At 57.0% G+C, this 57,183-nt stretch carries 53 protein-coding genes and 1 pseudogene (1 of these 54 only partly in view); 19 read left to right on the plus strand and 35 right to left on the minus strand.

From position 1 onward, the window contains the following. Positions 1-203: 203 nt before the first annotated feature. The 5 genes from E0L16_RS09980 to E0L16_RS10000 are packed head-to-tail and all read right to left on the minus strand — an operon-like array spanning position 204 to position 8,170. The gene (locus E0L16_RS09980; protein ID WP_131636843.1) at positions 204-2,393 is read right to left on the minus strand and encodes a TonB-dependent siderophore receptor; all 2,190 of its coding nucleotides are present in this window, start codon (positions 2,391-2,393) and stop codon (positions 204-206) included. 26 nt (positions 2,394-2,419) lie between these two features. Next, positions 2,420-3,745, minus strand: a complete 1,326-nt coding sequence (locus tag E0L16_RS09985; RefSeq protein WP_131636844.1) for a lysine N(6)-hydroxylase/L-ornithine N(5)-oxygenase family protein — start codon at positions 3,743-3,745, stop codon at positions 2,420-2,422. Beyond that, positions 3,742-5,484 carry an IucA/IucC family protein gene (gene iucC, locus E0L16_RS09990; RefSeq protein WP_131636845.1) on the minus strand — a complete coding sequence of 581 codons (1,743 nt, stop codon included), beginning with the start codon at positions 5,482-5,484 and terminating at the stop codon, positions 3,742-3,744. Before iucC ends, E0L16_RS09985 begins: the two co-directional genes overlap by 4 nt. After that, complete coding sequence (locus E0L16_RS09995; protein ID WP_131636846.1) at positions 5,481-6,428, minus strand: GNAT family N-acetyltransferase; 948 nt, start codon at positions 6,426-6,428, stop codon at positions 5,481-5,483. The genes iucC and E0L16_RS09995 overlap by 4 nt, the downstream gene beginning before the upstream one ends. Further along, the gene (locus E0L16_RS10000) at positions 6,428-8,170 is read right to left on the minus strand and encodes an IucA/IucC family protein (protein WP_131636847.1); all 1,743 of its coding nucleotides are present in this window, start codon (positions 8,168-8,170) and stop codon (positions 6,428-6,430) included. The genes E0L16_RS09995 and E0L16_RS10000 overlap by 1 nt, the downstream gene beginning before the upstream one ends. Positions 8,171-8,308: 138 nt before the next feature. On the opposite strand from E0L16_RS10000, the gene E0L16_RS10005 reads away from it, so the two are divergent. Continuing rightward, entirely contained in the window at positions 8,309-9,508 is a 1,200-nt protein-coding gene (locus E0L16_RS10005) for an MFS transporter (RefSeq protein WP_131636848.1), read from the plus strand. 3 nt (positions 9,509-9,511) lie between these two features. Here the strand turns inward: E0L16_RS10005 and mtfA are convergent, their stop codons facing one another. Then, complete coding sequence (mtfA, locus tag E0L16_RS10010) at positions 9,512-10,309, minus strand: DgsA anti-repressor MtfA (RefSeq protein WP_003859539.1); 798 nt, start codon at positions 10,307-10,309, stop codon at positions 9,512-9,514. Between the two features lie 265 nt (positions 10,310-10,574). Between mtfA and psrA the strand changes: the two genes are divergently transcribed. Beyond that, positions 10,575-11,477, plus strand: a complete 903-nt coding sequence (gene psrA, locus E0L16_RS10015) for an L-proline-binding transcription factor PsrA (RefSeq protein WP_063868391.1) — start codon at positions 10,575-10,577, stop codon at positions 11,475-11,477. On the opposite strand, the gene E0L16_RS10020 is transcribed toward psrA, so the two are convergent. From E0L16_RS10020 to E0L16_RS10030, 3 genes are all read right to left on the minus strand, one after another. Further along, positions 11,449-12,240 carry a substrate-binding domain-containing protein gene (locus E0L16_RS10020; RefSeq protein ID WP_131636849.1) on the minus strand — a complete coding sequence of 264 codons (792 nt, stop codon included), beginning with the start codon at positions 12,238-12,240 and terminating at the stop codon, positions 11,449-11,451. The genes psrA and E0L16_RS10020 overlap by 29 nt on opposite strands. Positions 12,241-12,243: 3 nt before the next feature. Beyond that, positions 12,244-13,545 carry an MFS transporter gene (gene tcuC, locus E0L16_RS10025; RefSeq protein ID WP_131636850.1) on the minus strand — a complete coding sequence of 434 codons (1,302 nt, stop codon included), beginning with the start codon at positions 13,543-13,545 and terminating at the stop codon, positions 12,244-12,246. Positions 13,546-13,806: 261 nt separating this feature from the next. Beyond that, a complete protein-coding gene (locus E0L16_RS10030; RefSeq protein WP_131636851.1) occupies positions 13,807-15,102 on the minus strand; it encodes a serine hydrolase domain-containing protein in 1,296 nt (431 codons plus the stop codon). Between the two features lie 95 nt (positions 15,103-15,197). On the opposite strand from E0L16_RS10030, the gene E0L16_RS10035 reads away from it, so the two are divergent. Further along, positions 15,198-16,103, plus strand: coding sequence for a LysR family transcriptional regulator (locus E0L16_RS10035; protein ID WP_131636852.1), 906 nt, complete (start codon positions 15,198-15,200; stop codon positions 16,101-16,103). Here E0L16_RS10035 and fumA read toward each other — a convergent pair. Together fumA and E0L16_RS10045 are read right to left on the minus strand one after the other, a co-directional pair. Then, a complete protein-coding gene (gene fumA / locus E0L16_RS10040) occupies positions 16,092-17,741 on the minus strand; it encodes a class I fumarate hydratase FumA (RefSeq protein WP_063450195.1) in 1,650 nt (549 codons plus the stop codon). The two genes, E0L16_RS10035 and fumA, sit on opposite strands and share 12 nt — an antisense overlap. A gap of 55 nt (positions 17,742-17,796) precedes the next feature. After that, positions 17,797-19,305, minus strand: coding sequence for an anion permease (locus E0L16_RS10045; protein WP_074160984.1), 1,509 nt, complete (start codon positions 19,303-19,305; stop codon positions 17,797-17,799). Positions 19,306-19,910: 605 nt separating this feature from the next. On the opposite strand from E0L16_RS10045, the gene E0L16_RS10050 reads away from it, so the two are divergent. Both E0L16_RS10050 and E0L16_RS10055 read left to right on the plus strand, forming a co-directional pair. Further along, positions 19,911-22,691, plus strand: coding sequence for a flavocytochrome c (locus tag E0L16_RS10050; protein ID WP_131636853.1), 2,781 nt, complete (start codon positions 19,911-19,913; stop codon positions 22,689-22,691). 58 nt (positions 22,692-22,749) lie between these two features. Continuing rightward, positions 22,750-23,712, plus strand: coding sequence for an FAD:protein FMN transferase (locus E0L16_RS10055; protein WP_131636854.1), 963 nt, complete (start codon positions 22,750-22,752; stop codon positions 23,710-23,712). Here E0L16_RS10055 and dcuR read toward each other — a convergent pair. Then, positions 23,693-24,412, minus strand: coding sequence for a two-component system response regulator DcuR (gene dcuR, locus E0L16_RS10060; RefSeq protein WP_006811173.1), 720 nt, complete (start codon positions 24,410-24,412; stop codon positions 23,693-23,695). The two genes, E0L16_RS10055 and dcuR, sit on opposite strands and share 20 nt — an antisense overlap. After that, positions 24,409-26,025 (minus strand): sensor histidine kinase, encoded by a 1,617-nt coding sequence (locus tag E0L16_RS10065; protein ID WP_064910381.1) that lies wholly within the window; start codon positions 26,023-26,025, stop codon positions 24,409-24,411. Before E0L16_RS10065 ends, dcuR begins: the two co-directional genes overlap by 4 nt. A gap of 153 nt (positions 26,026-26,178) precedes the next feature. Between E0L16_RS10065 and E0L16_RS10070 the strand changes: the two genes are divergently transcribed. Next, complete coding sequence (locus E0L16_RS10070; protein WP_131636855.1) at positions 26,179-27,042, plus strand: N-acetylmuramic acid 6-phosphate etherase; 864 nt, start codon at positions 26,179-26,181, stop codon at positions 27,040-27,042. A gap of 40 nt (positions 27,043-27,082) precedes the next feature. Here the strand turns inward: E0L16_RS10070 and ompC are convergent, their stop codons facing one another. Beyond that, on the minus strand, positions 27,083-28,249 hold the full coding sequence (gene ompC / locus E0L16_RS10075; RefSeq protein WP_112793187.1) for a porin OmpC: 1,167 nt from the start codon (positions 28,247-28,249) through the stop codon (positions 27,083-27,085). Between the two features lie 283 nt (positions 28,250-28,532). Between ompC and E0L16_RS10080 the strand changes: the two genes are divergently transcribed. The 3 genes from E0L16_RS10080 to E0L16_RS10090 are packed head-to-tail and all read left to right on the plus strand — an operon-like array spanning position 28,533 to position 31,183. Beyond that, on the plus strand, positions 28,533-29,234 hold the full coding sequence (locus E0L16_RS10080; protein WP_063450189.1) for a phosphohydrolase: 702 nt from the start codon (positions 28,533-28,535) through the stop codon (positions 29,232-29,234). A 43-nt stretch (positions 29,235-29,277) separates the two neighbouring features. Then, a complete protein-coding gene (locus E0L16_RS10085) occupies positions 29,278-30,711 on the plus strand; it encodes a DNA cytosine methyltransferase (protein WP_131636856.1) in 1,434 nt (477 codons plus the stop codon). Beyond that, positions 30,692-31,183, plus strand: coding sequence for a very short patch repair endonuclease (locus E0L16_RS10090; protein ID WP_131636857.1), 492 nt, complete (start codon positions 30,692-30,694; stop codon positions 31,181-31,183). Before E0L16_RS10085 ends, E0L16_RS10090 begins: the two co-directional genes overlap by 20 nt. Here E0L16_RS10090 and yedA read toward each other — a convergent pair. After that, positions 31,155-32,069: a drug/metabolite exporter YedA gene (gene yedA, locus E0L16_RS10095; RefSeq protein WP_063450186.1), complete on the minus strand. Its 915-nt coding sequence runs from the start codon at positions 32,067-32,069 to the stop codon at positions 31,155-31,157. The genes E0L16_RS10090 and yedA overlap by 29 nt on opposite strands. A 175-nt stretch (positions 32,070-32,244) precedes the next feature. Between yedA and E0L16_RS10100 the strand changes: the two genes are divergently transcribed. The 3 genes from E0L16_RS10100 to dgcQ all read left to right on the plus strand — a co-directional run bounded on the left by E0L16_RS10100 (position 32,245) and on the right by dgcQ (position 35,204). Continuing rightward, the gene (locus tag E0L16_RS10100; RefSeq protein WP_353887284.1) at positions 32,245-33,159 is read left to right on the plus strand and encodes a DUF808 domain-containing protein; all 915 of its coding nucleotides are present in this window, start codon (positions 32,245-32,247) and stop codon (positions 33,157-33,159) included. 78 nt (positions 33,160-33,237) lie between these two features. Continuing rightward, complete coding sequence (locus E0L16_RS10105; RefSeq protein ID WP_063450184.1) at positions 33,238-33,420, plus strand: YodC family protein; 183 nt, start codon at positions 33,238-33,240, stop codon at positions 33,418-33,420. Between the two features lie 83 nt (positions 33,421-33,503). Next, positions 33,504-35,204 carry a cellulose biosynthesis regulator diguanylate cyclase DgcQ gene (gene dgcQ / locus E0L16_RS10110; protein WP_131636858.1) on the plus strand — a complete coding sequence of 567 codons (1,701 nt, stop codon included), beginning with the start codon at positions 33,504-33,506 and terminating at the stop codon, positions 35,202-35,204. Here the strand turns inward: dgcQ and E0L16_RS10115 are convergent. Further along, a complete protein-coding gene (locus E0L16_RS10115; RefSeq protein WP_131636859.1) occupies positions 35,189-35,989 on the minus strand; it encodes a mannosyl-3-phosphoglycerate phosphatase-related protein in 801 nt (266 codons plus the stop codon). The two genes, dgcQ and E0L16_RS10115, sit on opposite strands and share 16 nt — an antisense overlap. 297 nt (positions 35,990-36,286) lie before the next feature. After that, positions 36,287-36,514, minus strand: a complete 228-nt coding sequence (yodD, locus tag E0L16_RS10120; RefSeq protein ID WP_017383339.1) for a YodD family peroxide/acid resistance protein — start codon at positions 36,512-36,514, stop codon at positions 36,287-36,289. A 128-nt stretch (positions 36,515-36,642) separates the two neighbouring features. Here yodD and dsrB point away from each other — a divergent pair, with 128 nt between their 5' ends. Further along, positions 36,643-36,831: a protein DsrB gene (dsrB, locus tag E0L16_RS10125; RefSeq protein ID WP_003859583.1), complete on the plus strand. Its 189-nt coding sequence runs from the start codon at positions 36,643-36,645 to the stop codon at positions 36,829-36,831. A 99-nt stretch (positions 36,832-36,930) separates the two neighbouring features. On the opposite strand, the gene rcsA is transcribed toward dsrB, so the two are convergent. The 14 genes and pseudogenes from rcsA to fliF all read right to left on the minus strand — a co-directional run bounded on the left by rcsA (position 36,931) and on the right by fliF (position 48,453). Then, positions 36,931-37,554 carry a transcriptional regulator RcsA gene (gene rcsA, locus E0L16_RS10130; protein ID WP_006811161.1) on the minus strand — a complete coding sequence of 208 codons (624 nt, stop codon included), beginning with the start codon at positions 37,552-37,554 and terminating at the stop codon, positions 36,931-36,933. A 287-nt stretch (positions 37,555-37,841) separates the two neighbouring features. Continuing rightward, a pseudogene (fliR, locus tag E0L16_RS10135) lies at positions 37,842-38,637 on the minus strand (flagellar biosynthetic protein FliR). A gap of 6 nt (positions 38,638-38,643) precedes the next feature. Further along, the gene (gene fliQ / locus E0L16_RS10140; protein WP_003859587.1) at positions 38,644-38,913 is read right to left on the minus strand and encodes a flagellar biosynthesis protein FliQ; all 270 of its coding nucleotides are present in this window, start codon (positions 38,911-38,913) and stop codon (positions 38,644-38,646) included. Positions 38,914-38,923: 10 nt separating this feature from the next. Beyond that, a complete protein-coding gene (gene fliP / locus E0L16_RS10145; RefSeq protein ID WP_003859589.1) occupies positions 38,924-39,661 on the minus strand; it encodes a flagellar type III secretion system pore protein FliP in 738 nt (245 codons plus the stop codon). Further along, positions 39,661-40,035: a flagellar biosynthetic protein FliO gene (gene fliO / locus E0L16_RS10150; RefSeq protein ID WP_063868410.1), complete on the minus strand. Its 375-nt coding sequence runs from the start codon at positions 40,033-40,035 to the stop codon at positions 39,661-39,663. Before fliO ends, fliP begins: the two co-directional genes overlap by 1 nt. A gap of 2 nt (positions 40,036-40,037) precedes the next feature. Further along, positions 40,038-40,451 carry a flagellar motor switch protein FliN gene (fliN, locus tag E0L16_RS10155; protein WP_003859592.1) on the minus strand — a complete coding sequence of 138 codons (414 nt, stop codon included), beginning with the start codon at positions 40,449-40,451 and terminating at the stop codon, positions 40,038-40,040. Beyond that, positions 40,448-41,452, minus strand: a complete 1,005-nt coding sequence (fliM, locus tag E0L16_RS10160) for a flagellar motor switch protein FliM (protein ID WP_063450179.1) — start codon at positions 41,450-41,452, stop codon at positions 40,448-40,450. The genes fliN and fliM overlap by 4 nt, the downstream gene beginning before the upstream one ends. Positions 41,453-41,456: 4 nt before the next feature. After that, on the minus strand, positions 41,457-41,927 hold the full coding sequence (gene fliL / locus E0L16_RS10165) for a flagellar basal body-associated protein FliL (protein ID WP_032103821.1): 471 nt from the start codon (positions 41,925-41,927) through the stop codon (positions 41,457-41,459). Positions 41,928-42,033: 106 nt separating this feature from the next. After that, complete coding sequence (fliK, locus tag E0L16_RS10170) at positions 42,034-43,248, minus strand: flagellar hook length control protein FliK (RefSeq protein ID WP_131636860.1); 1,215 nt, start codon at positions 43,246-43,248, stop codon at positions 42,034-42,036. Continuing rightward, positions 43,245-43,688 carry a flagellar export protein FliJ gene (gene fliJ / locus E0L16_RS10175; protein ID WP_006811155.1) on the minus strand — a complete coding sequence of 148 codons (444 nt, stop codon included), beginning with the start codon at positions 43,686-43,688 and terminating at the stop codon, positions 43,245-43,247. Before fliJ ends, fliK begins: the two co-directional genes overlap by 4 nt. Before the next feature lie 21 nt (positions 43,689-43,709). Continuing rightward, on the minus strand, positions 43,710-45,080 hold the full coding sequence (gene fliI, locus E0L16_RS10180) for a flagellar protein export ATPase FliI (protein WP_131636861.1): 1,371 nt from the start codon (positions 45,078-45,080) through the stop codon (positions 43,710-43,712). After that, the gene (gene fliH, locus E0L16_RS10185) at positions 45,080-45,787 is read right to left on the minus strand and encodes a flagellar assembly protein FliH (protein WP_131636862.1); all 708 of its coding nucleotides are present in this window, start codon (positions 45,785-45,787) and stop codon (positions 45,080-45,082) included. The genes fliI and fliH overlap by 1 nt, the downstream gene beginning before the upstream one ends. Further along, the gene (fliG, locus tag E0L16_RS10190) at positions 45,780-46,778 is read right to left on the minus strand and encodes a flagellar motor switch protein FliG (protein ID WP_003859608.1); all 999 of its coding nucleotides are present in this window, start codon (positions 46,776-46,778) and stop codon (positions 45,780-45,782) included. The genes fliH and fliG overlap by 8 nt, the downstream gene beginning before the upstream one ends. After that, complete coding sequence (fliF, locus tag E0L16_RS10195) at positions 46,771-48,453, minus strand: flagellar basal-body MS-ring/collar protein FliF (RefSeq protein WP_063868414.1); 1,683 nt, start codon at positions 48,451-48,453, stop codon at positions 46,771-46,773. Before fliF ends, fliG begins: the two co-directional genes overlap by 8 nt. Before the next feature lie 228 nt (positions 48,454-48,681). Between fliF and fliE the strand changes: the two genes are divergently transcribed. Then, positions 48,682-48,996, plus strand: coding sequence for a flagellar hook-basal body complex protein FliE (fliE, locus tag E0L16_RS10200; RefSeq protein ID WP_063450174.1), 315 nt, complete (start codon positions 48,682-48,684; stop codon positions 48,994-48,996). A gap of 75 nt (positions 48,997-49,071) precedes the next feature. Then, positions 49,072-49,485 (plus strand): lipoprotein YedD, encoded by a 414-nt coding sequence (gene yedD / locus E0L16_RS10205; protein WP_107533302.1) that lies wholly within the window; start codon positions 49,072-49,074, stop codon positions 49,483-49,485. A 108-nt stretch (positions 49,486-49,593) separates the two neighbouring features. Here the strand turns inward: yedD and amyA are convergent, their stop codons facing one another. From amyA to fliD, 4 genes are all read right to left on the minus strand, one after another. Beyond that, the gene (amyA, locus tag E0L16_RS10210) at positions 49,594-51,081 is read right to left on the minus strand and encodes an alpha-amylase (protein ID WP_131636863.1); all 1,488 of its coding nucleotides are present in this window, start codon (positions 51,079-51,081) and stop codon (positions 49,594-49,596) included. 98 nt (positions 51,082-51,179) lie between these two features. Beyond that, positions 51,180-51,551 (minus strand): flagella biosynthesis regulatory protein FliT, encoded by a 372-nt coding sequence (fliT, locus tag E0L16_RS10215; RefSeq protein WP_006811148.1) that lies wholly within the window; start codon positions 51,549-51,551, stop codon positions 51,180-51,182. Continuing rightward, positions 51,551-51,961: a flagellar export chaperone FliS gene (fliS, locus tag E0L16_RS10220; protein ID WP_063868419.1), complete on the minus strand. Its 411-nt coding sequence runs from the start codon at positions 51,959-51,961 to the stop codon at positions 51,551-51,553. Before fliS ends, fliT begins: the two co-directional genes overlap by 1 nt. Positions 51,962-51,991: 30 nt before the next feature. Then, entirely contained in the window at positions 51,992-53,404 is a 1,413-nt protein-coding gene (gene fliD / locus E0L16_RS10225; protein ID WP_112793143.1) for a flagellar filament capping protein FliD, read from the minus strand. Positions 53,405-53,673: 269 nt separating this feature from the next. Here fliD and E0L16_RS10230 point away from each other — a divergent pair, with 269 nt between their 5' ends. From E0L16_RS10230 to tcyJ, 4 genes are all read left to right on the plus strand, one after another. Continuing rightward, the gene (locus E0L16_RS10230) at positions 53,674-55,071 is read left to right on the plus strand and encodes a FliC/FljB family flagellin (protein ID WP_131636864.1); all 1,398 of its coding nucleotides are present in this window, start codon (positions 53,674-53,676) and stop codon (positions 55,069-55,071) included. Between the two features lie 163 nt (positions 55,072-55,234). Then, positions 55,235-55,954 (plus strand): RNA polymerase sigma factor FliA, encoded by a 720-nt coding sequence (locus E0L16_RS10235; RefSeq protein WP_003859623.1) that lies wholly within the window; start codon positions 55,235-55,237, stop codon positions 55,952-55,954. 54 nt (positions 55,955-56,008) lie between these two features. After that, positions 56,009-56,560, plus strand: a complete 552-nt coding sequence (fliZ, locus tag E0L16_RS10240; RefSeq protein WP_063450168.1) for a flagella biosynthesis regulatory protein FliZ — start codon at positions 56,009-56,011, stop codon at positions 56,558-56,560. Positions 56,561-56,646: 86 nt separating this feature from the next. Then, positions 56,647-57,183, plus strand: partial view of a cystine ABC transporter substrate-binding protein gene (tcyJ, locus tag E0L16_RS10245; RefSeq protein ID WP_131636865.1) — the 5' portion only. 264 nt of this gene lie beyond the right edge of the window; the window shows 537 of its 801 coding nt (coding positions 1-537); the start codon lies at positions 56,647-56,649; its stop codon lies off the right edge, out of view.

Raw genomic sequence — 57,183 nt, forward strand, 5'->3', positions numbered from 1 at the left:
AACAGTCCGCCGTTCTACCGACTGAACTACAGAGGAATCGTGTGAACGAGGCGAATATTATCGACCTGCGTGCGCCTTGTCAAAGGGGAAAACGACGTTTTTGTTCGTTTGCCGAGAATTTCAGCAAACCGATGATTTAATAGCAAATTTGCTTTCAAATTGCACAGCGAATTGCGCCGCCCGCTGGCAGGCGGCGCGAAGGATCAGAACAGAACGGAGTAGTTCAGACCAAACGTACGTCCACGGCCTTTGTAAGTATACAGACCCGGCGCGCCGTAGGTTGGGCTATACAGCCCCGGTGCGCGCTGACCCCAGGCGGTGGTGTAGTCTTTGTCCAGCAGGTTTTCCACGCTGAAGCTGACTTTCCCCACCGGCAGGGCGTAGCTGCCGAGGAAATCAATGGTGTTATAGCCATCGATCTTCTTACCGTCTGCATCCGACACGTCGAAGGTTTGAGTGCTCTGCACGCGCAGGGCCCAGTCGCCCGGCGCCCAGTTGACCCATGCGCTGGCTTTCGACGGGCTGGCGCTATCAACCGTCAGCTTCTCCCATTTCCCGTTTTCACGCGTTTCGGACTTGATGGCGTTAAAGTTCGCCCCGGTGCTCCAGTCGCTGTCGGTGAAGAAATAATCCACCTGGCCTTCAACCCCGTAAATACGACGTTTGTCGTCTTCCAGGTTGATGGTCATGTCGCTCTTGTTGATGGTGATGGTTTTATCCGAGAGCGAGTAGTAGGCCGCCACCTGCGTACGCAGGTTATCGCCAGTGAAGCGCCAGCCCAGCTCGTAAGCGTTGACCTTAATCCCGTCCAGCGTCGAGTCGTTCACGTTCACGCTGTTTTGCAGACGATAGTGACCATCCACCAGCTGATAGGTGCCGGAACCGTAGTACTTCGCCAGATCCGGGATCTCGAAGCCCTGAGAGAAGTTAAACCACAGCTGCTGCTGTTCAGTCAGACGTCCAAGGATCCCGGCGTTAAACAGGAAGTTGTTGTAATCGGTTTTCCCGCCCGGCACCGCGTCTGCGGAGGTCGCTTTGCCCGTGGCAATAGCCTGCTGCTGGGCGTAACCGACAAAATCATCCACCTTGTTTTCGGTGTACTGGTAGCGCACGCCGCCGCTCAGGGTGATGGCGTCAATGTCATAGCTGGCTTGCAGGAACGGCGCGAGGTTAGTGATGCTGTAACCCGGATAACGGCCCACGTTGTAGGCGTTGTCCAGCTCCATGCCGCCGCTCGCCGCCGCTTTGCTTAAGTCGAAGAACTGCTGGTTGGCGTCGAACGTTTCATGGTCGGCATCCACGCCCCAGGTAAGCGTCAGGTCATCCATCGGCTTGCTGTTCAGCGTCAGCTTGCCGCCGTAAAAATCGGTTTTCTGCTGGGATGCGCCAATGCTGGTTACCGCGCCTTTGCTCAGCGTCGGGAACGGGTAGTAGGTCAGGCTCTCATCACGGTAGTAAATCTGCGCAACCAGATCCTGGCCCCAGAAGTCGGTGTTCGAGTATTGCAGATTAATCATGTGACGCTCTGTGCCCGGGATACGGTCAGAGTTCAGGTTGTCTTTGTTATAGGCTTTGGCATCGCCCGTGACCGCAGCAAAATTCTCCCCGAGGAACAGGCCATGTTTCCCGTCGGATTCGCTCTTGTAGTACTGCGTGGTTAACTGGAGCTGCTGATGATCGTCGATGTTGATGGTGCCTGTTCCCATCACGTCGATACGGTCGGAATACTGCAAGCCGGTCTGGGTGTTATCGATAATCACTTCGTCGCCGTTGCCGTCATACCAGCCGCCGTAGCGCTGATACGAGACCGACAGACGGCCAGACGCGTTATCGTTACCGCCGCTCACGGCGGCAGAGACGTTCTCATCATGGTCGTTATGGCTGTTAAATCCGCTTTTTGCTCCGGTCTGGAACTCGACTTCGGTCTCTGGCTGGCCTTTTTTGGTGACGATGTTCACCAGCCCGCCGGTACTGCCGCCGCCGTAGAGCGAGGTAGCGCCGGAGATCACTTCGATGCGGTCAATGTTAAACGGATCGATAGAGTCGAGCTGGCGGCTGTCGCTGCGGGATGAGTTCAGGCGCACGCCGTCCACCATCACCATCATGGAGCGACCGCGCAGGTTCATGCCGTAGTTGGTACGCCCCTGGCTGCTGACGTCCATGCCGGGGATCAGCTGGGCCAGCACGTCTTTAATCTCTTTCCCGCCCTGGACCTGCTGCTCAATTTCCGCCCGCTCAATAACCCAGGTGGTCTGCGCCATCTCTGCCACGCTGCGGTGGGCACGGCTGGCGGAGACCACAATATCTTCTTCCTTTTGTTCTTCCGCCCACGCAGAGGTAGAAAGCATGGCAAGCAGGCACGGATTTAAAACCCAAAGATGAGAACGTTTCATTGTTATGTTGATCCTGAATGTGTGTGTCAGTACTCGGTGGTCTTCATTAATGATTTAAAAACCTGGCTGCTCTCCGGGCTGGTGGTGCTTCGCCAGTGGATAACGCCGGGGGTGGTTGCCAGTTCAAACGGCTCGTCATCGTGAGCGCGATTCAGAATTCGCGCCGCGCGCCAGGCCATCAGGCTGAGCTGGGGTTCGGCAATACCGAGACGGTGCATCCCGGCGTTGACGGCAAACAGGCGGTTGCGCTGCGGGCCGTCCCATTCAAGGGTGAAATCGTTGTTGATGCAGAAGGCGTCATCCTCATCCAGACGCAGTCGGGAAGAGAGCGGGGCCAGAAACGCGGGCTGCACGGCGCGGTAGCCGGTGGCGAAAATCACCACGTCGCTCTCCAGCTGTTCACGCCCGCCGTCGAGATGATGCTGTATGCTCAGGCGCTGCACGTTTTCCAGGCGCGTCAGCGCCGTCACCGAGCGGGACGGCAGCAGGTGCGCCCAGGGTTTTTCGCGCAACACTTCGAAACGGTGGTACATGGCGCGGTAAATGGCCAGTAATGACTCCGTGGTGATCCCGTCGGAGGTCATCTTCTGTTCCTGCAACATCTGACGACGTGCGTCGTCACCGAGCGTGGAGAAGCTATCCACATACTCCGGCGTGAAATACTCGTTAGCAAACGCGGCCTCATCCAGCGCGTTGTAATTGTTGCGGCGCGATACCCAGTTGAGGCTCAGCGGCTGGCCCCATTCCCCGCGGAAGATATTCAAAAACAGATCCGCACCGCTCTGGCCGCCGCCGACGACGGTGACACGTTTTCCCGCTAAATCCGGCGTGCGCAGCATCATCTCGCTGGCGTGGAAGCAGGTATCATCCTGCGCGGTGACGCACTCGGGCAGATTGATCTGCTTACCAATCCCCACGCAGACGTGGCGCGCAAGGAAGCGATCCCGCTGGGTCACCACCTCAAACAGGCCGTTTTGCTCATCAAAGCTGACCTGCTGCACCTGCTGGCTGAAGGCCAGATTCGTCAGATTATCCGCCGCCCAGCACAGGTAGTCGGCAAACTCCTCGCGAGAGACGGTGCGCTGCTCGGTGGTCAGAAAACGGTAGAACTTCTTACGCTGAACGAGGTAGTTCAGGAAACTGTGGCGGTTGGTCGGCTCCACGGCGCTGACCAGATCCTTCAGGAAGCTGGTCTGCATATGGCAGTCCGGCACCATCATCCCCGGATGCCAGGAGAAGTGCGGCTTGCGTTCAAGAAACAGCGAGCTAAAACCGTCCAGCCCCTCTGCCAGCGCGGCGATGCTGAGGTTGAACGGACCGATACCGATGCCGATGAAATCATACGTTTTCATTGCGCTGACTCCTGGGAGACCAGAAAAAGAGGGTTATCAAGATCGCAGACGTAGTTCGGCAGCATGCGGCTGCCGCCGTCGTGTTCAGAGAAGGTCAGTTTGACCGGGTTGAGGATCACGCGAATAATCTGCGGCTTAAACAGGTCGAACTTCGCGAAGCGCGCTGCAAGATCCGGATGGGCGGCCATATAGCGGTGCAGCACCTGCGCCAGGATCTGATAGAAACGCGTTTCGCTCACGCCGCATTGCAGGGTGAGGTGCGAAATAAAGCGCAGCACCGTCACAAAGTTGCCGGTTTGCAGGTCGTGGATAATGTAATCCGCACTGAGGCGCGCGGTGACGGCTTTTACCTGTTCCGGCAGGCTCTGCGCCTGCGGGAAATCTTCGTCCACCAGGCGCATATCGCCCTGAAAATCCTTCAGCAGAATGCGTTGTGGAACGTCGTCTTTCATCACCAGCGTGACGTTCTGGCCGTGGGCGATCAGCGCCACGCCGTAGCGGCAGAGCAGGTGATAGAAGGGGATCACCGTCGCCTCAAACAGCCTGTCCAGCCATGCGTCAGCGGTTAAGCCCGAGCGTTTGATCCACGCGTCAATCAGCGGGCGCCCCTGGTTGTCGGTTTCCATCAGCGCCGCCATCAGCACCGCCTGTTCGCCGTCCTGTAAATAGCAGGATGGGTTCTCGCGCCAGATCACGCCCAGCATCTCCTGATAGCGGTACGGCGCCTCAGGCAATGCGGCATAACCCGGATGCGACAGATAGCCGGCGGCGGGTTCGCCAAGCACCTGCGCCCCGGAGCGAATCAGCGTGGCATCGCTGGCGAACTGCTGCTGTAGCCAGCGCGAGGCCAGCGGACCGGCGGCAATGTACTTGCCCGGAATACCGCGGTAGCAGGAGGTGTTGTAGATGGTCAGCGGTAGCTTGATGTCATACGGTGCGCGACGGCTGGCGTTAGTCAGCGTGCGCAGGGACTGCTGCGCCAGATACTCATCGCCAAACTCGCCCAGCTCGACCATTTCGCCGCGCGCGAGCTGCGCCAGGAAATGAATGGCAATTTTTTGCTGCCACTGCCACGGATGCAGCGGCACGGGCAGCCAGCGGTCGTCCAGTTCCAGCGCCTGCCAGCAGGCGTCGAACCGGGCGCGCTCGGCATCGTCCATGGCGCTGGCGAGCAGGGCGTTAATGTCGCAATCGGCGTCGCTGCTCCAGACCAGACGCTCGCGCTGCACGGCTACCCAGTGCAGGCGAAAGCGACCGCGATATTCCGGCGCGTACTGGCGTAGCGCATCCAGCCCCCAGCCGCGGCGTCCCTTGTTGAAGATAAACTTTGGGTGACCGCGCATCAGGCACTGTAATTCGTCAGGGTCGAGCTGGATCAGCGCATCGGCGTCCAGCGCTTCACGCGCCTGCACCAGCTGCATGTCGCCGCGCAGCGTGGCGTAGAGATCTTCCATGTGCTCCGCCGTTTGCGCGTCGCTCATCTCCAGCACGGTGGCGAGTTGCAGCAGCGCGCTTTCCGCTTCGACCGCCGCGCCGCTGGCGGTGGTCAGGGTGTCCGGATCGATATGCAGCCAGCCCCAGATCCCACGCGTGGCGCGAAACTGCCATGACGCGTTGCCCATGGCGATGTGCCAGCCGTCCGCCGAAACCGGCTCGGCGCGCAGGGTGCGTTCGTATTCCAGTTCAGCAAGGATTTTCGCCACCATCTCGCGGTTCACTTTCTGCCAGAGCGCGTTCACAGTTCCACCTCATGAAAGAAGCGGTGACGCTCGCTCATGATCAGACGAGAGCGCTTGTGCGGGAAGTCAAACTCCTTCACCGTGTCGAAACCGGCGGACGACAGGTGGCGGAACAGACGCTGGTTGTCGAAGCGCGGCTCGGCGACAATACGCGTCGTGCGCGGTTCATCGAGATACAGATAGTGGCTCAGCCCGCGCAGCCAGCTGCGGATATACTGCGCCCCGCGCCAGTTCTCTTCCCCGACCAGCATGTGCAGCCCACGGTCAAAGGACTGCCAGCGGTAGTGGCGGCCAATACGGTCTTCTGGCGCCCAGTAGAGTTCAAAATAGCCGAACGGCTCATCGTCAAAGCAGCCGATCACCGGATAGCAGTACGACGAGTCGAGCTGGCGACGCAGGTAATTTTCCTGTTCGGCCTGCGGACCGGCCATCTCCCAGAAGGCGTTCACGCGCGGGGTGTTCATCCAGCGGGTAAAACGCTCGCCGTCCAGCGCCACGTCTGCCACGCGGAAACTCAGGGTGCGCTTAATCTGCGGATCGTAACGGCGATAGACTTCACCCTGCGGGCGGTGAGGGCGCAGCGGGAAATAAAGCTGGCGGCTTTCGTCAAACTGCATGCCGCCGCTCGCCTGCGGACGTTCCCCTTTCAGCCACAGCGGCAGCTGCCAGAAACGTTCACGCGCCAGATAATCCCCGTTTGCGAGGCTAAACAGCGCCTGCGCCTGGGGTTCATCCTGCCAGGCGGCCCACGGCAGGGTAATGCCCGTCAGGGCGGGCGCGGCAACAAACAGCTGGTCGAGCGCCTCCACCAGCCAGCCGTCCGGGATCCCGGCCAGACGATCAAGAACCGCGCTGCCGTCAAGACCCAGGGTCAGCGGCAGGTTTTTTTCCGTGGATGTGCAGCGGAAGCCGTAGCCGGAATGGACGATATTCGCAATGGCCATCACGCCTTCTCCTTATAAAACGGGTTGCTAAAGTCGAAATAGATCACCGCCGGATCGGCGATGGTATTTTCGTTGCGATCGTGCAGATAGCAGAAGAAGTTGCCTTTGCAGTTCCAGGTCGGGCTGTCGAGCACGTAATCGAGGCAGCGGGTCTGCTTCGCCGTCTTGCGCAGGTCGGCCAGCGCGTCCCGCACGCGGGACATCAGGCTCTCTTCGCTGTCGAAGCCGGCAGCGGCGAGGGCGGCGGTCACGGCAAGGGTGGAGTTCAGCAGCAGGTAGTAAGGGAAGTAGCGCAGCAGCTGGCTGTCGCCAAAGCGGTTTTCCACGTCGGTTTCGCCCGCTTCTTTCAGCCACGCGTCGGCCCCTTCGGTCCATGCGCTGCCCTGGCAGTCACGGTAGATCAGCCCGACGGGAAAATCCTGCTGCATCTCAACGAGGATATTTTGCTGGTGCGCCAGCAGCACCAGGCCGTAGTCCGCCTCGGCGCTGAACAGGGGGAGTAATACGCGGTCGCAGTAGGCATCCAGCCAGCAGCGCGCGGCCTGGGCGAGCGGGAGATCCAGACGCGCGCTCAGACGGCGAACCGCCGCCGCCAGCAGGCTGTCGCCGCCGTCCGGTGCGGCCTGCGTCAGGCTTACCAGCACGTTGGTTTGCGTTTCAGGGGTAGGGAACAGCAGGTTGACGCGCAGGGCCATCAGGCTCTCTTCCTGAACGACGCCGTGCTCGTCGCACAGGCCCGCCCAGCCGTCTTCCTGCATCACGCGCATGGTCGGGTAGCGCGCCTGGAGCCCCTGCCAGCGTTCCGTTTTCGCCAGTCGCGCCAGGCGCATTCCGCGCTTAACCTCTTTCACCGACAGCGTGCGCACGGAGTTGGTCAGGCGCACGCTCAGGGAAAACTTAATCATGTCGCTGTTGGTTTCGCTGTACAGCGAGCGGGAGGAGCTGGTGGGCAGCCACTGCGCGCCCGCTTCGCCCAGGTCCTGAAGGGCACCTTTTTCGACCAGACGCTGGCACCAGGGCTGTTCCAGCAGACAGTCAGCCTGCCACGGGTGCATCGGCAGCAGCCAGCGGGTGTCCGTGAAGTGGCCAAGCAGCGCCGGGGCGCTCTGCGCCGCAAAGCGCAGCAGCCGCTCACGCAGGGAGACATTCAGGCTATCGCCGGTAATCTGCTTACTCTCAACCGCGAACCAGCGCAGCGGGAAGCGGGAGGCAAAATCCGGCAGATAGCGGCGCGCCTCGGCGTCGTTAAACGGCTCGTGCGACTTAGGTGCAGGGTGAAACGCGTGGCCGACCAGCAGCGCCTGTTCCGCTTCGGCAAAGGTCAGCGGCTTATCGCGCAGGTTGGCCCAGTTGTGGCGTAAATCAATGGCCTGCCAGGTATGCGTATGGCTTTCCAGCACGCGCTGCCTAAAGCGCGCCAGCGTATCGGCATCCAGAGATCCGTTGACTGACGGTTTTTGCAAAATGAAATCAATCAGTTGATGAAATGTGACCGCGTCACCACCGTCGCTGTCGGCCTGAATCAGCGTGGCCGGGAAACAATATTGGTGATGCTGCGTGGGGGAGAAATAGCGTACCGGAACCCGAATGGCCTGGGTTGGGGAGAGCGGGATATGAATCTGCGATAACTCATCCGCACGGGTTGCGGGAAGATAATGCCAGTCCTTCGTTTCGCGCAGCAGCGCGTTCAAAAAACACTGGGCCGCAACATCTGTACCGGCGGAGCGGGGCAGAGCACGCATAGATGTACCTCATTCCATGACTGATAATAATTCTCGTTATGATATTCATTCTGTTTACAGTCGCAACTATTTTTGCAATATTTGTTTTCATAAACTTCATAATTTCCACACATTTATTGACATTATCTTCACAATTCTATGCGCGCCTCTATTGATAATCTGACTGATGATATTGCCCCGAAGGCCAACTGGCCCCTGGCGCTGGGCGCCGGTTTACTGGGCATCGGACAAAACGGTTTGCTGGTCATGCTGCCGCAGCTGGTATCAATGACCGGCTTTTCGCTCTCCGTCTGGGCCGGGCTGTTGATGTTTGGCTCGATGCTCTTTTTACCCGCATCGCCCTGGTGGGGACTCCAGAGCGAGCGGCGCGGCTGTAAGATCGTTATGCTGGCCTCGTTAGGCGGCTATCTGGTGAGCTTCGTGGTGATGGCGCTGGTGGTCTGGGCGATGGCGCACGGCGCGCTGAATGCCTTCTGGGGAATGGCGGGCCTGATTCTGTCGCGCATGCTGTACGGCCTGACGGTCTCGGGGCTGGTGCCTGCGGCCCAGACGTGGGCCATTCAACGTGCCGGGCTGGATAAAAGAATGGCGGCGCTGGCGACGATAAGCTCTGGCCTTAGTCTTGGGCGTCTGCTGGGGCCGCCGCTGGCCGCGCTGATGCTCAGCGTCAGTCCGGTCGCACCGCTCTGGCTGATGGCGCTGGCACCGCTTATCGCGCTGCTGCTGGTGCTGCGCGAGGCCGCGGATCCGCCGCTGCCGCCGGTGGCGCATCAGTCGACGCGGTTACAGGCCTCGATGCTGCCTTTCCTGGCGCTGGCGCTGCTGCTGGCGGCGCTGGTCAGCCTGATGCAGCTTGGCTTATCGCCCCATCTCCACCCGCTCTTCAATGGCGATGCCGTGCAAATCAGCCATCATGTCGCGATGCTGCTGAGCCTGGCCGCGCTGGCGACCCTTGCGGCACAGTTTCTGGTGGTGCGCCCGCAGCACTTTAGCCCGAGGGTTTTACTCTTCATTGCCGCAGTACTGATGGTGGCGGGGCTTGGGCTGATGTGCCTTGCAAGCGTCGCTCTGTTCTACGTGGGCATTGTCATCACCTCGCTGGGTGCCGCCATGGCCACGCCGGGATACCAGCTTTTGCTCAACGATCGGCTGACGACGGGTAAAGGCGCAGGGGTAATTGCCACCAGCCATACGTTGGGGTACGGTGCCAGCGCACTGCTGGTACCCGTGGTGACGCGCTTGTACGGTGAGCAGTTTTTGATTACTGCCGCATGGGGAATGGCGGTGCTGTTTCTCGCGGTGAGCGTGTGGGTACGATCAACCGATCGTACCCCTTAAACATTAGTGGAACGGATGTGAGGACGTGCTCGCAGCGTCCTCGCTTTGCCGCAGACGCTGGAGCGGATCCTGCTGGTAAAACTGGCAAAAACGCTGCCACAACGCCGGGAAGCGAGGGGCGAAAAGCTCGGGTGCGCTAAAGAAATACTCGGACAGCACCGCAAAGCATTCGGCGGGATCGGTCGCCGCGTAGGCATCAATGCTGGCCGCACTCTCACCCACCAGGTCTATCTCATCCTGAATGTTTTCCATCGCCGCGTGCAGGTCGTGCTCCCAACCTGCGACTTCACGCAGCGGGATCAGCGGCACGCCGCTGGCGCGATCGCCGTTGCGGGTATCCAGCTTATGCGCCACTTCGTGAATAATCAGGTTGAAGCCCGAGGCATCGAACGAGTCCTGAATATCCAGCCAGTTGAGGATGATCGGCCCTTGCTGCCAGCTTTGTCCGGACTGCACCATACGCTGGTTGTGCACCAGGCCGATGTCATCCTCCCATTCGTCATCAACGATAAACGGTGCCGGGTAGATCAGCACTTCGTGGAAGCCATCCAGCCATTCGATGCCCAGCTCCAGCACCGGCAGGCAGAAGAGCAGGGCGATGCGCGAATTTTTAAGCGGGTCGAGCTCGAAGCCCTGTAGCGGTACCAGACGTTTTTGCTGTAAAAAACGCTCTGCCAGCTGAATCAGCTTTGATTGCTCTTCAGGCAAGAGATTCGCCAGCACGGGGATCGCCAGAGCCTCATCCCAGGGCAGCGCCATATTTCGACCAGCGTCGTTCGTTTTCCAGGGCCACTTAATCATCGCTTTGCTCGTTACTCGCACGTGAACAAAATGGAAAGGTCAGGGGCAGTTAGCATGCCAACATACTCTGTATAGCAGTATGACACTCCTCTTTGGCAGTTTGCAGACGGGCAGCCTGTTTAAGAGGAATCCAGCCCGCATAAACTATCACTATGTGCCGTCTGGTTGATAGCGCTTTAGGGGTATCCCCTTCATTTTGTGAAGTATGTCGTGCGCGGCTATGATAAATCTCTTCTCACCCTATGTGCTTAAGGATCTCGGCCGTATGCCCGTCAATTTCGACCTCAACGATCTCTACGCCTTCCGCGCGCTGCTGGAATACGGCAATTTCCGTCTTGCGGCAGAGTCTATCTGCCTTTCCCAGTCGGCACTGAGTCGAAGAATAGAAAAGCTGGAGGCGGCGCTGGGGGCAAAGCTTTTCGACAGAACCACCCGGCGCGTCACGCTGACCCTGTATGGTCAGACCTTTGCCGACCGGTGCGGGCAACTGCTTGCCGACGTGGAGTCCATGCTTTCGGATATCGATAAAGCCAGCGAGGAGCGCACGGGGCTGATCACCGTGGCGACCGTGCCGTCAGCCGCGTGTTACTTTATGCCGGACGTGATCCGTCGCTTTCAGTCTCGCTACCCTCGCGTGCGCATAAAGCTGATCGACAGCAGCGCCGGGAATGTTATCGAGGCCGTCACCCGCGGACAGGCGGATTTTGGTATCTGTTTCGCCCAGAATTTACAGCCCGACATCGAATGTGTCCCGCTGGTGGAGGACGTCTACGTCGCCGCCTGCCGGCGCGACAGCCCGCTTGCCAAAAGAAAAAGCCTGACGTGGCAGGCTTTTTATCAGCAGGATTATATCGGTCTGGATAAGACGTCCGGCAACCGCAATCTTCTTGACCAGCGGGTCGGGCATATTCGTCCCGAGCGCCCCAGCATCTGCGAAACGCGGCACGTGACGACCATGCTGGGGATGGTTGAAGCCGGGATCGGCATTGCCGCCGTTCCCGCCATGTCGATGCCCCGCGCCGAACATTCGCTCCTGACGTCGGTCCCTTTAACCGAGCCCGAGGTCAGGCGGACCGTGGGGCTGATTCGCCGTCGCGGGCGGATCCAGTCCTATATTGCTGCCGAACTGGAAGCGCTGATCACCGAGCAGTATCGCGATCTGCGCTAACGGGCTGTAGGCCGGTTGCCGTCACGATCGGTGCTGCATCCGGGGAAGAGAGAAAGGCCAGCAGCGCTTTTCCCCGTTCAGGATGGTCGGCGCTCTGCGTTACGGCGCCGGCGAAGCGGGTTATGTACTGCATGTCGTCAGGCAACTTGCCCACAAACGTCACCCCGGGTACCGGCAGAAGTTCGCTGACCTGCTGAAAGCCGAGGTCGTATTTCCCTTTCGCCACCTCAGACGCCACCGGGATGCGTTCAACCCGGTGCGCTTTACCGTGAACCTGGCCGTCGATGCCCAGTTTCCCGAACAGCTCGCTCTCGACATACCGGCCGCTGGCGCTGTCGGAATACGCCATGGATTGGGCCTTCAGCAACGATTGTCGAAGGGCAGCCACCGTACTGATATCCGGCACCGGCGCGCCCGCTTTAACGACCATCCCGACGGGCGAATCCGCCAGCTCCACGCGGGAGCCCGGCGCCGTCCAACGATCCTGTTCAAGCTTTTCCAGCGCATCGCCAACCATAATAACCACATCCGCTTTTTCGCCCCGGGCGAGCCGGGCGGGAATAGCCTGCGGCGTTTTGCCCATCGATGGGCCGGAGATCAAAACGAGCCTGTCGCCGCTTTTCGCCTCATACTGCGGCGCCAGCTTCTCCAGCGCCGCTCTGAAGCCGCCTGAAATCATCACCGTCACATCCTGTGCAAGCGCGCCCGCGCTGAGGGTGGCGAAGGTCAGGGCGGTAATCACCGTTCTGAATTTAAGCATCATTAATCACTCCTCAACGGCGGTGTGCAGGGCTACCGTACGGCGACGATAGAGATAGAGCGTTGCCAGCAGGGCGCAAACGGCGGCAAAGCTCATCCAGTAGCCCGGAGAGGCTTTGTCCCCGGTGTACTCAATCAAGGCGGTCGAGATCACCGGCGTGAAGCCGCCGAAGACGGCGGTCGCCAGGCTGTAAGCCAGCGAGAAGCCCGCCACGCGGACTTCTGTTGGCATGATCTCCGTCAGGGCCGGGATCATCGCGCCGTTATACAGGCCATAGAGGAAAGAGAGCCACAGCAGTACGGTCAGCATCATGGAGAAGCTCGGGGCGGCGGCCAGCATCGTCAGCGCCGGATAGCTGGTTGCCAGCGCCAGCAGCGTCATGGCGATCAGCACCGGCTTCCGCCCGAAGCGGTCCGAAAGCGCGCCGCCGATCGGCAGCCAGATAAAGTTGGACACCGCCACCAGCAGCGTGACCAGCAGGCTGTCCGACGCGCTCAGCATCAGCACTTTTTTACCGAAGGTCGGCGCGTAAACGGTGATCAGGTAAAAGGCGGTGGTGGTCATCGCCACCATCAGCATGCCCGCGACGACAACCTGCCAGTTGGCGATCAGCGTTGTGAAAACCTGACGCATCGCCAGATGGTGGCGACGGGCGCTGAACTCCTCGGTCTCCTCCAGCTTGCGGCGCAGGAAAAAGATGAACGGCACAATCAGACAGCCAAACAGGAACGGGATACGCCAGCCCCACTCGCGAATGGCGCTCTCTTCCAGCACCACGTTCAGCGCGAAGCCCATCGCCGCCGCGACCATAATGGCGACCTGCTGGCTGCCCGACTGCCAGCTGGTGTAAAAACCCTTGCGGCCCGGCGTGGCGATCTCCGCCAGATAAACCGAGACCCCGCCCAGCTCAGCGCCTGCCGAAAAACCCTGCAACAGGCGGCCGGTCAGCACCAGCAGCGGCGCCCACAGGCCAATGCTCTGATAGGAAGGGATCAGCACAATCAGAAACGTTCCGGCGGCCATAATCGACAGGGTGACGATCAGCCCTTTACGGCGACCCACTTTATCAATGTAGGCCCCGAGGACAATGGCCCCGATCGGACGCATCAGAAAGCCCGCGCCGAAGACGGCGAAGGTCATCATCAGCGAGGCAAATTCACTGCTGGCCGGGAAGAACGTGTGGGCGATATAGGTGGCGTAAAACCCGAACAGAAAGAAGTCGAATTGCTCAAGAAAGTTGCCCGACGTGACGCGGAAAATCGCGCCGGCTTTCGCCCGGACGGTTGCAGGTGAGGTTGAGGAAACCATGGTTATCTCCAGTTTTTATAGCGACGTTATGCTCGTCTGTTTCTGAAAACTGGATCAGGATGTGAGAATTAATAAGCGCAAAAAGCACATGAATTGATGCGTGCCGCGCATGAATGACAATAAGTTGACCAGGATTTACATAGGCAACAATAACTTAACATTTGGGTGATCTTTTATTTACCTGTTTTCGCTAAGTTGCTGAAATCGCTGTTTTGTGACGTCGCGCAGAGGTGAAGCCAGGCAAAGCCTGGCTTCGGTAATTTAGCGCAGCGCGTTGGCAATGGCGCTAAACATCAGCGACGCTTCCAGCGGCTGGGCGCTGAATGACGGTTCCGCCTGTGGCCAGGTGGACCACTGGACAATCACCAGGTTTTCCTTCTGATTGACCACAATCATCTGGCCGAAAATGCCCAGCGCCCAGAGGGAGTCCTTCAGCGAATCCTCGACCTTTGGCGCTACGTTTGTGGCGTTGGCCGGCACCTCATTGTTCCACCACTGATAGCCGTAAAGGCCTTTCGGATGCGCGGCGGAGACAGAACCTTTTGCCTGCGTCCACTCGGAGGACTGCTTCACCCAGCCGTCAGGGAGGATCTGCTTCCCGTCCGGCAGCGTACCGTTATGCAGGATAAATTCCCCGAAGCGTCCCCAGTCTTCCAGGGTTGCGTTAAATCCGTGCGCGCCCACGTCGTGCTGGCCTTTGCTGTAGGCATGCCATACGCCGTCGCTGGCCATGCCGTACGGCTGCCAGATGCTTTTCTCCAGATACGCGGCGAGCGTCATGCCGGTGGCGCGCTCAAGCACATCGCCTAACAGCCACGCGCCGCCCGAGGAATAGGACCAGTTTTCCCCCGCCGGATGTTCGCGGCGTAATCCTTTCACCAGCGTGCGCACGCAGTCGTAGGTGCCCGGCTTCGCTTCGCATTCGGTAAGCCGGGCGAAGTCTGACTGCGGGTTGGTGTAATCTTCGTTCCACGCCACGCCGGAGGTGTGGGTGATGAGCTGCTTCAGCGTGACGCCGTCCCAGGCGGTGCCTTTTAAATCCGGTTCGTATTGGGTGACAAGGTCGTCCAGGGAGTGGATTTTACCCTCTTTGATCGCCACACCCACCAGCGCGGAGACCACGGATTTGCCCACGGAGCGCGAGGTCCAGAGCGTTGAGTCGGTATTGCCTTCTCCCAGATATTTATAGGCCACTTTGCCATTTTTCAGCACCAGCATGCCGCTGACGTTCTGGCGCTTCAGGTAATCCTGAAGATCATAGCTATTGCCATTCACCTGATAGCGGGCATCTGTGAGCGGTTTTTCTGCGGCGAGCAGCGGCGAGGCGTTGCCGTGGCGGAATACATCGCCCGCGTAGTTGCGGTAGTCATTGCGAAAGCCCACCACGCGGTCGGCCTGGCTCCAGGTGAGCATCGTATGGGCGTCCGGGAGTTTGGCATCAAAAGGCGCCGGACAGGTCGTGAGTTCGGTGCCGCCACAGGCAGCCATCGCGGCAGGCGAGACCAGGCTACCGACGACAAGCGCCGCGAGCAGCGTGCGATTGGTTTTGTTTTTCATATTTATCTCGTTTGGCTCAGGAAGGACTTCAGTTTAAGAACCCGCGCCCTATAATAAAAAGCGCGTTATGGGGGAAAATCCCCCGTAAAAATCGCGTGGAGAATGACGTGGCAAACCTGATCTACTCTTTTGCCCAGCTTGAGGCGTTCACCGCCGTCGCTGAGCACGGCAGCCTGATGAAGGCGGCCAGTAAACTCGGCAAAGATCGTACTACCCTTCGCGATCTGATCGATTTTCTTGAGGATGGGCTGGGCTATGCGCTGTTCCTGCGGGAGGGGCGCAGCCTGCGCCTGACGCCGGAAGGGGAGCAGCTTCAGCGGCAGGCGCACCTGCTGATGCGGCAGGTGAAAGCGTTTGAGGCGTTTGCCCGTACGGTGCCGGACAGCGCCACGCAGGACATTGCCCTCGTTTACGATCCGTTCACCCCCAGAGCCTTTTTGCAGGCGCTGATTGCCACGCTGGCGACGCAAAAAATTCGCCTGAGCCTGACCAGCGCGTCGCGCGATGAGGCGGAAGCCATGCTGGCGAGCGGTCAGGCCGATCTGGGCATCTGCCAGGCGCGCAACCGCAGCGTGGGCAATGAGATGGAGTGGCGGGCATTAGGGGCGATCGAAATGGATTTTTACGCCGCAACGGCGCTTTTTGCGGAGGTGGCATCGCCGGTGTCGCTGCTCGATCTCTCCCTGGTGCCGCAGGTGATCATGCATGCCGCATCCGACGAGCCGGTTGCGCGTCGCCTGCAAATTTCAGGGCACACCCTTTTCACTAACGAACTGGAGATGCTGCGCGGCCTGCTGGAACAGGGGTGCGGCTGGGGCTTTTTGCCGACCCATCTTCACGCGGCGCGGTGGAAAAACGTAAGAAGGCTGCCCACCGAAGTGGGCAGCCAGGGGATAAGTCAGACGATGGTCACCATCTGGAAGCCGGGCAGCGACAAGCGCGGGCTTATCAACGATACGCTGTCGCTGCTGCCGGCATTATGGAAACGCTCAGCGCTGTGAGCACCCTTTGCACTGTTTGTTCTGGATCTGCTGGAAGAAGTCGTTGCCTTTGTCATCTACCAGGATAAACGCCGGGAAGTTTTCCACCTCAATTTTCCAGATCGCTTCCATTCCCAGTTCCGGATACGCCACGCACTCCAGGCTCTTGATGCTGTTTTGCGCCAGCACCGCCGCCGGGCCGCCGATGCTGCCGAGGTAGAAGCCGCCGTGCTTATGGCAGGCATCGGTGACCTGCTGGCTGCGGTTACCTTTTGCCAGCATGATCATGCTCGCACCGTGGGATTGCAGCAGGTCCACATAGGAGTCCATGCGCCCCGCAGTGGTTGGACCGAGTGAGCCAGACGCATACCCTTCCGGGGTTTTGGCCGGACCGGCATAGTAGATCGGGTGATCTTTCACGTACTGCGGCAGCGCTTCGCCGTTATCGAGCAGTTCCTTCAGCTTCGCATGGGCGATGTCGCGCGCCACGATGATGGTGCCGTTAAGGGACAGGCGGGTAGAGACCGGATGCGCGGAAAGCTGTGCCAGGATCTCTTTCATTGGCTTGTTAAGGTCAATGCTGACAACGTCGCCTTCACCCTGCTGGCGCAGGGATTCAGGAATATACTGGCCCGGGTTGTGCTCCAGCTTCTCAATCCAGATCCCATCGCGGTTAATCTTCGCTTTGATGTTGCGGTCAGCAGAGCAGGAGACGCCCATGCCGATTGGACAGGAGGCACCGTGGCGCGGCAGGCGGATCACGCGAATATCGTGGGCGAAGTATTTCCCGCCGAACTGTGCGCCGAGGCCGAGGTTTTGCGCTTCCTGAAGCAGTTCCTGTTCGAGCTGAACGTCGCGGAACGCCTGGCCGTGCGCGTTGCCTTCGGTTGGCAGTTCATCGTAGTAGCGCGCAGAGGCGAGCTTGACGGTTTTCAGCGTAGCTTCCGCGGAGGTGCCGCCGATAACAAAGGCAATATGGTACGGCGGGCAGGCTGCGGTGCCGAGGGTCCGCATCTTCTCAACCAGGTAGTTTTTCAGCTTCGCCGGGGTAATCAGCGCCTTGGTTTCCTGGTAGAGATAGGTTTTGTTGGCAGAGCCGCCGCCTTTCGCCATGCACAGGAATTTATACTCGTCACCGTCGACGCTGTAGAGGTCAATCTGTGCGGGCAGGTTGGTGCCGGTGTTCACCTCTTTATACATATCCAGCGCCGCATTCTGCGAGTAGCGCAGGTTGTCTTCAATATAGGTGTTATACACGCCCTGGCTCAGCGCCGCTTCGTCACCGCCGCCGGTCCAGACGCGTTGGCCTTTCTTACCCATAATGATTGCCGTGCCGGTATCCTGACAGGTTGGCAGCACGCCTTTCGCCGCAATGTCCGAGTTGCGCAGGAATTGCAGGGCCACGTATCGGTCGTTCTCGCTGGCCTCCGGGTCGCTCAGAATAGCCGCAACCTGCTTCTGGTGAGAGGTGCGCAGCATAAACGCGGCGTCGTGGAAGGCCTGCTGTGCCAGCAGGGTCAGCGCTTCGGGCTCCACCTTCAGCACTTCCTGACCGTCAAACTCGGCAACGGAGACGTGCTCTTTGGTCAGCAGATAGTATTCGGTGTCGTCATGCGCGAGCGGGAAGGGGTTCTGGTAGAAAAACGGTTTGTTTGACATAGCGTATTGCTCCACAAAAATAAAACCGCCGGAGGAGAAGTCCGGCGGTCAGGAATCAGAACATCATGGACATCCACGGGTAGCCAATCAGCAGCAGGGCCGCCAGGAAGATGGCACCGAAGATGGTGCCGAGGCGCCAGTAGTCTTTGGTTGGCAGGTAACCGCTACCGTAGTAAATCGGGCTTGGACCAGTACCGTACGGGGTGATGATCCCCATCACGCCCAGCGAGGTCACCATCAGCAGGACGAACACTTCCATATTCATGCCCGGAATGGTGGAGGCGATGGTCAGCATCGCCGGCAGCAGCGCCGTGGTGTGCGCGGTGGTGCTGGCAAACAGGTAGTGCAGCAGGTAGAACGCCAGCAGCAGGACGATGGTCGCCACGCCCGGAGAGATACCGCTCATCAGCAGGCCGCCTTCTTTACCCAGCCAGCTGATAAAGCCGGTGGAGGAGAGGCCATCCGCCAGCGCCACCAGTGTGGCGAACCACACGAAGGTGTTCCAGGCGGCTTTGTTGCCGGTGATGTCGTTCCACTCCAGTACGCCGGTCCACAGCATCAGGCCGACGATGAGCAGGGCAGCCATCGCGGGCTCAATCCATGCGGCGGCGAAGATCCACATCAGCAGCGCGCAGCACACGAACACCAGCAGCAGGATCTCATTGCGCGACAGTTTGCCCAGTTTTTCCAGCTCACGGGTCGCCCACAGCGGCACTTCGTTGTTCACCTTCACTTCCGGCGGGTAGAACCAGTAGGCCAGCAGCGGCATGGTCAGGATCAGCAGGATGCCCAGCGGCAGGAAGGCGAGGAACCAGGTGCCCCAGGAGATATCAATCCCAACGGTGCTTTTTACCAGCGCCAGCGCCAGCAGGTTCGGCGCAAGGGCTGAGAGGAACATGGAGCTGGTGATACAGGCCGCGGTAATGGCCACCCACATCAGATACGAACCGATTTTACGCGCGCTTGGGTCGTTCGGTTTTGAACCGTACAGCGGCGGCAGGTTGGCGATAATCGGGTAGATGGTCCCACCGCTACGCGCGGTATTGGACGGGGTAAACGGTGCCAGCAGCAGGTCCGCGAAGGTAATGGCGTAACCGAGCGTCAGGCTGCGACGGCCCAGATATTTCACCAGAATCAGCGCCAGGCGGCGGCCGAAGCGGGTTTTGTCGTATCCCGCGGCAAACATAAAGGCACCGAAGATCAGCCACACGGTGGAGTTACCAAACCCGCTCACCGCCCATTTAAAGGAGGCGCCCGCCAGCTTGAATTTCGGGTCAGCCAGCTGTTCGGGGCTAAAGAGCACCCACTGGCTGCACAGCGCAATCGCCACCACGCCGGTGAGGCCGATTACGGCGCCCGGCAGAGGTTCGAAAATCAACCCGACGATGACGCCAACAAAGATGGCGAAGTAGTGCCACGCATAAGGCGGCAGCCCTTCAGGAACGGGGACAAACAGCAGCAGGACGGCAACGATGATGGGCAGGGCCATCATCAGCAGGCGTTTTGCTGTTCCATTTGATGCCAGATTCGCCGCAGGAGGCGTTACAGCAGTTTTTGTTTTCATAGTTTCACGTCTTAAGTTGTCAAAAATTCGTCGTACAGCGAAAACACACATTCGATTGCTTTATTTGCTTTGCTTTTTTTAGTTATTTAAGGTGCGTTTTTGTGTTTTCAGTAATAGCGATTTAACGCATTTTTGTTTGCGCTAAATAAAAAATGATGATGTTTTTATATTGCGCCTTTGGATGCCATTACTATTGATCGCGATCAAAAAAATAGAATTATGAGCGTATTTTTATACTTTTTATAATAACCACTCGGAGTAGTGTGGTTATTCGTTGGTTTTACGCGTTTTATGTATCAAATTTATAACATTTTAAAATTGGTATTTATATTATTGTTTGATTTGTATGGATTTCTATTGGTGTAGGTGTATTGGTTTGACCTTTGCTGATTTAACTTTTTTTAAATTAATGTGAATGGGTGAAACATTCCTGCTAACACCAATGTGTTATTAATGTTACCGCAGGGATTAAATAGTTTATTAACTAACGTAATAGCTTTGGAAACTAAAAAAAGCATTATATTACTTCCATGACATCGGCAAAAAATACGAAATAAAACGATCCCGATACCGAATTCTTAATTTTAAAGTTTGGAGTTTCTATTATGAGCACTAACGAACGAATTTTAAGCCCCTTCACATTACCGAATGGTACTGAACTCAAAAACCGTTTGTTAATGGCCCCAATGACAACCTGTACCGGTTATTACGATGGCACCGTGACCAGCGAGCTGGTGGAGTACTATCGCGCCCGCGCTGGCAGCATCGGCACCATTATCGTTGAGTGCTGTTTTGTTGACGATCTCGGCCTGGCGTTCCCGGGCGCAATTGGGATTGATAACGACGAGAAAATCGCCGGGCTGGCGAAAATCGCTGACGCTATCAAGTCCAAAGGCTCTAAAGCCCTTCTGCAAATCTACCACGGCGGCCGTATGGTCGACCCAAAACTGATTGGGGGTCGCACGCCGGTTGGCCCAAGCGCGGTTGCCGCGCCGCGTGACGGTGCCGCGACGCCGGTAGCCCTGACCTCGGAAGAAGTGGAAGGCATGATCGGCAAGTTTGGCGACGCCGTACGCCGCGCGATTCAGGCTGGCTTTGACGGTGTCGAAATTCACGGGGCGAATACCTATCTGATCCAGCAGTTCTACTCCCCGAATTCCAACCAGCGCGACGACGAGTGGGGCGGCAGCCGCGATAACCGCGCGAAATTCCCGCTGGCGGTGCTGGACATCACCCACAAGATGGTGCGTCAGTACGCGGACGACGCGTTCATCATTGGCTACCGTTTCTCTCCGGAAGAGCTGGAAGTCCCGGGCATCCGCTTTGAAGACACCCTGTATCTGCTGGAAAAACTGGCCGCACGCGGGGTGGATTATCTTCACTTCTCCCTTGGCGCCGCCCTGCGTCCTTCTATCGTCGACACGCAGGATCCGACGCCGCTTATCGAAAAATACTGCGCGATGCGTTCTGACACGCTGGCACAGGTACCGGTAATGGGCGTCGGCGGCGTGGTGAATGCTGCCGATGTGAATGAAGCGCTGGATCATGGCTACGACCTGATTGCCGTAGGCCGCGCCACCATCGCCTACCCGGACTGGACCGATCGCATCGCGGCGGGCGAAAGCCTTGAGCTGTTTATGGACAGTACCCGACGCGAAGAGCTGAACATCCCGGAACCGCTGTGGCGCTTCTCGCTGGTAGAGGCGATGATCCGCGACATGAGCATGGGTGAATCGAAGTTCAAACCGGGCACCTTCGTTGAAAAAGTGCAGGACGATGCCAACGAGCTGGTGATCAACGTCAGTCTCGAAACCGATCGCATCGCTGATATCGAGCTGGCCTCAGGCCCGAGCGAAGACGTGGAGTTTGTCACCAGCTTCGAAGAGATCCGTACCCGCATTCTGGATGCCAATACCCCGCACGTGGACGCCATCACCGGCGCAACCAGCCAGAGCGAGGCGGTGAAAAAAGCAGTCTCGAAAGCGATGCTGAAATCCAGCAAAGCGCTGGCGGCAGAAGAGGGTGCAGACCCGAATGAAACCAGAAGCGTCGACGTGGTCGTGGTCGGCAGCGGCGGTGCAGGGCTGGCGGCGGCGATCCAGGCGCATGACGAAGGCGCGAGCGTGCTGATCGTTGAGAAAATGCCAACCATCGGCGGTAACACCATTAAAGCCTCGGCAGGGATGAACGCGGCAGAGACCCGCTTCCAGCGCGTGAAAGGTATTCAGGACAGCAAAGAGCTGTTCTACCAGGAAAGCCTGAAAGGCGGCGGCAACAAAAACAACCCTGAACTGCTGCGTCGCTTCGTGGAGAACGCGCCGGAGGCGATTGAGTGGCTGGCCACGCGCGGCATTATGCTGAACGACATCACCACCACCGGCGGGATGAGCATTGACCGTACGCACCGTCCGAAAGACGGTTCCGCGGTAGGCGGGTATCTGATCAGCGGCCTGGTGCGTAACGTCAACAAACGCAACATCGAAGTGATGCTGGATACCGCCGTCAGCGACATCATCTTTGAAAATGGCGAAGTCACCGGCGTGCGTCTGACCACCGAAGAGAACGAAACTCTTACCGTGGCAACCAAAAGCGTGATTGTCGCAACGGGCGGCTTCAGCGCCAACAGCCAGATGGTGGTGAAATACCGTCCGGACCTGGAAGGGTTCGTGACGACTAACCACAAAGGCGCAACCGGCGGCGGTATCGCGCTGCTGGAACGTATTGGCGCAGGCACCGTGGATATGGGCGAGATTCAGATCCACCCAACCGTGGAGCAGAAAACGTCGTACCTGATTTCCGAATCCATCCGCGGCGGCGGGGCGATTCTGGTCAACCAGCAGGGGAACCGCTTCTTCAACGAAATGGAGACCCGCGATAAAGTTTCGGCGCAAATCATCGCGCTGCCCGAGAAATACGCTTACATCGTCTTTGACGAGCATGTCCGGGCTAAAAACAAAGCGGCGGATGAGTACATCGCGAAAGGCTTCGTGACCAGCGCCAGTTCGCCAAAAGCCCTGGCGGAAGCGCTCGGGATGGATCATCACCAGTTCCTGGCAACGCTGGAACGCTACAACGGTTTTGTGGAAAAACAGCACGACGATGATTTCGGCCGCACCACCGCGCTGCGCGCGCCCATCAACGAAGGGCCGTTCTACGCCATTCAGATTGCACCGGGCGTACACCACACCATGGGCGGTGTGACCATCAATACCGATACCTGCGTGCTGGACAGCAACCACAACGTATTGCCAGGGGCGTTTGCTGCGGGTGAGGTTGTCGGGGGCATCCACGGCGGTAACCGCATCGGCGGTAACGCGGTGGCAGATATCATTATTTTTGGTACGCTAGCAGGACATCAGGCGGCTATGCGTTCGAAAACACGGTAAGGCTCCTGTTTCCCCGGCGGCGCGGTGCCTGCCGGGGCTACATATGAGGACTCATGCAATGCCTGATAGCCATCGCGTTTACAGCTACACCGCCGTTCTGATGGGCTCGCCCATCCTCCTGAAACTCTTTTCCCACGACGAAGCGCTCGCCTCCCGCGTGTTTCGCCTGATCAAACAGTACGAAGATCTCCTTACCGTCAACCGCGCGCATTCGCAGGTGATGAACATCAACCATGCTGCCGGTCAGCATCCGGTTGCCGTCAGTCGCCCGGTGTTTGACCTGATCCGCTGCGCGAAAGCGGCCAGCCAGATGGAAGACAGTGCGTTTAATCTGGCGATCGGCCCGCTGGTCAAACGCTGGAAAATTGGCTTTAAGGGGGACGCCGTGCCGCCCGCAGACGAGATCGCTGCCTTGCTGAACATCACGCATCCTGCGGACGTGGTGCTGGATGAGGCCAGCAGCAGCGTGTTTCTCACTCGCCCGGGAATGGAGATCGACCTGGGCGCAATCGCCAAAGGCTATATCGCTGACAGGGTCCGGGACCTTCTGCGCAAAGAGGGGGTTGAGCTGGGGTTAATTAATCTCGGCGGCAACATCCAGACGTTAGGCTCGCCGGAGGGCGGCTGGCGCGTCGGCCTGAAAAAACCGTTTGCCGAAGACGCGTTGATTGGGACGATGACGGTAGAGAACCGGTCGGTCGTGACGTCAGGCACCTATGAGCGCTACTTCGAGCAGAACGGCAAACGCTATCATCACATTCTTAACCCGCGCACCGGCTACCCGCTGGATAACGAACTGGACAGCGTGACGATTGTGTCGAAAGACTCCATCGACGGCGATATCTGGACCACGCTGATCTACGGCATGGGCGTGGAGAAGGGGTGTGCCGCACTGCGTTCGCGCCCCGATATTGAAGCCATCTTTGTCACCAAAACAAAAGAAGTGGTGATCTCCTCGATGCACCACTTCCGCTTTACCCTTCTGGACGACAGCTACCGCATTACTGGCAGTACTGTTTGAGCAGCCCGACCTGTTCCGGCTGCAAACGGTAGCGATACACCGGCCTGCCGGTCGCGCCGTAGTGAATGCTGGTAAACAGGATATTAATTTGCGCCAGCCAGATCAGGTATTTGCGGCAGGAAACGCGCGAAATGTTGACCGCATTCGCCAGATCGTCAGTGGAAAATTCCATTTCCGGATGGCTGTCGATCCACTGGCAAATCGTGCGCAGCGTCTGCGGGGTTAATCCTTTCGGTAATTTTTTGCTGTCGGCCAGCTCCGGCGCGCCGCCGTGGATCAGCCTGTCGACGTCGGCCTGTTCATAATACTGATGCGATCCCATCAGGCTGCGCTTTGCCTTCCAGCCGTTCAGCGCCTCTTCGAAACGCGGGAACTGGAACGGCTTAATCAGGTAATCCACCACGCCATAGTGCATCGACGTCTGGATCGTCGCGGCGTCGGACGCCGACGAGATCATGATGACGTCGATCGGGCGGCCCGATGCGCGGATGATGGGCAGCAGATCCAGCCCGTTATCCTGCTGCATATACACATCCAGCAGCACCAGATCGATCGGCTGGCCAGGGTTTGCGATCAGCGCCTCGGCCTGGTTGAGCGTGGACGCGACGCCGCAGCAGCTAAAACCCTCAACGCGGTTTACATACAGACGGTTGAGGTCGGCTACCATGGCGTCATCATCGACAATTAACACATTTATCACGCGATATTCCTCTCGCTATCCCAGGGGATCTGAACAAAAAATTGGGTAAATACGCCAGGCTCCGACTCGACGGTAATATCGCCGCCCAGGTTCTGGATCTGCTGACGTGCAAGGAACAGCCCAACGCCGCGGTTTTCACCTTTTGTTGAGTAGCCCTTTGTAAAAATAGCCTCCAGCCGCTCGGGATCAATCCCGGGGCCGTCATCGCTGACCTCTCCGCTCAGCCAGCCGTTCTGGTAATGGAGCAGAAGGCCGATCTCGCCTTCCGGCTGACCTTCCATCGCATCCAGGGCATTTTCGATTAAATTGCCCAGCACGGTGATCAGCACCGCAACCTGCTCTTCATTGGTGGTATCGGGAAGCTGGCTCTCCTCCGCCAGCGTCAGGGTCACTCCGGCCTCTTTGGCGCGGTTAATTTTACCCAGCAGGAAACCCGCAATAACCGGCGATTTAACCTTGCGCTGTATCGCCCCGATGTCCGTCTGATAATTCTGCGCGGTCTGGATGATGTACTCCTCCAGCTTATCGTAGCGCTTCATGTGCAGCAGGCCGAGGATCACGTGCAGTTTGTTCATAAACTCATGCGTATGCGAGCGCAGGGCATCAACATAATTGACCATGCCGTCAATACGCTGCATTAGCTGGCTGATTTCGGTTTTATCGCGGAACGTGCTGATCGCCCCGATCACCTGATTCTGGCTTTTCACGGGGACCATGTTGCACAGCAGCAGCCGTCCGTTACAGCCGATCTCCTGATCCTGGCGAGCAATGCCGGTTTTTGACACTTCCCGCAGGCTGGCCAGCAGCGGTTCACTGCTGCTTTCGGAGTGCTGGCCCGAGGTCAGGAGTAAAATTTCTCTGGCGGTGTGGTTAATCATCGTCACGCGACCGTGCATATCCACGGCCATCACGCCTTCTCGCAGGGACTGTAACATGGCCTGACGCTGCTCAAAGAGGGCGGAGATCTCGTAAGGCTCCAGCCCGAAGAGGATGCGTTTCAGCACCCTGACCAGGCCCCATATCGCCAGTGAACTCATCAGAACGCTGAACAGGATGGTCCACACGGCGTTGAGCCGTCCGCGGGCAATCTGATCTTCCACCTTATTCAGCGAAATCCCTACCACCACTACGCCGATCTGGTCGTGCCGGTCGTCATACACGGGCGTAAAGACGCGCAGCGCTTCCGCAAGCGCGCCGCGGTTTACAGAGACATTCTCTTTCCCTTCCAGGGCAGGCGTCAGATCGTCGCCGATAAAATGCAACCCTAATAGCGCTTCATTGGGGTGGGAATAACGAACACCGCGCAGATCGGTGACCACGGTAAACAGCAGGTCGTTGCGCTTCGTCACCGCCTGGGCAATCGGCTGGATGATGCCGGCCTGGGGTGAGGCCATCAGGCCACGCTTGATATCGGGGCTGTCGGCCAGCGTTCGGGCGATACCCAGCGCGGTATCCTTCACGTCATCGCGCGTGGCGCGGGTGATCTGTACGGAGTACAGTGCGAACACCACCAGCAGCACAGAGCCGATAATGGCGCACACCATCAGCGTAACCAGCGTATTCAGCTTCATAGGACGCTTGCGCATCGGGGGGAAGGGCCGCAAATCGCTCATTAACACTCCGCGATGAAAAAGAAAGGGCTAATTATCGCTGATGAAGGCCATTTCATAAAGCCATGTAAAGAGAGGCGTTTCGTGAGCCTCCTCTCAGGTGACCTATATAAAACACTTTATAGTGTGTGGGTACTCATAATAAGGAGGCAGTTTATGAGCATTATGCTTACCGGTACGGCCAGGGAAAGACGGCAGGCCAGCACGACGAACATCGACAGATTATCCACGCTGGATATGCTTAACGTCATTCATCAGGATGACGCGCAAATCGCTTCTGCACTTACCCCTCACATGACGATGCTGGCCCGCGTGGTAGATAACGCGGCGGCGACGCTGAGCCACGGCGGACGTCTGATTTTGACCGGCGCGGGCGCGTCCGGACGCGTGGCGGAGCAGGCGGCAGAAACGTTCGCGCCGGGAAAACATCCCGTTATTGCGATCACAGCAGGCGATAACGCCGGAAGCTACGCGCGCGGCGTTGCCGATCTCCAGACCATTGATTTTGGCGAGCACGACATGATGCTGGCGCTGTCCGTCAGCGGCAAAACGCCCTGGGTGTGGGGCGCGATGCGTCATGCGTGGTCTCTGGGCTCAACGGTCGCGCTCATTACGGAGGATGCTCAAAGTGAAGCGGCGCAGCTGGCGAGCATGGTCATTGCGCCCGAGCTGGGGGCTGACGTGGTTGCCGGGTATGCCAACACCAAAGCGGGCATTGCGCAAAGCATGATTATGCATATGGTTACCACCGGTCTGGCGGTACGGACCGGACGGGTGTACAGCAACCTGCGCGTCGATCTGGAAGCAAGCAGCACCAAATGGGCCGAGCGACAGATTGCCATTGTGATGGAAGCAGGGGGATGTTCCCGGGCGCAGGCGAAGGCCGCGCTGGAAAGCTGTAACCACCAGTGTAAAACGGCGGTACTGATGGTGCTGACGGGTCTGGATGCGTGGAAAGCCCATGAGCTGCTGGTGCAGAATAACGGGTTTATTCGCCTGGCCTTGCAGGAAGCGCCGTAAATAAAAAAGCCCGCATTGCGGGCTTTACTTTTTGTGGGGATTAGAACTGGTAGGTCATGCCGACGCCAACGATGTCATCGGTTGCAATACCGTTGTCATTGTAGAAGGCGTCATCTTCGTCCAGCAGGTTGATTTTATAATCAACGTAGGTGGAGAAGTTCTTGTTGAAGCTGTAGGTCATGCCTACGTCGATGTAGTTAACCAGATCCTGGTCAACGTAGTCATAGCCGTTGCCTGGGTGATAATCGTTACCGCCCAGGTCAATGCCTTTTGAATAGACCCACGCCAGGGATGGACGCAGACCGAATTCAAACTGGTATTGCGCTACGGCTTCAAAGTTCTGCGTTTTGTTGGCGATGCCGTCACTGCCGTACGGCGTCATGTTGCGGGTTTCCGCATACATCATGGCCAGGTAGACATCATTCGCATCGTATTTTGCGCCAACTGTCCACGCTTCCGCGCGTTCACCGCCCGCATATTTGCTGAAGCGGTTGTAGCGGCCATTACCAGCTGCGACCTGGTCGTTGGTACGGTCAGAGGAAGAATACGCCGCACCCAGCGTCAGGCCGAAATCGAAATCATAGGTGGAAGACATGCCGAAGCCGTCGCCGTTCTGGAAACGAACGTCATCATGGCCGTTTTTGGTGCCTTCCTGATCTTCGTTTGCATTGGCGCCTTCATTCGCGCCCTGGTATTGAAGCGCAAAATTAAGACCGTCGACCAGACCATAGAAATCATTATTACGGTAGGTCGCCACGCCGTTAGTACGACCAACCATATAGTTATCGGTCCAGGTGTAGGAATCACCACCAAATACCGGCAGCATATCCGTCCAGGCTTCAACGTCATACACGACGCCGTAATTACGGCCGTAATCAAACGAGCCGAAATCGCCATATTTCAGGCCCGCGAATGCCAGACGGTTAAAAGAGGTATCGCCAGCGTCTTCGGTGTCGTTTGCGTAGGTTTTATATTCCCACTGGCCGAAGCCGACCAGATCGTCAGTAATCTGCGTTTCGCCTTTGAAACCAATCTGAACGTAGGTTTCATCGCCGTCGTCGCCCGCGTTGTCTGAGAAGGTGTGGCGCGCATCAACCTTGCCGTACAGGTCGACCTTGTTGCCGTCTTTGTTGTACATCTCAGCCGCATTGGCTGCGCCAGCCATTAATAAAGCGGGTACAAGCATTGCCAGAACTTTTCTTTTCATTATATATTCCCTTTAAATATAAATTGTCTGAATATATGTAATTACTCTCCGTAATTACATGGCCGATACTATTCTATGGATTGTTATTTAGGTTCAAAAATAAATGTAATTAAAATAGTAAAGATATTACAAAATATTTCTTTTTGTCTCTTTATTTTTCACGTGAATTAATGCTTTGAATATATAGCGGGTAATTATTATTAAGTATTTCGCAATTCTATTTTTTAAAGTCTTTCATTTGGATATATTATAATTTCACGCTTTCGAACTACAGGACGTCATAATGGAACATGCGCAGTGGCAGCACCGCTTTGAACGCTGGCTCAATGAAAATCATTCTACCGAGGACGCGGCGCATGATATTGCGCATTTCCGCCGCGTCTGGATGACCGCGCAGACCATCATGGCCGGGGAGGGCGCCGATCCGCTGGTCGTGCTGGCCGCCTGCTACTTCCACGACATTGTCAGCCTGCCGAAAAACCATCCCGAGCGGAGCCAGTCCTCGCGGCTGGCGGCGCGCAAAACGCGCGAGATCCTGAGCGGCGCGTTTCCTGACTTTCCGGCAGAGCGCTATGCGGCAGTTGAGCACGCTATCGAGGCGCACAGCTTCAGTGCGGGCATTGCGCCGCAGAGTACAGAGGCGAAAGTCGTGCAGGACGCTGACCGGCTGGAGGCGCTGGGCGCCATTGGCCTGGCGCGCGTGTTTGCCGTGTCGGGGGCGCTGGGCGTCGCGCTGTTTGACGCCGACGACCCGTTTGCCGGGGCGCGAGCGCTGGATGATAAAACCTTCGCGCTCGACCACTTTCAGACCAAACTCCTGCGCCTGCCGGACACCATGCAAACCGCACGAGGCCGGGAGCTTGCGCGTCACAATGCTGATTTCCTGATCCAGTTTATGGCGAAGCTGAGTGCCGAATTACAGGGGGATTATCTCGGAACAGATAGCCAGGTACTGAACCATTTCCGTCGCAGTCTGCGATCCTGAACTGTGGTACTCTGTTTTCTGTCTTTATTGCCCGGTTAAGAGAATGCAGGAAAATCGATCAGTGACTGTGCCCGCGCCCGAGCGGGTTGAGAAATCAACGGCAGCCGTGCAGGCACTCCTGCGTCAGCTGCTGGAAATGTACGATGCTAAAACGCTGGCAAACCAGCTGGAGGCCCATGGCGAGAGCCACTGGAGCCCGGCGATACTCAAACGGCTGCTGATAAGCGACAGGGCAGGACACCGCCTCAGCGACGGCGAGTTCCGCTACCTGCAAAATTTGCTGCCGCGTCCTCCTGCCGCGCATCCGAATTATGCTTTTCGCTTTATCGATCTCTTTGCCGGCATCGGCGGCATTCGCCATGGCTTTGAAGCCATTGGCGGGCAGTGCGTGTTCACCAGCGAATGGAACAAGCATGCCGTGCGCACCTATAAAGCGAACTGGTACTGCGACCCCGACGCGCACCAGTTCAATGCGGATATTCGTGACGTCACCCTGAGCCACAAAACCGGCGTCAGCGACGAAGAGGCCGCCGAACACATCCGTAACACCATTCCGGCGCACGATGTGCTGCTGGCCGGTTTCCCGTGCCAGCCGTTCTCGCTGGCTGGCGTATCGAAGAAGAACGCGCTGGGGCGCGCGCACGGCTTTGCCTGCGATACGCAAGGCACGCTGTTCTTTGATGTTGCCCGGATTATTGATGCCCGTCGCCCGGCGATTTTTGTGCTGGAGAACGTTAAGAATTTAAAGAGCCATGACGGGGGCAAAACCTTCCGCATTATCATGCAAACCCTGGATGAGCTGGGCTACGACGTGGCGGATGCAGAGGATATGGGGCCGGACGACCCGAAAATAATCGACGGCAAACACTTCCTGCCACAGCACCGCGAACGCATCGTGCTGGTGGGTTTCCGCCGCGATCTCAATCTGAAAGGCGATTTTACGCTGCGTGATTTGCCCTCACTCTATCCGGCGCGTCGTCCTACGGTGGCCGAGCTGCTGGAGCCCGCCGTCGATGCAAAATTTATTCTGACCCCGGTGCTGTGGAAATACCTCTATCGTTATGCCAAAAAGCATCAGGCAAAAGGCAACGGCTTTGGGTTTGGCATGGTTAATCCGCTTAATCCCGACAGCGTGACGCGCACGCTGTCGGCGCGCTACTACAAAGATGGCGCGGAAATTCTTATCGATCGCGGCTGGGATAAGGCGCTGGGTGAAAAAGATTTCGACGATCCGCAGAACCAACAGCACCGGCCAAGGCGCTTAACCCCGCGCGAGTGCGCCCGCTTAATGGGGTTTGAGACGCCGCAGGGCTACCGTTTTCGCATCCCGGTGTCGGATACCCAGGCCTACCGCCAGTTTGGCAACTCGGTGGTGGTGCCGGCTTTCGCCGCCGTCGCAAAACTGCTGGCCTCTCGCATCAGCAAGGCCGTTCAGCTTCGTCAGAGTGAGGCCGTCAATGGCGGACGTTCACAATAAGGCCACGCGCAGCAAGAACATGCGCGCCATCGGCACGCGTGATACCGCGATTGAAAAACGGATCGCTGGCCTCCTGACCGCCGTCGGGTTTGAATTCAGGGTTCAGGATGCCACGCTTGCCGGGCGTCCTGATTTCGTGATCGACGCGTATCAGTGCATCATCTTTACCCACGGCTGTTTCTGGCATCATCACGACTGCTATCTGTTTAAAGTCCCGGCGACGCGCACCGAGTTCTGGCTGGAGAAGATTGGCAGGAACGTCGAGCGGGATAAACGCGACGTTTCGCAGCTTTACGCCCAGGGCTGGCGGGTGCTGATTGTCTGGGAGTGCGCGCTGCGCGGAAAAATGAAGCTGAATGATGTGGAACTGACGGAACGGCTGGAAGAGTGGATCTGCGGCGGCGGTCAGGCCGCGCAGATCGACACCCAGGGCATTCACCCGATCACGGTTTTTCCACCCCACACGGCGTGACAATTGGCTTCGCGGGCAGCAGATATTTACCCAGCGTGACCAGCACCACGGCAAAAACAATCACACCCAGCGCCAGCCATTCAATTGGCGACAGCACTTCGCCAGCGAAACCGGTACCCAGCAGCACGGCAACCACCGGGTTAACGTAGGCGTAGCTGGTGGCAACCGCCGGGGAGACGTTGCGGATCAGGTACATATAGGCGTTGATGGCAATAATCGAGCCAAACAGCGCCAGATACCCGACGGCCAGGAAACCAGAGAGGCCTGGCATCGCCGTCAGTTTTTCACCCGCCAGGGTGGAGGCAATCAGTAGCACGATCCCTGCCGCGAGCATCTCAATGGCACCCGCCATCATCCCGGAAGGCAGTTCAATGCGGGAGCCGTAGACCGAGCCGAAGGCCCAGCTCATGGAGCCGATCATGATCATCACCGCAGCCCACGGATTCCCGCTCAGGTTACCGCCGCTGTTAAGCATGATGATGCCCGCAAGCCCAATCGCGATGCCCAGCCATTCGAGCTTGCGGGTGCGGATCCCGAACAGACGACTAAAGCAGAGCGTAAACAGCGGCACGGTCGCGACAACCACCGCGGCGATCCCTGACGGCACGTTCTGATGTTCGGCAACGGTTACCGCACCGTTGCCCACCGCCAGCAGCAGCAGGCCGATCAGGGCGGCGTTAAGCAGAGGGCGCAGCGGCGGAAGCTTATGGCCGCGCAGCAGCAGAAACGTCAGCAGCAGCACGCCGGCTGCAAGGAAGCGAACGCCTGCCATCATCAGCGGGGGCCAGCTCTCCACGCCAATGCGAATGACAAAATAGGTGGATCCCCAGATGATATACAGGGAGAAAAGCGCTCCAATGAGCGGTAATAAATGCCGGAAACGCATAGTTCCTCACGACGGAATAAAAAGGTCGCTCATAGTTAACGCCAAAACTATCTCGCTGGCGAGCGCTTTAATTGGGCTGCATATGTGAAATTTTTGTTGACGCGAGGTGCCAGTTTCCGGGCGGTGAGTTTTGTTCCATACTATTCACTTAATTAGCAAAAAAAGAAGGATAGAGATTTTGGCAGGAAGTAGCTTATTAACATTACTGGACGATATCGCCACCTTGCTGGATGACATTTCGGTGATGGGAAAACTGGCGGCGAAAAAAACCGCCGGGGTACTGGGAGACGATCTGTCCCTGAACGCGCAACAGGTGACCGGCGTGCGGGCGAACCGTGAGCTGCCGGTGGTGTGGGGCGTAGCGAAAGGGTCCTTTATTAACAAGGTGATCCTCGTTCCGCTGGCGCTGCTCATCAGCGCCTTTATCCCCTGGGCCATTACGCCTCTGCTGATGATTGGCGGGGCGTTCCTGTGCTTCGAGGGCGCCGAAAAGGTGCTGCATATGCTTGCGGCGCGCAAAGAGAAAGACACCCCCGAGATGCGCCAGCAGCGTCTGGAAGCACTGGCCGCGCAGGATCCAAAAACGTTCGAGCGCGATAAAATCAAAGGCGCGGTTCGTACCGATTTCATCCTCTCGGCCGAAATTGTGGCGATTACGCTTGGGATCGTCTCCGAAGCACCGCTGATGAATCAGGTTCTGGTGCTTTCGTTGATTGCCATTCTTGTCACGGTTGGGGTGTATGGCCTGGTCGGGCTGATCGTCAAGCTGGATGATATCGGCTTCTGGCTGGAAAAAAAATCCAGCGCCATTGCTCGCGGTATCGGCAAAAGCCTGCTGGTGCTGGCCCCGTGGCTGATGAAAAGTTTGTCGATAGTGGGAACCCTGGCGATGTTCCTGGTCGGCGGCGGTATTATCGTGCACGGCGTGGCCCCGCTGCATCATGCCATTGAGCATCTGGCGTCAGGTTATGGTTCGGCAATCGCCGCCATTCTGCCGACGCTGCTTAACCTCGTGCTGGGCTTTATCGTCGGTGTCATTGTGGTGGCAGTGGTTAAGCTGATTGGAAAAGTACGCGGCACAGCGCATTAATTATTGATGCGCTGCGGATGCAAAAAGGCTATTCCTCGTCTAAATTGAAAACGTTTCACCCTGATACAGGAGGCAGGTATGGTCTTTTTGGTCAGTGATGAAGTTAAGCCTAAAAGTGGTGGTCCAGGCATGATTGTCACCGGTTATTCCAGCGGAATGGTGGAGTGTCGGTGGCATGACGGATACGGCATTAAGCGTGAGGCTTTTCGAGAAGACGAGCTTCAGCCTGCGAATAACAGGCAAGAGCGCGACAAGGCTTAATCACACAACGCCCGGCCATGCCGGGCGTTTTACTGGCAGAAGACGTATCCTGTCGGATGGCGGGCGACAATCAGGGAGTGGGTGTGCAACACGATACCTTTGTTGAAAAACAATCTTTGTTGCAGTGGCTGCATAAGCGTAGCAATCCCGGTTTGATTGTTAATCTCTGTTTTATCGTTGTCCTGATCTTTTCCACCCTCCTGACCTGGCGCGAAGTCGTGGTGCTGGAGGAGGCCTACATCTCCAGCCAGCGTAACCATCTGGAAACGGTGGCCAGCGCGCTGGACAGACAGCTCCAGTTTAGCGTCAATAAAATGCTCTATTTTCGCCACAGCATGCTTGATGCGCTGGAGACGCCGCTGGCGTTTGGGGTTCTGCAAGAAGCGGTAAAGCGTTTTGAACGCGTGAGGCGTTCCCCCGTCTGGCAAATCGCGGTCGATCCAAAACGCACGTTACCGATTAACGGCGTTTCGGATGCGTTTGTTGAACAAACAACGCTGCTTAACCGCGATGACGATTACCTGGATAAGGAGATCTCCGCCGCCCTCGAAGTGGGCTATTTGCTGCGCCTGGCATCCACGAACTCACGTCACGAGGAGCGGATATTATACGTTTCTCGCGCGGGTTTTTTTCTGGAAACGGATACACCTCCCCATCACAGCGATATTGCACAGCGCTATTACCATCTGGTGACGCAGCCCTGGTTTACGCAGCAGACCGATCGTGAAAACCGGGCGCGGGCGGTTCGGTGGTTTATCTCTCCTCCCTCGGCCTTTGCCGGAAAAAAGCCGCTCATTACGGCCAGCGTGCCGGTTTACTACGATCATGTCTGGTATGGCGTGGTGGCGATGGATTTTACCTTTGCCACCATGCGTCAGCTGCTGGTGGAGGCAATGGACGACCATACGGAAGGGGAGTACCAGCTGTATGACAGCCGCCTCAACATGCTGGCGACCACCGAGAAGCCAGCGGACGAGGTGAATCATTTCAATGAGCTGGAATTAGCGCAAATCGCGCACGCCATAGAACAGGACACCGAGGGCGGTATTCGCCTTGGAAGCCGTTTCATCAGCTGGGCGCGCCTCGATCATTTCGACGGCCTCGTCCTGCGGGTCCATACCCTGGATGAGGGGGTGCGCGGAGATTTCGGCAGCATCAGCATTGTTTTGGCCCTGCTTTGGGCGCTGTTCACCGCGATGCTGCTGATTTCATGGCTGGTGATCCGGCGCATGGTCAGTAATATGTATTCGATGCAGAACTCGCTGCAATGGCAGGCCTGGCACGATCCGCTGACCCGGCTGAATAATCGCGGGGCGTTGTTTGAGCAGGCGAAAAGGCTGGCGAAGCAGTGTGAACAGCAGTCGCTGCCGCTCTCGGTCATTCAGATCGATCTCGACTGCTTCAAGAGCATCAATGACCGGTATGGGCATCAGGCGGGTGATAAGGTGTTGACCCACGCCGCCGGGCTGATTGCCAGTACCCTGCGCGCGAATGATATTGCCGGACGCGTCGGTGGCGAAGAGTTCTGCGTCGTGCTGCCCGGCCTGACGATTGAAGAGGCGGCAGACGTCGCAGAACAGATCCGCGAGCGTATCAACAGCAAAGAGATCCTGATTAAGAAAAGTACGACCCTGCGCGTGAGCGCGTCGTTTGGCGTTTCCTGCGCCCAGGAGAAGGGCGATTACCACTTCGAAAATCTGCAATCCGCCGCCGATGCGCGGCTGTATGAGGCGAAACAGCGCGGGCGTAACCGGGTTGTCTGGCAGGCTCACGACAAAAAGTGATCGAGCCCTTCACGCCAGCCGGACGGTCCGGTGTGCTGCGTATGGTATACCCGCGCGGGATCGTTATTTTTCAGGCTGACACCCTCCCGGTTGAAGCCTTTCACCACCACGGCGAAGCCTACGCTGTCCAGCAGCGGCGCATCGTTGGGGCCGTCGCCCAGGCCCAGCGTCGTCGGCTCTTTTCCCTCGTGCAGGCGATACTGGTCCACAAGCCAGTGAACCGCCACGTCTTTGCCGCAGGCGTTGTCCAGAATGTGCCAGAAGCGTGCTCCCTGGACGATCTTCAGCCCCTGCCGGGCCAGTTCGGTTGCGAAGCGCGTCATTTGTTCATCACCGTCACGCCAGATAAGCGTCACGGACGCCTCATGTTTGCGTGCCAGCGCCGAACGTGGGCGGCTCAGCCCGGTCCATTCGGCGACCACGCGCTCATCCACATCATCAAAGGTGGTAAATTTCAGGTGCAGTTCCTGACGAACCCGGTCAATAAACTGCCGGATTTCGTCATGCTTTTTTTCTGAGATGAACCGGGCGGCGTTTTCCCACCGTACGTCAGGCTGGATCACCGCGCCGTTTTCCGCAATGTAAGGTAGCCCAACGAGCCCAAGCTCCTGCTGGATGTCCTGCATCTCAGACGCGGTTTTGCTGCTGCACAGAATGACCGGTATCTGCTCATCCTGTAATCTCTCCAGCCAGGGGGCGGCAGGCTGCCAGTCAAACGTGTGAAAATCCAACAGCGTGCCGTCGAGGTCAGTAAAGACCAGCAGCGTCTCCTGAAGCGAAGGCATAAACTCTCCTGGAAGATGGCGCGTTTTATGGGAAAATTCTTAAAAAAGAGAGGCGTTGTCACCCCGTTGAACCGGTAACGATCCCGACAAACCCACACCCGACGCAGGTTTATACTCATAACAAAAATTCACATGTATAAAATATTATATTCGCTCAGAGAATATATGCTTGTAAGAAAATTCCGTTGGGGATAATGTCTTACCTGCATCAGATTTCCTGGTGTAACGAATTTACAAGTGCTTCTTGCATAAGCAAGTTTGATCCCGGTCATCCCCATGACCGGGATTTTTTTCGCCTTAGCGGTTCGTCTCCGAGACGCTAAAGTCATGGATATCCAGCTCGAACGCTTCGGCCAGCTCGCGGTAGGTATGGTAATCCCGACCGTTGACCACGACGCGGTCTGAATTATCCTCCGCACGATGAACTTCGGACTCACTGATTTCATTGATGGCGGCAAGCAGGGCATCGACGTCCACCTCAACCTCTCGCTTAATGGTGTCGCTGTACTCTTTGTCGGTCTTCATTTCGGGCTCCTCATTTAACCGTCTCCACAGCTAAGTATAGACCGCACACAAAAACGCCATTCGCGCCGGGCGGCGATGCCAGAGGAGGTAATTTGTTCTACACTGGCTCAAAACCACAGGAGAAATGTATGAAGGTCAACGATCGGGTAACCGTCAAAACGGACGGTGGGCCGCGCCGCCCGGGTGTGGTGCTGGCGATAGAAGAATTTAATGAAGGCACGATGTATCTGGTGTCGCTGGAAGATTACCCGCTCGGCATCTGGTTCTTTAACGAACTGGGCCACCCGGATGGGATCTTTGTCGAAACGGCGGAATAGGGCGGCGTCGGGGGCGTTGTCTCCCCGGCTCCGGCTGCTGAAAAGCAAAATCTCTGGCCAGGCCAGAGATCAAGGTAGGGTACAACATGGCCGTGCAACTTAGCGCATATTAACGAAAATCCCATTCGTCACATTATCTGTCAGGCGTACGACATGGTAAATCACTTGCTTATTATGCGTTTTAATTTTCCTTTTAATATTTCCTTTGTGTGACGATACTGTTTTTGCCTTGATATTCATCTGGTCTGAGATCTGAATTGTCCCTTGTCCTGCCATCCACATTCTTAACATACTTGATTCAGTTCTGCTTAATGATAGGGTAGGTAAGTTAATCGCACCTACATTCTTTACTTCTTTATTCAAATAATCGCCCAGAATGTCGTCAAGCGACTCTGGTTTAATCGATTTCGAACTGATTAATAAGTTTTTACGCACCAGCAAATACTCATCGAAATGAATATTGGCGATTGCCATAAAAACAATAAACAAGGTCTTAGGATGCTGATTAATGATCTGCTTAATGTGCTGACTGTTAGCGGGGTCGTGAATGAAACAGTCCTCATTAATAAACACCACGCCTGGCTTGTGGACGTCACAAGCGGCTGCGAGTTCTTCAACGGTGTGCGCATCGTTGATGTCTCTCTTTCTTACCCCTCTGCTTGCTAAGTACCCGGTTAACCCTAGCCGGGTGTAGCTGCATAAATCCATAATGATCGTTGACATGGCATACCCTCACTCAATGCGTAACGATAATTCACCATCTGCCTGAGAGCTCATAAACAGCCATACGGGATGGAAAAAAGCTAATAAAACCTGTGAGCATGACAAAGACTTTCAGGCGAACTCACTATCCCGTAAAGTTACGTATAATTTGCCAGGAATCATCTTAAAGTAAAGTAAATATTAAGTATTGTGAGGTGGTTAGAAAGATTTAAACCGCGTCAGATATATCCTGGTAGATGTTTTTCGAGATTATTTTTAGGAATATCCTCAGAAAGACATTGCAAACGCTACGGGTTATTATTTGCGTGGTAGTTCGCTGACAATATCCGCTAACAGATTGAATATCTCGCTGAATAAATGTTCGCAGAAGGGGGCGATAAGGGGCATCAATAATGACATTAATAAAAGGCCAACCGTCAATGTTACCGGAAAACCGATGACGAAAACCGACAGCTGCGGGGCCATTCGGTTGAGTAAACCTAGTGCGAGGTTAACCGTGAGCAGCAGGGTAATGATCGGCAGCGCCAGCATCAGCCCGTTGAGGAAAATCAGTCCGGCGGCCCGCACCAGCGCCAGAAAGGCGTTGCTGTTTACCGGGTTGTCGCCAATCGGCAGCGTATGGAAGGTATCCACCAGCATGGAGATCAGCCACAGGTGGCCGTTGAACGAGAGAAACAACAGCATTGCCAGCAGGTCGATAATGCGCGCCAGCACGGGCATATTCAGATGGCTGCCGGGATCAACGAACGTTGCGAAGGAGAGGCCCATTTGCAAGCCGATCAGTTCCCCCGCCGTTCGTACCGCGGCAAAGGCGAGCTGCATCGTAAACCCAACCGCCACGCCAATCATCACCTGTTGCAGGGCAATCCAGATCGCATTCGGGGAAAAAATGGGAATATCCACCGCCGGCAGGGATGGGGCAACGATAACGGTGATAACGATGCCCAGCCCAATTTTGACGCGTTTAGGCACCGACTTTTCACTGAGAATGGGGGCGGTGGAGATCAGCGCCATGATGCGCAGCATCGGCCAGAAATAGATCCCGAGCCACTGAACAAACTGATCGCTGGTGAAATGCAGCATCGTCCGTCAGCCGATGATGTAAGGCAGGTTGGTGAACAGGTTGCGCATATAGTCCAGCAGCAAATTCAGCATCCATGGCCCGGCGACGATAATCGCCACGAAGACGGCAATGATCTTAGGGATGAACGACAGGGTCATTTCGTTAATCTGCGTGGCGGCCTGGAGAATACTGATAATCAGACCGGTTACCAGCGCCACCAGCAGCAGGGGCGCGGCCACGGCAATCGCGACTTTCATCGCCTCCGTGCCCATCATCATGACCGATTCAGGCGTCATTGCGCGCTCCTCAACTGTAGAAACTCTGCGCCAGCGAGCTGACCAGCAGCTGCCAGCCGTCGACCAGCACAAACAGCATGATTTTAAAGGGCAGGGCAATGGTCGCGGGCGGAACCATCATCATCCCAAGCGCCATCAGGACGCTGGCGATCACCAGGTCGATAATCAGGAACGGAATGAAAATAGTGAAGCCAATCTGGAACGCGGTTTTCAGCTCGCTCGTGACATACGCTGGCAGCAGGATGCGCATCGGCACCGCTTCCGGCCCCTGTAGCTCCCCCGTGTTCGCGAGACGGGCAAACAGGGCTAAATCCGCTTCGCGCGTCTGGCGAAGCATAAATTCACGTAATGGCTGAGCCCCCTTTTCCAGGGCGACCTGCATGGAAATTTTATCTTCGCTGAACGGCTGATACGCCTCGGTGTAAATCTTGTCGATCACCGGCGACATAATGAAAAAGGTCAGGAAAAGGGCTAAGCCCAGCAGCACCTGATTGGGCGGCGCGGACGGCGTGCCGAGCGCGTTGCGCAGCAGGCCAAACACGATGATGATGCGGGTAAAGCTGGTCATCATCAGCAGGATCGCCGGGATAAAGGTCAGCGAGGTGATGAACACCAGCGTCTGCACGGACAGGGACCAGCTTTGACCCCCGTTCGCCAGCGGCGTGGAAACCAGCCCCGGCAGCTGCGCATACACGGAGGGCGCGAACAGGCCCAGGCCTGCCAGCGTAAGGAATAACAGACGACGCATCAGGATCTCCCGGAACGCTTGAGCAAACTCTTCATAACGGACTGGAAATCCGCAGGGGCCGGGGCGTTTGCCTCTACCGCGGCAGGCGCAGGGGGCAGCGTGTGCAGGACGTTGATGCTGGAGGCGGTCACGCCCAGCACCAGTCGCGCATCTTCCACTTCCACAATAACCACGCGTTCGCGTGGCCCGAGCGTGGTGCTGGCGCTGACCTTCAGCCCGCGCGTGCCGGCCGTTTTCCCCGCCAGACCGAAACGCTTCGCCAGCCAGGCGGCGAGAAGGATAAAGGCAATAATACCGAACAGCGCGCCGCTCACCTGAAGCAGCGGTGAGCCGGGTACGGCGGAGGGCGCGGACAGTGTTGCCTGGGTTTTCATGCTTAACGGCTCAGACGACGCATACGTTCGGAAGGAGTAATGATATCGGTGATACGTACGCCGTATTTATCGGCCACCACCACCACTTCGCCCTGGGCAATCAGGTAGCCGTTGATCAGAATATCCAGCGGCTCACCGGCTAAACCGTCCAGCGCCACCACGGAACCCTGCGTCAGGCGCAGCAGCTCTTTAATGGTCATGCGGGTGCGGCCCAGCTCAACGGTCAGCTTGACCGGAATGTCCATAATCAGGTCGATGTCCTGCAACGTGCCGCTGACGTCACCGCCGCCTAACTGCTGGAATACCGCGTCTGCCGCGCTTTTCGTCGGCGTCGTTTTTTGCTCGTTTAACGCGTCAGCCCACAGATCGTCCAGTGCTCCGCTGTTTTCATCGGACGGATTGTTCATGTCACTCATTTGGGCTGTTCCTCATTCAGCGAATTCAAAATCGGGTTGATCAAGTGCTCAACGCGTAACGCATACTGGCCGTTAATCGTGCCGTACTGGCTTGTCAGCACGGGTACGCCATCCACATGGGCAATAATGCGGTCGGGTTTGTCTATCGGCAAAACGTCGCCGGGTTGTAATTTCAGGATCTGCGATAACCGCATGGAGATGTCGGCGAAGTTGGCCACCAGCTCCAGCTGCGAATGCTGCACCTGACGCACCAGGTTCTCACGCCAGTTCTGATCTTCATGGCGTGAGTTCTCCAGCGGCGGGTTCACCAGCAGTTCGCGCAGCGGTTCAATCATGCTGAACGGCAGGCAGATGTTGAACTCGCCCGTCAGGTTGCCGATCTCCACGTGGAACGGGGTGTTCACGACGATGTCGTTCGGGGAGGTGGTGATGTTGGTAAACTTCACCTGCATCTCGGAACGCACGTACTCCACTTCCAGCGGGTTAATCGCTTTCCACGCGTCGCTGTAGGATTCCAGCGCCAGCTTCAGCATGCGGTTAATCACCCGCTGTTCGGTATGGGTGAACTCGCGGCCTTCCACTTTGGTCGGGAAACGACCGTCGCCACCGAACAGGTTATCCACCGCGATGAACACCAGGCTTGGCGAGAACACGACCAGGCCGGTACCGCGCAGCGGCTTGAGATGGATCAGGTTAAGGTTGGTTGGCACCGGCAGGTTGCGGGCAAACTCATGGTACGGCTGAATGCGGATCGCCCCGACGGTGATATCCGGGCTACGACGCAGCAGGTTAAACAGCCCCATACGGAACTGACGTGCAAAACGTTCGTTGATAATCTCCAGCGCCTGTAATCGCTCGCGCACCACGCGACGCTGGGTATTGGGATCGTAGGGACGAACATTATCATCGCCGGTTAAACTCGGCTTCGGATCGTCACTCTTATCGCTGTCGCCGTTGAGCAGCGCATCGATTTCTGCCTGAGAAAGAATACTGTCGCCCATGTCGTTACCGCAGAATGAAGGCTGTATACAGAACGTCAGTGACTTCCTGCTTAGGTTGGCCGTTGACCAGCGGGGTCGCCAGCGTCTGTTTGATGGCATCGACCAGCTTTTGCTTGCCCACATCGGTGGCGAGCGCGGAGGCGTCCTGACGAGAAAACAGCAGCAGCAGACGGCTACGCACTTCTGGCAGGTAGTCGTTCAGACGTGCACGGGTCGCTTCATCTTTCAGGCGCAGCGTAATGCCCACGTACAGCACGCGATCCGCATCGCCCAGGTTAACGGTGAACGTATCCAGCGGAAAGAAGACCGGCGCCGGCGGAGGCGGCACGTCAGCTTTGGCGGCCGCGCCGGAGGGCTCCTGCTGCATACGCCAGTAACTGTAGCCTGCGGTGGCGCAGGCCGCGAGGGTAATCAACACCAGCAGCGGGATCCAGATGGAACGCTTGCTTTTTTTGGTGATAGCGGAGTCTGTCATCTGATACGAGCTTCCTGTTTCGGTACAGCTTAATACGGTGATTATCCCGTGTCCGGCTTAGGTCAAAGCGTGGAAAAGACGGAGATAATCACGTTACCTCTGGCGTTTAGGCAAAGATGTCTACGGCACGGCTGCCGCGCGCGGCGGATTGCAGGGCAGCTGGGGTTGGCAATAACTCGTCGCTCTCATCGTTAAACCCGCCAGGCTGACCGGAGCGCGAAGCGTGCTGTTGCTGCCCGGATGAAGACTGCTGCTGCCCGGCAAAGCCCTCGCTGCTGACGCTGCTTTGTGCAAGCTGAATACCGTTTTCCGCAAGCTGCGTGCGCAGGATCGGCAGGGCCGCTTCCAGCGCCGCGCGAACGTGGCTGTGAGGCGAAACCATCTGCAACTGCGCCTGGTTGTCATCCAGCTTAAGCGAAATTTGCACCTGACCCAGATCCTCCGGGTGCAGACGCAGCTCCGCGGTCTGCTGTCCCTGCTTTGTGAACAGGGTGATGTGCTGGCTCAGATTCTGCTGCCATTCGTGCGTGCCCAGCGGCTGGCTTAACACCGGTGCTGTCGCAACGGTTGCGGCAGGCTGGGGGGCAGGCAGATGGCTGACGACCGGGGCCAGCGTCGCGGTTGGGCTGGAGGCTGGCGACGCCGTGCTCGCTACGTCCAGCTTCTCCGCGACGGCGGCGACAGCTGGCGTAACGGATGCCGTGGCGGGCAGCGACGTATCGCTATCCTGAACCGGCATTTTTTCCTGACCCGGTAACGCGTGGCTCAGCGGCTGTTGCTGGCCGTTATCCGTCTGGGCTAGCGCAGAGGCGAGGGCGGCGCGGGGCGCGATCCCCGTCGTACTTGCAGGCGCCGTCACCACCGGGGTGGCGATCTGCTGGTGCGGTAACATCGCCATCAGCGCGCTTAACCCGGCCAGCTCTTCCTCTTCGGTTGCGGTGTCGCTGCTTATCTTCGCGTCCGTCTGGGTCAGCACCTTCAGCGCGTCCGTATTCGCTGTGGGCTTCAGGCCGGAGACGAGGCTTTGCAGGGAGAGGGCGGTATCCTCTCCTGTCAGTGTCTCCTGGCGGGAGAGCAGCTCGGCGATTTTGGCCTGGAGCGTGGTATCACCGCTTTTTTCCCGTGCCGCTGTCGACAGCTTGCTGCCCGCTGCTTTCAGATCGGCCAGCGTCAGCGGGGCATCTTTACCTTTGCCGGTGGCCTCCGTCAGCGCGCCAGCCAGCAGAGAGAGAAAATCCTGTGCGTCCTCAGCGCCTTTTCCGGCCAGCGTGCCGCCGGACGGGTCGCTGTCGGTCATCAGCAGTTGTTGCAGTGTGATCATTCTGGTTTCCTCATTGATGCGCGCTGGGCAAACTCATCCATTTTTTTCTGATCCAGACGGTTTTCCGCCAGGGTCGAGGCTGCAATTTGCCGGTCCTGTAAGGTTTGCCAGGCCTGCAACCGCTGTTTTTTCTCGCGCCAGAAGTTCAGCGCGGTATCGACTTTTTGCGTCCACTGGTTAAGCTGCTGGCGATGCTGCTCAATCGCTTTTTCCAGCGTCTGGATAAACTGCTGATAGTTGATCCAGCGCTGGCTCCCAATGCCCTGCGTCATGTCGGTGTTAAGGTTGGTGCGGTATTCATGCTGATAGTCGATTAACATCTTCAACTGTTCTTCAGCCTGCTGGCACCCGCGCCGCATTGCGCCAAGCTGCAATGCGGCATCATCAACTTCTTTTTCAGCCAGATCTTTCAGCGTTGATAACGCGCTGTTTTGCGCCATGACCTTCGCCCTCCACCTGTGTTACACCTGCGGGAAAATCAGCTCCAGTGCCTGGAGGGAATCTTCCCAGTCGGCGCGTTCAAAAATACCTTGTTGCAGAAACGCCTCCAGCTGCGGCCACAGTGCGATCGCTTTATCGAGCATCGGATCGCTGCCTTTGGCGTACGCCCCGACGCTCACCAGATCGCGGTTGCGCTGGAAGCTGGAGAGCAGTTGTTTGAAGTTACGCACGCGGGCGTAGTGCTTCTCGGTAATCAGCGCCGTCATCGCACGGCTGATCGAGGCTTCAATATCAATGGCCGGGTAGTGCCCGGCTTCGGCCAGACGGCGCGACAGCACGATATGGCCGTCAAGGATCGCTCGCGCGGAGTCGGCAATCGGATCCTGCTGGTCATCGCCTTCGGTCAGTACCGTATAGAACGCGGTGATGGAGCCCCCGCCGCTGATGCCGTTCCCCGCGCGTTCCACCAGCGCGGGCAGTTTGGCAAATACCGACGGCGGGTAACCTTTGGTGGCCGGCGGTTCGCCGATGGCCAGCGCAATTTCACGCTGCGCCATCGCGTAACGGGTCAGGGAGTCCATAATCAGCAGCACGTGCTGGCCCCGGTCGCGGAAATCTTCCGCGATCCGCGTGGCGTAGGCGGCGCCCTGCATACGCAGCAGCGGCGACACGTCGGCAGGCGCGGCGATCACCACCGAGCGGGCGCGTCCCTCCGCACCCAGAATGTTTTCGATAAAATCTTTAACTTCGCGTCCACGTTCACCGATCAGGCCGACAACGATCACGTCCGCCTGGGTATAACGCGCCATCATGCCGAGCAGGACGGATTTACCCACGCCAGAGCCGGCAAACAGCCCCATACGCTGGCCGCGTCCCACGGTGAGCAGGGCGTTAATCGGCCGCACGCCGGTATCCAGCACGTGCTCTATCGGGGTACGTTGCAGCGGGTTGAAGGGATGCGTGATGAGCGCGCCGGTTTCGGTGGTATCGGGGGAGGGCAGGCCATCGAGCGGTTTGCCGCTACCGTCCAGCACGCGTCCCAGCAGCGCCGGACCGAGCGGCAGCTGTTTGCCGCTTTGCAGGCCGTCGCCGCTAATGTTTTTCGCGTAGACGCGGGCGCCGGGCAAAATCCCTTCCACCTCTTCAAGGGGCATCAGGAACAGACGATGACCGTTAAACCCGACCACTTCGCTTTCCACTTCACGCGTGTCGCCCCCGTCCTGACGCTCAATCACGCAGGTGGCGCCGAGCGGAAGTTGCAGCCCCGTGGCTTCCAGCACCAGTCCGGTGGCACGCGTCAGGCGTCCATAACGACGAACGGACGGCAGCTGCGCCATCTTCGTTTCAAAATTGTCGAGCGTATTAAGCCAGCGCGTCAGGCGAGCGGTCATCAGACGACTCCCGGTGCCGCCAGACGGCACAGTTCCTGCCAGCGGGTCGCGACGCTGGCATCCAGATCGCCCTCATCCGCCGAGACCTTACAGCCCCCGTGATGAAGTGACGGATCGCCGCTCAGCCGCCACCCGTGCAGGCTCAGCGTCGCGCCGAGGCTCTCCTCCACACGCTGCAAGTCATCAGGATGAACGCGCAGCTGCGGTTTGCCGCTGAACAGCGGCTCCTGCTGGAGCAGGGCCTGGATCTGCTTAATCAGCGCGGCGTTATCCACCACCGGCGTCTGGCCGATCACCTGACGGGCCGCCTCCAGCGCCATCTGCATCAGGCGTGAGGCAATCACGCTGTCCAGCGCATCCAGGGTATGCTGAAATTCGCTCACCAGCTGCTGCATGCGGGCATGTAGCGGCGCCTGCTGCTGGCGCGCCTGCTCGATGCCCTGCTCTAAACCTTTCGCCAGCCCTTCCTGATAGCCCTGCGCGTGCCCGGTCTGACGGCCTTCGTTCATCCCGGCGTTGAAGCCCTGCTCGTGCGCCTGCATTTGCATCTGGGCCAGCAGCTGGGCGCGCTGCTCCTCTTCACTCAGTTCCGGCACGCCCGCATCGGTATCGCCCTCGTCGGACGACAGCGTGGCAGGGGTGAACTCTGCGGCAGGAGGGGAGAGGTCGTCAGGCGTCCAGCGCTTCCACGACAGTTCATCAGACATAGGTGTCGTCTCCGCTGCCAATCACCATTTCGCCGGTTTCCGCCAGACGACGAACGATAAGCAGGATGGCTTTCTGTTCGTTCTCCACCTGAGACAAACGCACCGGGCCGCGGTTGGCAAGGTCGTCGCGCAGGATATCTGCCGCACGCTGGGACATATTGCGCAGGAACTTCTCGCGCAGCGGCTGCTCGGCGCCTTTGAGGGCGATAAGCAGAGATTCCGAATCCACTTCCTGAAGCAGGCGCTGAATGCTGCGATCGTCCACTTCGACCAGGTTTTCGAACAGGAACATCTCGTCGATAATTTTCTGCGCCAGTTCGCCGTCGAACTCGCGTACCGCCGTAATAACCGCCTCTTCCTGCTGGGTTTTCATCAGGTTGATGATTTCCGCTGCCGTTCTCACGCCGCCCATTTTGCTGCGCTTGAGGTTCTGGCCATCGAGCAGGTTGTTCAGCACTTCGGTCAGCTCCGCCAGCGCGGCAGGCTGCACGCCGCCGAAGGTGGCAATACGCAGCATCACGTCGTGGCGCAGGCGCTCGTCGAACAGCGCCAGAATATCGGCCGCCTGGCCCCGTTTGAGGTGGACCAGAATGGTGGCGATAATCTGCGGGTGCTCGTCGCGAATAAGATCGGCGGCGCTTTGCGGCTCCATAAAGTTGAGCGTTTCGATCCCGCTGGCGGTATCGCGCGTTTCGAGAATGTCTTCCAGCAGGCTGGCGGCGCGCTCTTCGCCCAGCGCCTTAACCAGCACGGAGCGCAGGTATTCGTTGGCGTTGACGTTGAGCGCAGCAAACTGTTCTGCTTCCTGTTCAAACTCCGCCAGCACTTCGGTCAGCTGCTTGTTGGAGATCTGGCGCACGTTGGCCATCGCCGCACTGAGGATCTGCACTTCTCTCTGGGAGAGGTGTTTAAACACCTCCGCCGCGCGGTCTTCGCCAATGGTCATCAGCAGGATGACGCTCTTATCGGTGCCTGTAAGCGTATTACTCATGTTCGTTACCCATCCAACCGCGGATGACCAGCGCGACGACGCGCGGATCGTTATCTGACATTTCGCGAATGCGCTGGCTCATCACCTCTGCGCCCATACGCTGGTTAGCACGGCGCTGCTGCATCTGTTCATCTTTGCTGAGACGAACCTCGACCGCTTCTTCCTCGTCCTGACGCGTGCTCTTCTGTTCCAGCGCGGCTTTCTCGGCTTCAGCACGACGCTGAAGCTGAGGACGGACGCCTTTACGCCACAGCAGCCACGCGACAATCAGCACCAGCAGCCAGCGGCCTGCGGACATCAGCTGATCGAAGAACGCCTGCTGTTGCCAGAACGGCAGCTCACCACCGGTTTCATCCACTGGGTTGAACGGTGAGTTCACAACGTTGAGGGTATCGCCACGTTTTTCAGAGAAGCCCATCGCTTCGCGGGTCAGGTTTTCGATCTGCTTCATCTGCTCCGCCGTGAGCGGCAGCGGTTTACCGTCCGGCAGCGTTTTGTAGTTCACTACAACGGCTACAGAAAGGCGCTCGATATCGCCCGTGTTCAGTTTGGTATGGCGGATGGTTCGGTCGACTTCGTAGTTAGTCGTTTCGTTACGGCTGCTGTTGCGCGGGCCGGCACTGTTCGCCGTCGAGGTCGTCTGCTGATTCGTTTGCTGACCGTTCTGCTGGTTTGCCGGCGGCGTGGAGATTGGCGCGGCGTTGGCAGGCGCAGGCTGGTTAGAGAGCGCACCCGGCACCCCGCCAGGATACTGGCCGCCGACCTGTTCCGTCTCATTGATCTGACGCGAGCGTAACACGGCGCGGGAGGCATCCCCGTTCGGAGCGTACTGCTCTTCGGTCTGTTCTTTATTCGAGAAATCAATCTGCGCGGTGACCTGCGCGTGCACGTTGCTGTTGCCAACCACCGGGCCCAGAATCGCTTCGATGCGACGCTGGAGACGGCCTTCCACATCAGCGGCATATTTCAGCTGGGCGTCGTTGAGATCGCGCCCGGCGGTGTTGGACTGCGTCAGCAGGTGACCGCTTTGATCCACCAGCGTGACGTTACCCGGCGGCAGACCGGCTACCGCACTGGAGACCAGGTGCGTCACGGCGCTGATCTGCCCCTCATCCAGCGCGCGGCCAGGTTCGAGGTTAACGGTCACAGAGGCGGAAGGGGACTTTTGTTCGCGGACAAACAGGGACGGCTTAGGCATCGCCAGGTGCACGCGGGCACTCTTCACCGGGCCTAAGGTTTCAATCGTACGGGCCAGCTCGCCTTCCAGCGCGCGCTGGTAGTTAACCTGCTCGCTGAACTGGCTGATGCCGAATTTTTCCTGATCCAGCAGCTCAAACCCAACCGCGCCGCCTTTCGGCAGCCCCTGCTGGGCGAGACGCAGGCGAAGCTCGTGCACTTTATCTGCCGGCACTTCAAGCGCACCGCCGTTATCGGCAAAGCGATACGGGATGTTCATCTGGGTCAGCTGGGTGACGATGGCACCGCCATCCTGGTCGGAAAGGTTGCTGTAGAGCGTGCGGTAATCCGGGCTTTTTGCCCATAAGATCATCGCGACAATAATCGCAATGGCGGCAGCGCCTGCCACAATCAACGGGATCTTAGGGTTAGCGCGAAGGCGGTTCATCCACTCAAGTGATTTATTCTGCGGCGCTGTCGATGCTGCTGTCGCACTCATTGCGCACCTCTTAAATCCTGGTGGTTTACGTTATTCGTGTAGAGAAACAAAACTGACTCCCGGGTCGGCAAACACGACAAAAGTTCCATACTGATGGCCCAGCCATTATTTGATGATTCGGGATTTTCTATGCGTCAAATAACCTGGTTTTTTAACGCTATTTACCGCCTTTATCTTATTGACAAGCTGTTAGTCTTGACCCCGTAAAAAACCATCCAGGGGAGAGTCATGGCTATACAGGGCATTGAAGGAGTACTCAGTCAGTTGCAGGCAACGGCGATGACGGCCCGCAACCAGAGCGTGGCTGACCAGCCGCCGGGCATTAGCTTCGCCGGTCAGCTGCATGCGGCGCTGGACCGGATCAGCGACAAGCAAAACGCGGCCCGTACCCAGGCTGAGAAATTTACCCTCGGTGAACCCGGCGTGGCGCTCAACGATGTGATGGCCGATCTGCAAAAAGCGTCGGTGTCGTTGCAGATGGGGTTGCAGGTGCGGAACAAGCTGGTGTCGGCGTATCAGGAAGTCATGGGGATGCAGGTTTAAACATTACCTATCTTACGCTGGCAGCCTGATGGCTTTAATGCCACAATATTTTTTTCTTCGCATGCAGGAAAGATGATGAAAAAAGTAGCAATTGTGGCTGCGATGCTGACGTTAGCGGGATGCGTTCAGGTCGAAAACTATCAGGAAGTGGTTAAGCATCCGGCACCTTCGCAACTGGCAGGTTACTGGCAGTCGAAAGGGCCGCAGAGCGCGATGGTGAGCCCGGAGGCGATTGCCACGCTGGTGGTGACGCAAGAGGGAGATACCCTGGACTGCCGTCAGTGGCAGCGCGTTATCGCGGTGCCGGGTAAGATCATGCTGCGTTCAGATGATTATTATAACGTGACCGAAAAACGAGACGTCTATCCGCTGGATCGCGATGGAACCACGCTTGAGTATGACGGCATGGAGCTGCAAAAGGTTGACCGTCCAACGGTGGAGTGCGCAGATTATCTGAGCAAGAATCCGTTGGAGAGTAAGCTTCCGTAACCGTGTTTAGCCGGGTGGCGGCTTCGCCTTACCCGGCCTACAAAAACTAACGGTAAAAGCAAAACGGCAATCATATTGCCGTTTTTAGGGTTTGCTCCCTTTCCCGTACTAGAGCGCGTCTTCAATCACCCAGACGCTGACGCTTCCCCCGTTACAGAAGAACGTCCCTTCGCCATCCGCCGCCGTGGTTACGGTTTCCTCGCGATTGCCTAAAAAATCACGCCAGGTCTTATTGCCGTAATTCTCGCCGAGGCAGATTGTCTTCTCGCCGTCATCACCATTCGACAGCACCACCACACAGCCCGGGTGATCCTCAGTCCCGCTGCGGCTAAACGCAATGCAGTTTGGATGATCGAAAAAGAGCGTCTGCACGCCGTGGGCAAAACGCTGACGGGCTAAAATCAGCTCGTGAAGCTGTTCAATCACCGGCATATCAATGTGATACGTCTCGCCGTCACCCCCGGTGTCGTCATAGCTGGCGCCAAAAAGATCCGGGTAGAACACGCTCGGCACGCCGTTTTCACGCAGCAGGATGAGCGCGTAGGCCAGCGGTTTAAACCAGGCTTCAACCGGGGCTTCCAGCGCCTGCAAGGGTTGGGTGTCATGGTTGGCCACCAGCGTCACAGCATGGAACGGATCGGCTTCCACCAGCGTACCGGTGAAAATCTGGCTCATGTCGTAGTCGCGGCCCTGGCGTGACGCCTCGTGAAATTTCATTTGCAACGGCGCATCAAACAGCCTGGTCTTGCCGTCTACCTGATCGATGTAGTGCTGCAATTTATCCACTTCGTGAGACCAGTATTCCGCCACGATAAACAGCGGCTGCGGGGCCACCTCCTGAACGTGCTCAATCCACTCTTTATAGAACCAGGCCGGGATGTGTTTTACCGCGTCCAGGCGGAAGCCGTCGCAGTGGGTTTGCTCCATCACCCAGCGCGCCCAGTATTTAATCTCTTCGGTCACCGCATGGTTGCGAAAATCAATATTTTCGCCCATCAGGTAATCGAAATTGCCCATCTCGCCGTCGACCTGATCGTTCCAGCCTTCGCCGGTGTAGTCGTTCACGATTTTGAAGATACCGTCCTCATTGGGGTTTTCAATGTGGTCGATACCGCTGAAGCATTTGTAATCCCAGACAAACTGCGAATACTGACCGGCACGAACGGGGAAGGTGTAGCGCGTCCAGGCTTCACATTCGATGATCTCATCGCTAATTTGGGTGCGATCCTGCGCATCCACACGCTGGACGCGGACGGGTTCCTTTTCATCGGCGCCCATTTTATGGTTAACCACCACGTCCAGAAGCACCGCAATCTGGTTGCTTTTTAAGGCGTTGATGGCTTCCAGCAGCTGGGCTTTATCGCCGTATTTGGTGGCAACGCTGCCTTTCTGGTCAAACTCACCGAGGTCGAAAAGATCGTAGGAGTCATACCCGACGGAATAGCCTCCGGATGCGCCTTTGTACGCCGGCGGCAACCAGACCATATTGATGCCGATTTCGTTCAGGTTGGGGGCTAATGCCGTGACTTCTTGCCACAATTCACCGCCGGTGGGGTAGTACCAGTGAAAACATTGTAAAAGTGTTGGGTTGCGCATGCACCATCTCCATGAGGTCGCGAAACTCAAGTATGGAGCAGGTTTGGCAGAAATGCCTGGCGAACGAAACGGTTAACGCTTGCCCGCCAGTTAAATGGCTAATTAATATCGCTATTACTTTGCGGAACCAGGACATGACCGCCCTGATTACCGTAGGTGGAGAGCACGGTTTTCTGGATAGAGGATTGCCCAACCAGTTTCGCCAGCTCATCCATTCTGGCTTGCAGCAATGTTTTTACCTGGCCTTCGTTGTCCAGGATCACCCGCAGCGTCGGGCGAAGCTGTTCCTGAATCTGCATCGAAGGTTCACTTTCCTGAGTGAGACGAGCCAGTGAGTGCACCGCATTAACATAGTCGGTTTCACAGATGATCAGATCATCCCATAGTCCCTGCCGGGCCAGTCGCAACATCAACTGGCTCTGCTCAAGGAGTTGCTGATAAAGGGCATAAAGTTGCGGTGCGTTACTCATTAGACGGCGTCCTGCATCAGTTGTGGCGTACCGGCAACCTCCTTCCACCCGTCAGCGATATTGCGCAGCAGGTTTTCCACCTCTTCGATGGCGCTGGCGTCGTTATTCACGTTGGCGTGCAGGAGGCGACGTACCATATAGGCATAAAGGGCAATCAGGTTTTGCGTAAGCTCATCACCGTTATCTTCTACCAGGCCAACCTTCAGCCCGTTTTCGATAATGTTGATGGCTTTGGAGAGCGCCAGCCCTTTTGCCGGGATATTACCGTCTGCCAGGAACAGACGCGCGCGTACCAGCGCGCTGAGGGCTCCATCAAATAGCATGATAACCAGCTGCTGCTGGCTGGCGCTCATCACCGCGCTTTCAACTTCTATCTTTGCGTAGGCTTGCGTGCCTTTTGCGCCGTACATGTTATCCCCCTCGGGTCTGATTAGCGTTTACTACTTGTTGCTGGACGTGTTCTCGAACTGCTGAGTCAGGTAGCTGCTGGTGTTGTTCAGCGAGGTCATCAGTACGTCCAGCTGGGTAAACTGGGCTTTGTACTGTGCCACTCTCGCGTCAATACGTTCGCTCACGGCGTTGTATTGATCCGTTAACTTGTTCAGCGTTTTGCTGACGCCATCTTTGGCCGCCTGGATAATGCCTTTACTGGAAAGCCAGTCAGTCAGATGGGTGGCCATGGTGGTGGTGATCCCGGTGGTTTTACCGTCACCTACAACCAAATCTTTCACCGCAGACGGGTTCTCCGTCAGCGTTTTTTTCAGCTTGTCGCTGTCCAGCTCCAGCTTGCCCGTGCTTGGATCGGAGGTAATGCCCACCTGTGACAGCGTCTTATAGGCGGTTCCGCCGACGGTGTTGCTCAGCATGGTTTTCAGCTGCGTCTGGATAGTACGCAGCGTGCTGTCCCCGAGCAGGGCGCCGTTGCTGGAATCCTGCGCATCTGTGCCTGCATCAACCGCCGTATATTTGGTTAACGATGCAAAGCTGTCCTGAAGGGTGTTGTAGGCATCCACCCAGGCCTTCATCGCCGTTTCCGCTTTTGACGTATCTTTCGTTATCGTCAGCGTCTGGTTACCGGTGGTGACGTCGTTCAGGTTCAGGGTGATATCTTCCAGCGCATCGCTGATGGTGTTGCTGCTGTTTTCGATATCGACGTTATTCACCTTCAGCTTCGCGTTCTGCGCGGTGACGCTTTCCGTCATGCCGTTGCTGGCGTCGGTGCTGGTGCCGTTGTAACCCATAAAGGATTGCAGGGCGCTGTCGCCGCTTACGCTGATGCTGACCGCGTTGTCCGCCCCGGTTTCGGTGGAGGTGATGGACAGACGATACTGACCGTTACCGACGTTAATAATACTGGCGGTCACGCCGGCGTCAGCTTTGTTAATTGCATCGCGAATGCCGTTCAGCGAGGAGTTTGCCGCGCTGATATCGACGGTCACCGGATCTTTACCGTTACCGGCGGTAAACGTAATCTTGCTGTCAGCCGTGGCAATGGCCGTTTTTGCATCTGCCTGCGTATTTTTGGTCGTCAGGGTTTGCGCCTGCGCCAGCTGCGACACGCTGATGGTGTATTTCCCGGCAATCGCGCTGCCGGTGGTGGTGGCGCTGAATGCCGTGGTGCTGCTCGCTGTGCTGGTCGCCGTAAACAGATCGGCTTTATTCAGCGCGGTGTTGGCGGTCTGAAACGCTTCCAGTGAACTCTTCAACGTGCCGTAAGCGCTCAGCTTGGCGGTATAAGATGATTGTTGTTTGGAAATCGGCGTCAGCTGTTCTTTTTCGGCCTTGGTCAGACTATCCAGAATGTCTGCTAACTTAAGACCCGATCCAATCCCCAATGATGAAATACTTGCCATATTTATTCCTTAATCTATCGACACGTAGAACGAATAGTGGGGTTATCGGCCTTAATGGGGGAAAGTTTACGGTTAATTTCTTTTTTTTAATGGCGGGAATAACGGTAATAGAGAAGAGCTTTTCCGTGGCTAAAAAAATTAACGCGATCCTGAAAAAATATCTAAAGGTTGGTTTGGACCAGACGATAACACTTTTGACGGCGATGAAGCCGAAGGGTGGAAACCCAAATCTAACCAAACAGATTTGATGAATAACAGGAATCGAAATCATGGCACAAGTCATTAATACCAACAGCCTCTCGCTGATCACTCAGAACAACATCAACAAGAACCAGTCCGCTCTGTCTTCTTCTATCGAGCGTCTGTCTTCTGGTCTGCGTATCAACAGCGCGAAAGATGACGCTGCGGGCCAGGCTATCGCTAACCGCTTCACCTCTAACATCAAAGGTCTGACTCAGGCTGCACGTAACGCTAACGACGGTATCTCTCTGGCGCAGACCACTGAAGGCGCACTGTCTGAAATCAACAACAACCTTCAGCGTGTTCGTGAACTGACCGTTCAGGCAACGACCGGTACTAACTCTGATTCTGACCTGTCTTCAATCCAGGACGAAATCAAATCCCGTCTGGACGAAATCGACCGCGTATCTGGTCAGACTCAGTTCAACGGCGTGAACGTGCTGGCTAAAGATGGCACCATGAAGATTCAGGTTGGTGCAAACGATGGCCAGACCATCTCTATCGACCTGCAGAAGATTGACTCTTCTACTCTCAATTTGAAAGGTTTCTCTGTATCAAGCAACGCGCTTAAAGTTAGTGATGCAATCACCAGCGTTCCGGGAGCCACAGCAGGCTCTGCCCCGATCGCTGTAACTTTTGGTGCTGACGCAGATGGTGCGGCTGCAATTGCTAAAACGTTAGGGGTTGCGGATACTTCAGGCCTCAGCCTGCATAACGTATTGGACTCAAAAGGCGACGCAACCGGTACATACGTTATTCAGTCGGGTAGTAATTCTTATTCTGCTTCACTGGACTCTGCAACAGGTAAAGTAACATTAAATACCACTAACGTTACTTATAACGACCCTGCAAGCGGCATTACTGGTGCAACACAAACAGCTCAGCCAATCAAAGTTTCAACTAATGCTAATGGTGAAGCTGTTGGCGTTGTTACTGTACAGGGTAAAAATTACCTGGCTGGAGCTACAGGAACAGGTAAAGATGCAATTGCAAATAGCGGTACAACTACTCCAACGTCTGTTGCTACAACTATCCAATTGTCAGCTCAGGCTGCCGTTGCTGCAATTCCTGAAACTGCACCGGGTGCAGGCGATGCCGTTGCTGCCGTACCAGGAATTGAAGCGACTGCAGAATTTAAAGGCGCTGCTACCAACGATCCACTGGCTCTGCTGGACAAAGCTATCGCGTCCGTAGACAAATTCCGTTCTTCACTGGGTGCGGTACAGAACCGTCTGAGCTCTGCGGTAACCAACCTGAACAACACCACTACCAACCTGTCTGAAGCGCAGTCCCGTATTCAGGACGCCGACTATGCGACCGAAGTGTCAAATATGTCCAAAGCGCAGATCGTTCAGCAGGCCGGTAACTCCGTGCTGTCCAAAGCTAACCAGGTTCCTCAGCAGGTTCTGTCTCTGCTGCAAGGCTAATCGCCTGATTACGCTTAAACCCCGCTTCGGCGGGGTTTTTTCTGTCCACGCACACGCGTAACCCCCCAAATAACCCCTCATTTCACCCACTATTCACCCGATTAAAACCCCTCCAGAATCGGATAATCATGCCGATAACTCAACTAACGCAGGGCTGTTTATCGTGAATTCACTCTATACCGCTGAAGGTGTAATGGATAAACACTCGCTGTGGCAGCGTTATGTTCCGCTGGTGCGTCACGAAGCATTGCGCCTCCAGGTGCGTTTGCCGGCGAGCGTGGAACTGGACGATCTGCTACAGGCGGGCGGTATCGGGTTATTGAATGCAGTTGACCGGTACGACGCTCTGCAAGGAACGGCATTTACGACTTACGCAGTGCAGCGTATTCGTGGTGCGATGCTGGACGAGCTGCGCAGCCGCGACTGGGTGCCGCGCAGCGTTCGCCGCAACGCGCGCGAAGTGGCGCATGCGATGGGGCAGCTGGAACAGGAACTGGGGCGCAACGCGACGGAAACCGAAGTGGCGGAACGTCTGGGCATTCCTGTTGAAGAGTATCGTCAGATGTTGCTCGATACCAATAACAGCCAACTCTTCTCTTATGATGAGTGGCGCGAAGAGCATGGCGATAGCATCGAGCTGGTGACGGATGAACATCAGCAAGAAAACCCGTTACACCACTTACTGGAAGGGAATTTACGCCAGCGCGTGATGGAAGCCATTGAAGCTTTACCGGAACGTGAGCAGCTGGTGTTAACCCTCTATTACCAGGAAGAGCTCAATCTCAAAGAGATTGGCGCCGTACTGGAGGTGGGGGAGTCACGGGTGAGCCAGCTGCACAGCCAGGCCATTAAACGCCTGCGCACCAAACTGGGTAAGTTATAGGTGAGTGATTCGCCTTGGTAATGCCGCACAACGTATTGACAACCAGGAGTTATCATGACGGTGCAGCAATCTAAAAGACGGCCTTTAAGCCGCTACCTCAAAGACTTTAAACACAGTCAGACGCATTGCGCCCACTGTAAAAAATTACTCGATCGAATCACGCTGGTTCGTCGCGGTGAAATCGTGAATAAGATTGCGATTTCCCGCCTCGACACGCTGATGGATGAAGCCGCCTGGCTTGAAGAGCAAAAAGAGTGGGTAGCGCTTTGCCGTTTCTGTGGCGATCTCCACTGCAAAGAGCAAAGCGACTTCTTCGATATTATCGGTTTTAAGCAGTTCCTGTTTGAACAAACTGAGATGAGCCACGGCACCGTGCGTGAATACGTGGTTCGCCTGCGCCGCCTGGGTCAGCATCTGACCGTGCAAAATATCTCCCGCGATCTGCTGACGACCGGCTACCTGGATGAAAATCTTGAGCCCTGGCTGCCCGCCACCAGTACCAACAATTACCGCATCGCGCTGCGTAAGTACGCGCAATATAAAGTCCAGATGCCGGGCGCCCTAAAGCAGAAAGTCCACGCCGGAACAACTTCTGATATATATTAAAAAAGAATAAGATGTAGCGCAGCCGCCTTTGACGTTGCAGGCGATTTCTCTACACTACTCAAAAATTCCACTGTATCGGAGTACTTATGAAATTAGCACTTCTGGGTCGTCAGGCGCTGATGGGGATGATGGCCGTTGCGCTGGTCGCGGGGATGAGCGTAAAAACGTTCGCGGCAGATAATCTGCTTAATAAAGTCAAAGAGCGCGGCACGCTGCTGGTTGGGCTGGAAGGTACCTATCCTCCGTTCAGCTTCCAGGGCAACGACGGTAAGCTGACCGGTTTTGAAGTGGAGTTTGCACAAGAGCTGGCAAAACACCTCGGCGTAAAAGCCTCTCTGAAGCCGACCAAATGGGACGGTATGCTGGCGTCACTGGACTCCAAACGTATTGATGTGGTGATTAACCAGGTGACCATTTCTGACGAGCGTAAGAAGAAGTATGACTTCTCCACGCCGTACACCGTGTCCGGTATTCAGGCGCTGGTGAAGAAAGGTAACGAAGGCAGCATCAAATCCGCCGCGGATCTGAAAGGTAAGAAAGTCGGCGTCGGTCTGGGCACCAACTACGAAGAGTGGCTGCGCCAGAACGTGCAGGGCGTGGACATCCGCACCTATGATGATGAC

It is taken from the genome of Enterobacter quasihormaechei, from assembly GCF_004331385.1.
GTDB classification, from domain to species: Bacteria; Pseudomonadota; Gammaproteobacteria; order Enterobacterales; family Enterobacteriaceae; genus Enterobacter; species Enterobacter quasihormaechei.

Excerpts from the sequence above, each read along its gene's own strand:
- fliL (WP_032103821.1), bottom strand. The coding sequence starts at position 41,927 with ATGACAGACTCCGCTATCACCAAAAAAAGCAAGCGTTCCATCTGGATC.
- psrA (WP_063868391.1), top strand. The coding sequence starts at position 10,575 with ATGCCCGTCAATTTCGACCTCAACGATCTCTACGCCTTCCGCGCGCTG.
- fliG (WP_003859608.1), bottom strand. The coding sequence starts at position 46,778 with ATGAGTAATACGCTTACAGGCACCGATAAGAGCGTCATCCTGCTGATG.
- E0L16_RS10045 (WP_074160984.1), bottom strand. The coding sequence starts at position 19,305 with ATGAAAACAAAAACTGCTGTAACGCCTCCTGCGGCGAATCTGGCATCA.
- fliZ (WP_063450168.1), top strand. The coding sequence starts at position 56,009 with ATGACGGTGCAGCAATCTAAAAGACGGCCTTTAAGCCGCTACCTCAAA.
- fliT (WP_006811148.1), bottom strand. The coding sequence starts at position 51,551 with ATGAGTAACGCACCGCAACTTTATGCCCTTTATCAGCAACTCCTTGAG.
- E0L16_RS10080 (WP_063450189.1), top strand. The coding sequence starts at position 28,533 with ATGGAACATGCGCAGTGGCAGCACCGCTTTGAACGCTGGCTCAATGAA.
- fliN (WP_003859592.1), bottom strand. The coding sequence starts at position 40,451 with ATGAGTGACATGAACAATCCGTCCGATGAAAACAGCGGAGCACTGGAC.
- E0L16_RS10070 (WP_131636855.1), top strand. The coding sequence starts at position 26,179 with ATGAGCATTATGCTTACCGGTACGGCCAGGGAAAGACGGCAGGCCAGC.
- E0L16_RS10005 (WP_131636848.1), top strand. The coding sequence starts at position 8,309 with ATGCGCGCCTCTATTGATAATCTGACTGATGATATTGCCCCGAAGGCC.
- E0L16_RS10090 (WP_131636857.1), top strand. The coding sequence starts at position 30,692 with ATGGCGGACGTTCACAATAAGGCCACGCGCAGCAAGAACATGCGCGCC.
- E0L16_RS10050 (WP_131636853.1), top strand. The coding sequence starts at position 19,911 with ATGAGCACTAACGAACGAATTTTAAGCCCCTTCACATTACCGAATGGT.
- E0L16_RS10000 (WP_131636847.1), bottom strand. The coding sequence starts at position 8,170 with ATGCGTGCTCTGCCCCGCTCCGCCGGTACAGATGTTGCGGCCCAGTGT.
- E0L16_RS10105 (WP_063450184.1), top strand. The coding sequence starts at position 33,238 with ATGGTCTTTTTGGTCAGTGATGAAGTTAAGCCTAAAAGTGGTGGTCCA.
- dsrB (WP_003859583.1), top strand. The coding sequence starts at position 36,643 with ATGAAGGTCAACGATCGGGTAACCGTCAAAACGGACGGTGGGCCGCGC.
- fliD (WP_112793143.1), bottom strand. The coding sequence starts at position 53,404 with ATGGCAAGTATTTCATCATTGGGGATTGGATCGGGTCTTAAGTTAGCA.
- yedD (WP_107533302.1), top strand. The coding sequence starts at position 49,072 with ATGAAAAAAGTAGCAATTGTGGCTGCGATGCTGACGTTAGCGGGATGC.
- E0L16_RS10230 (WP_131636864.1), top strand. The coding sequence starts at position 53,674 with ATGGCACAAGTCATTAATACCAACAGCCTCTCGCTGATCACTCAGAAC.
- fliI (WP_131636861.1), bottom strand. The coding sequence starts at position 45,080 with ATGACCGCTCGCCTGACGCGCTGGCTTAATACGCTCGACAATTTTGAA.
- E0L16_RS09995 (WP_131636846.1), bottom strand. The coding sequence starts at position 6,428 with ATGGCCATTGCGAATATCGTCCATTCCGGCTACGGCTTCCGCTGCACA.
- tcuC (WP_131636850.1), bottom strand. The coding sequence starts at position 13,545 with ATGGTTTCCTCAACCTCACCTGCAACCGTCCGGGCGAAAGCCGGCGCG.
- E0L16_RS09985 (WP_131636844.1), bottom strand. The coding sequence starts at position 3,745 with ATGAAAACGTATGATTTCATCGGCATCGGTATCGGTCCGTTCAACCTC.
- E0L16_RS10020 (WP_131636849.1), bottom strand. The coding sequence starts at position 12,240 with ATGATGCTTAAATTCAGAACGGTGATTACCGCCCTGACCTTCGCCACC.
- fliK (WP_131636860.1), bottom strand. The coding sequence starts at position 43,248 with ATGATCACACTGCAACAACTGCTGATGACCGACAGCGACCCGTCCGGC.
- ompC (WP_112793187.1), bottom strand. The coding sequence starts at position 28,249 with ATGAAAAGAAAAGTTCTGGCAATGCTTGTACCCGCTTTATTAATGGCT.
- fliE (WP_063450174.1), top strand. The coding sequence starts at position 48,682 with ATGGCTATACAGGGCATTGAAGGAGTACTCAGTCAGTTGCAGGCAACG.
- fliP (WP_003859589.1), bottom strand. The coding sequence starts at position 39,661 with ATGCGTCGTCTGTTATTCCTTACGCTGGCAGGCCTGGGCCTGTTCGCG.
- E0L16_RS10030 (WP_131636851.1), bottom strand. The coding sequence starts at position 15,102 with ATGAAAAACAAAACCAATCGCACGCTGCTCGCGGCGCTTGTCGTCGGT.
- yedA (WP_063450186.1), bottom strand. The coding sequence starts at position 32,069 with ATGCGTTTCCGGCATTTATTACCGCTCATTGGAGCGCTTTTCTCCCTG.
- mtfA (WP_003859539.1), bottom strand. The coding sequence starts at position 10,309 with ATGATTAAGTGGCCCTGGAAAACGAACGACGCTGGTCGAAATATGGCG.
- fliF (WP_063868414.1), bottom strand. The coding sequence starts at position 48,453 with ATGAGTGCGACAGCAGCATCGACAGCGCCGCAGAATAAATCACTTGAG.
- E0L16_RS10065 (WP_064910381.1), bottom strand. The coding sequence starts at position 26,025 with ATGAGCGATTTGCGGCCCTTCCCCCCGATGCGCAAGCGTCCTATGAAG.
- fliH (WP_131636862.1), bottom strand. The coding sequence starts at position 45,787 with ATGTCTGATGAACTGTCGTGGAAGCGCTGGACGCCTGACGACCTCTCC.
- fliJ (WP_006811155.1), bottom strand. The coding sequence starts at position 43,688 with ATGGCGCAAAACAGCGCGTTATCAACGCTGAAAGATCTGGCTGAAAAA.
- yodD (WP_017383339.1), bottom strand. The coding sequence starts at position 36,514 with ATGAAGACCGACAAAGAGTACAGCGACACCATTAAGCGAGAGGTTGAG.
- fliQ (WP_003859587.1), bottom strand. The coding sequence starts at position 38,913 with ATGACGCCTGAATCGGTCATGATGATGGGCACGGAGGCGATGAAAGTC.
- fliO (WP_063868410.1), bottom strand. The coding sequence starts at position 40,035 with ATGAAAACCCAGGCAACACTGTCCGCGCCCTCCGCCGTACCCGGCTCA.
- fliM (WP_063450179.1), bottom strand. The coding sequence starts at position 41,452 with ATGGGCGACAGTATTCTTTCTCAGGCAGAAATCGATGCGCTGCTCAAC.
- fliS (WP_063868419.1), bottom strand. The coding sequence starts at position 51,961 with ATGTACGGCGCAAAAGGCACGCAAGCCTACGCAAAGATAGAAGTTGAA.
- E0L16_RS09980 (WP_131636843.1), bottom strand. The coding sequence starts at position 2,393 with ATGAAACGTTCTCATCTTTGGGTTTTAAATCCGTGCCTGCTTGCCATG.
- E0L16_RS10055 (WP_131636854.1), top strand. The coding sequence starts at position 22,750 with ATGCCTGATAGCCATCGCGTTTACAGCTACACCGCCGTTCTGATGGGC.
- E0L16_RS10085 (WP_131636856.1), top strand. The coding sequence starts at position 29,278 with ATGCAGGAAAATCGATCAGTGACTGTGCCCGCGCCCGAGCGGGTTGAG.
- E0L16_RS10115 (WP_131636859.1), bottom strand. The coding sequence starts at position 35,989 with ATGCCTTCGCTTCAGGAGACGCTGCTGGTCTTTACTGACCTCGACGGC.
- rcsA (WP_006811161.1), bottom strand. The coding sequence starts at position 37,554 with ATGTCAACGATCATTATGGATTTATGCAGCTACACCCGGCTAGGGTTA.
- fumA (WP_063450195.1), bottom strand. The coding sequence starts at position 17,741 with ATGTCAAACAAACCGTTTTTCTACCAGAACCCCTTCCCGCTCGCGCAT.
- amyA (WP_131636863.1), bottom strand. The coding sequence starts at position 51,081 with ATGCGCAACCCAACACTTTTACAATGTTTTCACTGGTACTACCCCACC.